Annotated in this window: 60 protein-coding genes and 2 tRNA genes (2 of these 62 cut by a window edge); 21 read left to right on the top strand and 41 right to left on the bottom strand. The window is 68.9% G+C overall.

Going from position 1 to position 55,284, the window contains the following annotated elements; genetic code table 11:
* Together GV790_RS07630 and GV790_RS07625 are read left to right on the top strand one after the other, a co-directional pair.
* Positions 1-413, top strand: partial view of an amino acid ABC transporter permease gene (locus GV790_RS07630; protein ID WP_014351936.1) — the 3' portion only. Its footprint begins 268 nt before the window's first position; only the last 413 of its 681 coding nucleotides appear in the window; the start codon falls outside the window, past its left edge; the stop codon is at positions 411-413.
* A complete protein-coding gene (locus GV790_RS07625) occupies positions 410-1,309 on the top strand; it encodes an amino acid ABC transporter permease (RefSeq protein WP_163811890.1) in 900 nt (299 codons plus the stop codon). The genes GV790_RS07630 and GV790_RS07625 overlap by 4 nt, the downstream gene beginning before the upstream one ends.
* A 117-nt stretch (positions 1,310-1,426) precedes the next feature.
* Here GV790_RS07625 and recX read toward each other — a convergent pair whose 3' ends face one another.
* The 5 genes from recX to GV790_RS07600 form a co-directional block, all read right to left on the bottom strand.
* Positions 1,427-2,065, bottom strand: a complete 639-nt coding sequence (gene recX, locus GV790_RS31855; RefSeq protein ID WP_163812036.1) for a recombination regulator RecX — start codon at positions 2,063-2,065, stop codon at positions 1,427-1,429.
* A 439-nt stretch (positions 2,066-2,504) separates the two neighbouring features.
* Positions 2,505-3,542: a recombinase RecA gene (gene recA, locus GV790_RS07615; protein ID WP_036538104.1), complete on the bottom strand. Its 1,038-nt coding sequence runs from the start codon at positions 3,540-3,542 to the stop codon at positions 2,505-2,507.
* 131 nt (positions 3,543-3,673) lie between these two features.
* Entirely contained in the window at positions 3,674-4,123 is a 450-nt protein-coding gene (locus GV790_RS07610) for a nuclear transport factor 2 family protein (protein ID WP_163811888.1), read from the bottom strand.
* A gap of 25 nt (positions 4,124-4,148) precedes the next feature.
* Positions 4,149-5,006 carry a pyridoxamine 5'-phosphate oxidase family protein gene (locus tag GV790_RS07605; RefSeq protein WP_163812034.1) on the bottom strand — a complete coding sequence of 286 codons (858 nt, stop codon included), beginning with the start codon at positions 5,004-5,006 and terminating at the stop codon, positions 4,149-4,151.
* Between the two features lie 76 nt (positions 5,007-5,082).
* Entirely contained in the window at positions 5,083-5,535 is a 453-nt protein-coding gene (locus GV790_RS07600) for a VOC family protein (RefSeq protein WP_163811886.1), read from the bottom strand.
* A gap of 155 nt (positions 5,536-5,690) precedes the next feature.
* Here GV790_RS07600 and GV790_RS07595 point away from each other — a divergent pair, with 155 nt between their 5' ends.
* The gene (locus GV790_RS07595) at positions 5,691-6,209 is read left to right on the top strand and encodes a CGNR zinc finger domain-containing protein (RefSeq protein WP_163811884.1); all 519 of its coding nucleotides are present in this window, start codon (positions 5,691-5,693) and stop codon (positions 6,207-6,209) included.
* Between the two features lie 21 nt (positions 6,210-6,230).
* Here GV790_RS07595 and GV790_RS07590 read toward each other — a convergent pair whose 3' ends face one another.
* The 5 genes from GV790_RS07590 to GV790_RS30515 all read right to left on the bottom strand — a co-directional run bounded on the left by GV790_RS07590 (position 6,231) and on the right by GV790_RS30515 (position 9,361).
* The gene (locus GV790_RS07590) at positions 6,231-6,962 is read right to left on the bottom strand and encodes an aminoglycoside 3'-phosphotransferase (protein ID WP_163811881.1); all 732 of its coding nucleotides are present in this window, start codon (positions 6,960-6,962) and stop codon (positions 6,231-6,233) included.
* Positions 6,959-7,153 carry a DUF3046 domain-containing protein gene (locus GV790_RS07585; protein ID WP_130917187.1) on the bottom strand — a complete coding sequence of 65 codons (195 nt, stop codon included), beginning with the start codon at positions 7,151-7,153 and terminating at the stop codon, positions 6,959-6,961. The genes GV790_RS07590 and GV790_RS07585 overlap by 4 nt, the downstream gene beginning before the upstream one ends.
* Positions 7,154-7,185: 32 nt before the next feature.
* Positions 7,186-8,343, bottom strand: a complete 1,158-nt coding sequence (locus GV790_RS07580; protein WP_163811879.1) for a glycosyltransferase — start codon at positions 8,341-8,343, stop codon at positions 7,186-7,188.
* Positions 8,344-8,392: 49 nt separating this feature from the next.
* The gene (locus GV790_RS07575) at positions 8,393-9,103 is read right to left on the bottom strand and encodes a PIG-L deacetylase family protein (protein ID WP_163811877.1); all 711 of its coding nucleotides are present in this window, start codon (positions 9,101-9,103) and stop codon (positions 8,393-8,395) included.
* A gap of 84 nt (positions 9,104-9,187) precedes the next feature.
* Positions 9,188-9,361: a hypothetical protein gene (locus GV790_RS30515; protein ID WP_175585821.1), complete on the bottom strand. Its 174-nt coding sequence runs from the start codon at positions 9,359-9,361 to the stop codon at positions 9,188-9,190.
* Between the two features lie 189 nt (positions 9,362-9,550).
* Between GV790_RS30515 and GV790_RS07570 the strand changes: the two genes are divergently transcribed.
* Complete coding sequence (locus GV790_RS07570; RefSeq protein WP_163811875.1) at positions 9,551-10,078, top strand: OsmC family protein; 528 nt, start codon at positions 9,551-9,553, stop codon at positions 10,076-10,078.
* 4 nt (positions 10,079-10,082) lie between these two features.
* On the opposite strand, the gene GV790_RS07565 is transcribed toward GV790_RS07570, so the two are convergent.
* Positions 10,083-10,754, bottom strand: coding sequence for a TetR/AcrR family transcriptional regulator (locus GV790_RS07565; RefSeq protein WP_163811873.1), 672 nt, complete (start codon positions 10,752-10,754; stop codon positions 10,083-10,085).
* Between the two features lie 139 nt (positions 10,755-10,893).
* Here GV790_RS07565 and GV790_RS07560 point away from each other — a divergent pair, with 139 nt between their 5' ends.
* Complete coding sequence (locus GV790_RS07560) at positions 10,894-12,039, top strand: acyl-CoA dehydrogenase family protein (protein WP_163811871.1); 1,146 nt, start codon at positions 10,894-10,896, stop codon at positions 12,037-12,039.
* A 156-nt stretch (positions 12,040-12,195) separates the two neighbouring features.
* Positions 12,196-13,194 carry a hypothetical protein gene (locus GV790_RS07555; protein WP_163811869.1) on the top strand — a complete coding sequence of 333 codons (999 nt, stop codon included), beginning with the start codon at positions 12,196-12,198 and terminating at the stop codon, positions 13,192-13,194.
* Here GV790_RS07555 and pspM read toward each other — a convergent pair.
* The 5 genes from pspM to pgsA form a co-directional block, all read right to left on the bottom strand.
* Entirely contained in the window at positions 13,191-14,063 is an 873-nt protein-coding gene (pspM, locus tag GV790_RS07550) for a phage shock envelope stress response protein PspM (RefSeq protein WP_163811867.1), read from the bottom strand. The genes GV790_RS07555 and pspM overlap by 4 nt on opposite strands.
* Positions 14,064-14,186: 123 nt before the next feature.
* The gene (pspA, locus tag GV790_RS07545; RefSeq protein WP_104359183.1) at positions 14,187-15,020 is read right to left on the bottom strand and encodes a phage shock protein PspA; all 834 of its coding nucleotides are present in this window, start codon (positions 15,018-15,020) and stop codon (positions 14,187-14,189) included.
* 216 nt (positions 15,021-15,236) lie between these two features.
* The gene (locus tag GV790_RS07540) at positions 15,237-15,683 is read right to left on the bottom strand and encodes a helix-turn-helix domain-containing protein (RefSeq protein WP_163811865.1); all 447 of its coding nucleotides are present in this window, start codon (positions 15,681-15,683) and stop codon (positions 15,237-15,239) included.
* Between the two features lie 109 nt (positions 15,684-15,792).
* Positions 15,793-16,296 carry a CinA family protein gene (locus GV790_RS07535; RefSeq protein WP_163811863.1) on the bottom strand — a complete coding sequence of 168 codons (504 nt, stop codon included), beginning with the start codon at positions 16,294-16,296 and terminating at the stop codon, positions 15,793-15,795.
* Positions 16,293-16,949 carry a CDP-diacylglycerol--glycerol-3-phosphate 3-phosphatidyltransferase gene (pgsA, locus tag GV790_RS07530; RefSeq protein ID WP_375139378.1) on the bottom strand — a complete coding sequence of 219 codons (657 nt, stop codon included), beginning with the start codon at positions 16,947-16,949 and terminating at the stop codon, positions 16,293-16,295. The genes GV790_RS07535 and pgsA overlap by 4 nt, the downstream gene beginning before the upstream one ends.
* Before the next feature lie 110 nt (positions 16,950-17,059).
* Here pgsA and GV790_RS07525 point away from each other — a divergent pair, with 110 nt between their 5' ends.
* Both GV790_RS07525 and GV790_RS07520 read left to right on the top strand, forming a co-directional pair.
* Entirely contained in the window at positions 17,060-17,674 is a 615-nt protein-coding gene (locus GV790_RS07525) for an amino-acid N-acetyltransferase (protein WP_163811860.1), read from the top strand.
* A 37-nt stretch (positions 17,675-17,711) separates the two neighbouring features.
* The gene (locus GV790_RS07520) at positions 17,712-17,999 is read left to right on the top strand and encodes a YciI family protein (RefSeq protein ID WP_163811858.1); all 288 of its coding nucleotides are present in this window, start codon (positions 17,712-17,714) and stop codon (positions 17,997-17,999) included.
* A 48-nt stretch (positions 18,000-18,047) separates the two neighbouring features.
* Here GV790_RS07520 and GV790_RS07515 read toward each other — a convergent pair whose 3' ends face one another.
* Entirely contained in the window at positions 18,048-19,034 is a 987-nt protein-coding gene (locus GV790_RS07515; RefSeq protein WP_163811856.1) for a TerC family protein, read from the bottom strand.
* A gap of 689 nt (positions 19,035-19,723) precedes the next feature.
* Between GV790_RS07515 and GV790_RS07510 the strand changes: the two genes are divergently transcribed.
* A tRNA-Tyr gene (locus tag GV790_RS07510) sits at positions 19,724-19,806 on the top strand.
* 25 nt (positions 19,807-19,831) lie between these two features.
* Positions 19,832-19,904: transfer RNA gene (locus GV790_RS07505), tRNA-Arg, on the top strand.
* Between the two features lie 186 nt (positions 19,905-20,090).
* Here the strand turns inward: GV790_RS07505 and GV790_RS07500 are convergent.
* From GV790_RS07500 to dapA, 3 genes are all read right to left on the bottom strand, one after another.
* Positions 20,091-22,718 (bottom strand): DNA translocase FtsK, encoded by a 2,628-nt coding sequence (locus tag GV790_RS07500; protein WP_163811854.1) that lies wholly within the window; start codon positions 22,716-22,718, stop codon positions 20,091-20,093.
* 212 nt (positions 22,719-22,930) lie between these two features.
* Positions 22,931-24,952, bottom strand: a complete 2,022-nt coding sequence (locus GV790_RS07495; protein WP_163811852.1) for a ribonuclease J — start codon at positions 24,950-24,952, stop codon at positions 22,931-22,933.
* Complete coding sequence (gene dapA, locus GV790_RS07490; RefSeq protein ID WP_163811850.1) at positions 24,949-25,872, bottom strand: 4-hydroxy-tetrahydrodipicolinate synthase; 924 nt, start codon at positions 25,870-25,872, stop codon at positions 24,949-24,951. Before dapA ends, GV790_RS07495 begins: the two co-directional genes overlap by 4 nt.
* Before the next feature lie 208 nt (positions 25,873-26,080).
* Between dapA and GV790_RS07485 the strand changes: the two genes are divergently transcribed.
* Positions 26,081-26,644 carry a hypothetical protein gene (locus GV790_RS07485; RefSeq protein WP_163811848.1) on the top strand — a complete coding sequence of 188 codons (564 nt, stop codon included), beginning with the start codon at positions 26,081-26,083 and terminating at the stop codon, positions 26,642-26,644.
* 10 nt (positions 26,645-26,654) lie between these two features.
* On the opposite strand, the gene GV790_RS07480 is transcribed toward GV790_RS07485, so the two are convergent.
* The 7 genes from GV790_RS07480 to dapB all read right to left on the bottom strand — a co-directional run bounded on the left by GV790_RS07480 (position 26,655) and on the right by dapB (position 32,734).
* A complete protein-coding gene (locus GV790_RS07480; protein WP_163811846.1) occupies positions 26,655-27,866 on the bottom strand; it encodes a winged helix-turn-helix domain-containing protein in 1,212 nt (403 codons plus the stop codon).
* A gap of 46 nt (positions 27,867-27,912) precedes the next feature.
* Positions 27,913-28,932, bottom strand: coding sequence for a hypothetical protein (locus tag GV790_RS07475; RefSeq protein ID WP_175585820.1), 1,020 nt, complete (start codon positions 28,930-28,932; stop codon positions 27,913-27,915).
* Positions 28,925-30,211 carry an ATP-binding protein gene (locus tag GV790_RS07470; RefSeq protein ID WP_163811842.1) on the bottom strand — a complete coding sequence of 429 codons (1,287 nt, stop codon included), beginning with the start codon at positions 30,209-30,211 and terminating at the stop codon, positions 28,925-28,927. Before GV790_RS07470 ends, GV790_RS07475 begins: the two co-directional genes overlap by 8 nt.
* Positions 30,208-30,909: a response regulator transcription factor gene (locus GV790_RS07465; RefSeq protein WP_163811840.1), complete on the bottom strand. Its 702-nt coding sequence runs from the start codon at positions 30,907-30,909 to the stop codon at positions 30,208-30,210. The genes GV790_RS07470 and GV790_RS07465 overlap by 4 nt, the downstream gene beginning before the upstream one ends.
* Before the next feature lie 97 nt (positions 30,910-31,006).
* Positions 31,007-31,459 carry a flavodoxin family protein gene (locus GV790_RS07460; RefSeq protein ID WP_280213446.1) on the bottom strand — a complete coding sequence of 151 codons (453 nt, stop codon included), beginning with the start codon at positions 31,457-31,459 and terminating at the stop codon, positions 31,007-31,009.
* Positions 31,460-31,481: 22 nt separating this feature from the next.
* Positions 31,482-31,925 (bottom strand): hypothetical protein, encoded by a 444-nt coding sequence (locus tag GV790_RS07455; protein ID WP_163812027.1) that lies wholly within the window; start codon positions 31,923-31,925, stop codon positions 31,482-31,484.
* Between the two features lie 56 nt (positions 31,926-31,981).
* The gene (gene dapB / locus GV790_RS07450; RefSeq protein WP_163811838.1) at positions 31,982-32,734 is read right to left on the bottom strand and encodes a 4-hydroxy-tetrahydrodipicolinate reductase; all 753 of its coding nucleotides are present in this window, start codon (positions 32,732-32,734) and stop codon (positions 31,982-31,984) included.
* 242 nt (positions 32,735-32,976) lie between these two features.
* On the opposite strand from dapB, the gene GV790_RS07445 reads away from it, so the two are divergent.
* Together GV790_RS07445 and GV790_RS07440 are read left to right on the top strand one after the other, a co-directional pair.
* On the top strand, positions 32,977-33,372 hold the full coding sequence (locus GV790_RS07445) for a VOC family protein (protein WP_163812025.1): 396 nt from the start codon (positions 32,977-32,979) through the stop codon (positions 33,370-33,372).
* Between the two features lie 114 nt (positions 33,373-33,486).
* Entirely contained in the window at positions 33,487-33,882 is a 396-nt protein-coding gene (locus GV790_RS07440; protein WP_163811836.1) for a hypothetical protein, read from the top strand.
* A 24-nt stretch (positions 33,883-33,906) separates the two neighbouring features.
* Here the strand turns inward: GV790_RS07440 and GV790_RS07435 are convergent, their stop codons facing one another.
* Entirely contained in the window at positions 33,907-35,124 is a 1,218-nt protein-coding gene (locus GV790_RS07435) for an MFS transporter (RefSeq protein WP_163811834.1), read from the bottom strand.
* 93 nt (positions 35,125-35,217) lie between these two features.
* Between GV790_RS07435 and GV790_RS07430 the strand changes: the two genes are divergently transcribed.
* Positions 35,218-35,550, top strand: coding sequence for an ArsR/SmtB family transcription factor (locus GV790_RS07430; RefSeq protein ID WP_163811832.1), 333 nt, complete (start codon positions 35,218-35,220; stop codon positions 35,548-35,550).
* 75 nt (positions 35,551-35,625) lie between these two features.
* On the opposite strand, the gene GV790_RS07425 is transcribed toward GV790_RS07430, so the two are convergent.
* The 4 genes from GV790_RS07425 to GV790_RS07410 all read right to left on the bottom strand — a co-directional run bounded on the left by GV790_RS07425 (position 35,626) and on the right by GV790_RS07410 (position 41,034).
* Positions 35,626-36,939: a M16 family metallopeptidase gene (locus tag GV790_RS07425; protein WP_163811830.1), complete on the bottom strand. Its 1,314-nt coding sequence runs from the start codon at positions 36,937-36,939 to the stop codon at positions 35,626-35,628.
* Positions 36,940-37,019: 80 nt separating this feature from the next.
* Positions 37,020-39,290, bottom strand: a complete 2,271-nt coding sequence (locus tag GV790_RS07420; RefSeq protein ID WP_163811827.1) for a polyribonucleotide nucleotidyltransferase — start codon at positions 39,288-39,290, stop codon at positions 37,020-37,022.
* A gap of 367 nt (positions 39,291-39,657) precedes the next feature.
* Positions 39,658-39,927, bottom strand: a complete 270-nt coding sequence (gene rpsO, locus GV790_RS07415; protein WP_163811825.1) for a 30S ribosomal protein S15 — start codon at positions 39,925-39,927, stop codon at positions 39,658-39,660.
* A gap of 138 nt (positions 39,928-40,065) precedes the next feature.
* Positions 40,066-41,034 carry a bifunctional riboflavin kinase/FAD synthetase gene (locus tag GV790_RS07410; RefSeq protein WP_175585819.1) on the bottom strand — a complete coding sequence of 323 codons (969 nt, stop codon included), beginning with the start codon at positions 41,032-41,034 and terminating at the stop codon, positions 40,066-40,068.
* A gap of 135 nt (positions 41,035-41,169) precedes the next feature.
* On the opposite strand from GV790_RS07410, the gene GV790_RS07405 reads away from it, so the two are divergent.
* Positions 41,170-41,949 (top strand): metal-dependent transcriptional regulator, encoded by a 780-nt coding sequence (locus GV790_RS07405; protein ID WP_228815112.1) that lies wholly within the window; start codon positions 41,170-41,172, stop codon positions 41,947-41,949.
* A gap of 2 nt (positions 41,950-41,951) precedes the next feature.
* On the opposite strand, the gene GV790_RS07400 is transcribed toward GV790_RS07405, so the two are convergent.
* Entirely contained in the window at positions 41,952-43,013 is a 1,062-nt protein-coding gene (locus tag GV790_RS07400) for a tartrate dehydrogenase (RefSeq protein WP_163811823.1), read from the bottom strand.
* Positions 43,010-44,482, bottom strand: a complete 1,473-nt coding sequence (locus GV790_RS07395; protein WP_163811820.1) for an NAD-dependent succinate-semialdehyde dehydrogenase — start codon at positions 44,480-44,482, stop codon at positions 43,010-43,012. Before GV790_RS07395 ends, GV790_RS07400 begins: the two co-directional genes overlap by 4 nt.
* A 166-nt stretch (positions 44,483-44,648) precedes the next feature.
* Between GV790_RS07395 and GV790_RS07390 the strand changes: the two genes are divergently transcribed.
* Positions 44,649-45,908: an aspartate aminotransferase family protein gene (locus tag GV790_RS07390; protein WP_163811818.1), complete on the top strand. Its 1,260-nt coding sequence runs from the start codon at positions 44,649-44,651 to the stop codon at positions 45,906-45,908.
* A 30-nt stretch (positions 45,909-45,938) separates the two neighbouring features.
* Positions 45,939-46,433, top strand: a complete 495-nt coding sequence (locus GV790_RS07385) for a DUF3830 family protein (protein WP_163811816.1) — start codon at positions 45,939-45,941, stop codon at positions 46,431-46,433.
* Positions 46,434-46,481: 48 nt separating this feature from the next.
* Here GV790_RS07385 and GV790_RS07380 read toward each other — a convergent pair whose 3' ends face one another.
* Positions 46,482-47,867, bottom strand: a complete 1,386-nt coding sequence (locus GV790_RS07380; RefSeq protein ID WP_280211400.1) for an amidase — start codon at positions 47,865-47,867, stop codon at positions 46,482-46,484.
* 29 nt (positions 47,868-47,896) lie between these two features.
* Entirely contained in the window at positions 47,897-48,862 is a 966-nt protein-coding gene (locus tag GV790_RS07375) for a D-2-hydroxyacid dehydrogenase (protein ID WP_163811812.1), read from the bottom strand.
* 86 nt (positions 48,863-48,948) lie between these two features.
* Here GV790_RS07375 and GV790_RS07370 point away from each other — a divergent pair, with 86 nt between their 5' ends.
* Genes GV790_RS07370 through GV790_RS07360 form a run of 3 tightly spaced genes read left to right on the top strand, consistent with a single transcriptional unit; the run spans position 48,949 to position 51,124 of the window.
* Entirely contained in the window at positions 48,949-49,689 is a 741-nt protein-coding gene (locus GV790_RS07370; RefSeq protein ID WP_163811810.1) for a maleate cis-trans isomerase family protein, read from the top strand.
* Between the two features lie 30 nt (positions 49,690-49,719).
* Entirely contained in the window at positions 49,720-50,472 is a 753-nt protein-coding gene (locus GV790_RS07365) for a maleate cis-trans isomerase family protein (protein ID WP_163811808.1), read from the top strand.
* Positions 50,459-51,124: a GntR family transcriptional regulator gene (locus GV790_RS07360; RefSeq protein ID WP_163811806.1), complete on the top strand. Its 666-nt coding sequence runs from the start codon at positions 50,459-50,461 to the stop codon at positions 51,122-51,124. Before GV790_RS07365 ends, GV790_RS07360 begins: the two co-directional genes overlap by 14 nt.
* Positions 51,125-51,142: 18 nt before the next feature.
* On the opposite strand, the gene GV790_RS07355 is transcribed toward GV790_RS07360, so the two are convergent.
* On the bottom strand, positions 51,143-51,544 hold the full coding sequence (locus GV790_RS07355) for a DUF4345 domain-containing protein (RefSeq protein ID WP_163811804.1): 402 nt from the start codon (positions 51,542-51,544) through the stop codon (positions 51,143-51,145).
* A 138-nt stretch (positions 51,545-51,682) separates the two neighbouring features.
* Here GV790_RS07355 and GV790_RS07350 point away from each other — a divergent pair, with 138 nt between their 5' ends.
* On the top strand, positions 51,683-52,291 hold the full coding sequence (locus GV790_RS07350; protein WP_163811802.1) for a TetR/AcrR family transcriptional regulator: 609 nt from the start codon (positions 51,683-51,685) through the stop codon (positions 52,289-52,291).
* A 25-nt stretch (positions 52,292-52,316) separates the two neighbouring features.
* Here GV790_RS07350 and truB read toward each other — a convergent pair whose 3' ends face one another.
* The 4 genes from truB to GV790_RS07330 form a co-directional block, all read right to left on the bottom strand.
* A complete protein-coding gene (gene truB / locus GV790_RS07345; RefSeq protein ID WP_163811800.1) occupies positions 52,317-53,231 on the bottom strand; it encodes a tRNA pseudouridine(55) synthase TruB in 915 nt (304 codons plus the stop codon).
* The gene (npt, locus tag GV790_RS07340; RefSeq protein WP_163811797.1) at positions 53,231-53,896 is read right to left on the bottom strand and encodes a 4'-phosphopantetheinyl transferase Npt; all 666 of its coding nucleotides are present in this window, start codon (positions 53,894-53,896) and stop codon (positions 53,231-53,233) included. Before npt ends, truB begins: the two co-directional genes overlap by 1 nt.
* An 84-nt stretch (positions 53,897-53,980) precedes the next feature.
* Entirely contained in the window at positions 53,981-54,937 is a 957-nt protein-coding gene (locus tag GV790_RS07335) for a metallophosphoesterase family protein (RefSeq protein ID WP_163812019.1), read from the bottom strand.
* A gap of 123 nt (positions 54,938-55,060) precedes the next feature.
* Positions 55,061-55,284 carry the end of an MATE family efflux transporter gene (locus tag GV790_RS07330; RefSeq protein ID WP_256673108.1) on the bottom strand. 1,318 nt of this gene lie beyond the right edge of the window, so 224 of the gene's 1,542 nt are visible here — the last part of the coding sequence; its start codon lies beyond the right edge, outside the window; its stop codon occupies positions 55,061-55,063.

Raw genomic sequence — 55,284 nt, 5'->3', positions numbered from 1 at the left:
CGCTGGCCGAGAACAACTTCCGGTGGGCGGTCGTCGGCCTGAGCGTCTACACCGCGGCGTTCGTCTGCGAGTCGCTGCGCGCGGGTATCAACACCGTGCCGCTGGGCCAGTCCGAGGCCGGGCGATCGCTTGGCCTCGGCTTCTTGCAGAACCTGCGGCTGATCGTGTTGCCGCAGGCGTTCCGTTCGGTGATCGCCCCGCTGGGCAGTGTGCTGATCGCCTTGACCAAGAACTCGACCGTCGCCTCCGCCATCGGTGTGGCCGAGGCGTCGTTCCTGATGGCCAAGATGCTCGACACCGAGGCGGCGCTGCTGTCGATCGGTGCGATCTTCGCCCTCGGCTTCGTGGTCCTGACATTGCCGACGGGTCTGCTGTTCGGTTATATCGCCAAACGATTCGAGGTGGCCCGATGAGGCGGGAACCGTCGGTTCTCTTCGACGCACCAGGCCCCGCCGCGCGGGTGCGCAACATCATCTACTCGGTGATCGTGCTGGCCGTGGTGCTGCTCGCGGCGTGGTTCGTCTACCGCGGCTTCGACAGTCAGGGGCAGTTCGACGCCGAGAAGTGGAAGCCGTTCCTGGAAGCGGATGTCTGGACGACCTATCTGCTGCCGGGTCTGCGTGGCACCATCGTGGCCGCGGTGCTGTCGATCATCTTCGCGATGGTGCTCGGCATGATCTTCGGCATCGCCCGGCTCTCCGATCACCGCCCGGTGCGGTGGGTGGCGGGCGCGGTCGTCGAAATCGCGCGCGCCGTTCCGGTGCTGATCCTGATGATCTTCCTGTTCGCGCTCTACTCCGAGTACAACGTTTTCGAGTCCGAGTATCTGGCGCTCGGCGCGGTGGTCACGGCACTGACCATCTACAACGGGTCGGTCATCGCCGAGATCGTGCGCGCCGGTATCCGCTCACTGCCCAAGGGCCAGACCGAGGCCGCGGCCGCATTGGGTATGCGCAAGGGCCAGTTGATGCGGTTGATCCTGTTGCCGCAGGCCATCACCGCCATGCTGCCCGCACTGATCTCGCAGATGGTTGTGGCGTTGAAGGACTCGGCGCTGGGGTATGTCATCACCTACGAAGAGGTGGTCCGCAACGGCTTGCAGCTGGGTGCCGCCGATTCCAATACGATTCCGGCGTTGATCGTGGTCGCGATCATCATGATCGTGCTGAACATGACGCTGTCGCAGGTCGCGACCTGGCTGGAGCGGCGTCTGCGCGCGGGCCGCCGCAAGGGTGGCGGCGCGGTGGTGGCCGCCGATTCCATCGTGACCGATGGGGCGCCGGGGGTGGATATCACCAAGGCTCCGTAGTCGTAGCGCCTTTCGGCGCGCAGATCGCACATTTCGCGATCTGCGCGCCGTTCGCGTTTCGGGGGTCGTCCGGCCGGTCAGGCGGCCGAGATCGCCACGGCTCGGCGCCTGCGCGAGCTACTCGCGCGGCAACTCGTCGGATTCGAGGCCGGAATCGGCCGTATCGAGTTCTGCCTTGACGACGGCGTAGGCGGTGGACGAGTTGTAGCCGCGGCGGGCGAGCATGCCGACGAGGCGGCGGGTTGCCTTGTCGCGGTCGAGGTTTGCGGGCATGGTGCGGAGTTTGCGGCGGACGAGTTCGGTGGCGCGGTCGTGTTCGTCGTCGGCGGTGACGGCGGCGAGGGCGTCGGCGGCGTCGTCTTGGGAGACGCCTTTGCGGCGCAGCTCCTGGGCGAGGGCTTGGCGGCCCTTGCCGGAGTAGGTGTGCCGCGACTGGACCCACTGCTGAGCGAACGCGGCATCGTCGATGAGCCCGACCTCGGCGAGGCGATCGAGCGCCTGTTCGCTCACCTCGGTCGGGTATCCCTTGGCGGCCAGTCGCTGTGCGAGTTCGGCGCGGCTGCGGGCGCGGACGGCGAGCAATCGCAGACACGCGTCCTTCGCCTGCTCGACTGTGCCCCCGGATTCGGAGCCGGTCGCGAGCGCCTCGCCTCGTGCGGCTCTTGTGCGCGGCGGAGCAGCCGACTGAGAGCCGTCGCCGGGGGTGCCGGAGTCGTCGTCCGATGCGGAGCGGTAGCTACGCGTGTGCCGTTCCAGGGCGACGGCGCCGCTGGGCTCGCCTCCCGGACCCCGGTCCTGATGCGCCGGCCGGTGGTCGGCATCGGGCGCGGGCCCGGTGCCCTCGGCGCTGCGCCTGCGGCGACGTCGAGTCGCGGCAGGCGCGCCGTCGTCCCGTGCGCCGTAGCGGTCCCGCTCACCGCTGGTGCGCGCACGGCGACCACGAGTGCCGGGGAACTCGGTCGAACGTGTCCGCTGCGGATCGGACGCGTCCGACCGAGTTCCTCGTGCGTTCGCCTCGGCCGAACCACCATCGGCCGGGCGAACCGGTGCCGGCTGCCGGCCTTCGGGCCGTGAGCCGGTGGATTCGGGGACCTCGACGCCGAGGCGTGCCAACTGTTGCCGCACAGCTGCGACGGGATCAGCGGGCACGCCGTCCGCAACCTCACCGGATGCGGGGCGCCGGGCCGGCCTCGGATCAGAAATCGGCGGGGACCTCTTCGCTCGCCGTCACGTCGGCGCCGATGCCCAGCTTCTCCTTGATCTTCTTCTCGATCTCGTCGCGGACGTCGGTGTTGTCCAGCAGGAACTTGCGGGCGTTCTCCTTGCCCTGGCCCAGCTGATCGCCTTCGTAGGTGTACCAGGAGCCGGACTTACGGATGAAGCCCTGCTCGACACCCATATCGATGAGCGAGCCCTCCTTGGAGATGCCGTGACCGTAGAGGATGTCGAACTCGGCCTGCTTGAACGGCGGCGACACCTTGTTCTTGACGACCTTGACCCGGGTGCGGTTGCCGACCGCGTCGCTGCCGTCCTTGAGGGTCTCGATGCGCCGCACGTCCAGGCGCACCGATGCGTAGAACTTCAGCGCCTTACCGCCGGTGGTGGTTTCCGGCGAGCCGAACATGACGCCGATCTTCTCGCGCAGCTGGTTGATGAAGATGGCGGTGGTGCCGGAATTGTTGAGCGCGCTGGTCATCTTGCGCAGCGCCTGGCTCATCAGGCGGGCCTGCAGGCCGACGTGGCTATCACCCATTTCGCCCTCGATCTCGGCGCGCGGCACCAGGGCGGCCACGGAGTCGATGACGATGATGTCGATGGCGCCGGAGCGCACCAGCATGTCGGCGATCTCCAGGGCCTGCTCACCGGTGTCGGGCTGGGAGACCAGCAGCGCGTCGGTATCGACTCCGAGCTTGCGGGCGTAGTCCGGGTCGAGCGCGTGCTCGGCGTCGATGAACGCCGCGACGCCACCGGCGGCCTGAGCGTTGGCCACCGCGTGCAGGGCGACCGTGGTCTTACCCGAGGATTCCGGACCGTAGATCTCCACCACGCGCCCGCGCGGCAGACCGCCGATACCCAGGGCCACATCCAGCGCGATCGATCCGGTCGGGATCACCGACACGGGCTGGCGGGCCTCCTCGCCGAGCCGCATCACCGCGCCCTTGCCGAAGCTCTTCTCCACCTGAGCCAGGGCGAGCTCGAGCGCCTTGTCGCGGTCGTACGCCTGTGGTGCCATGTCCTGATCCCCTTTTCGACGGGTGAGTCTCGTTCTGTGGTTGGCGCCCACATTAGAGGGCGGCACCGACAAGTTCTGGCGACAAGATTAGCCGAACAGGTGTTCGAGTCAAGCGACGCGCCCGACGGCGGCTACCACTGCGGCAGCGGCGTCCGATCCTCCGCCGGGCGCGGCCCGAAGATGCGCCGCTCGGATTCGCCGATCGCAACGTCGTTGATGCTCGCCTCCCGGCGCATCATCAGCCCGTCCGGCGCGAATTCCCACTGCTCGTTGCCGTAACTGCGCCACCACCGGCGCTGCTCGTCGTGCCATTCGTACTGGAAGCGCACGGCGATCCGATTGCCGTCGAAGGCCCAGAGTTCCTTGCGCAGCGCGTACCCGTTCTCCTCGGCCCACTTGCGGTTCAGGAACTCGACGATGGCCGCGCGCCCGGCGAAGTGTTCGTCCCGGTTACGCCAGACCGAGTCCGGCGTGTAGGCGGCCGCGACCCGTTCGGGGTCGCGGGAATTCCAGGCGTCCTCGGCGGCACGCACCTTGGCTTCGGCGGTGCTGCGATCGAACGGGGGCAGTGGGGGTCGCATCGACCATTCCTTTCATGGAGCCGGATCAGGGATTGACGGGTGAGAGTTCGGCCGGACCCCAGCGCAGCGGGCCGGCCGCCGAGGTGTCGACGACCTCGGTGACGGTGAATTCGATCGAGCACTGGGCGCCGGCGGCACACTCGGCCTCCGGCCAGATCAGTTCCGCGGTACCGGTGAGCTGCAGGCTGCCGCCGGTGGTCCAGTCCGGGACGAGGATGCCGCAGCGAGGGTTCACCGCGATATTGCCCAGGGTCATGAACATCGAGTTGCCGCGATAGTCCGGCCAGCGCAGCCGGTCGGGTGCGAGCACTTCCAGAAATCCGGGATTGCCGCCGCGATGGGAGGCATCGGCATGGCCGTCGGCATCCGCGGTGGCGAGGAAGAACGTATCGGCAGCGGTGACGGCGGCGCGTTGCCGATCGTCCAGTGCGGCGCTGCGACGCGGCGCGGTGCGCGCTCGCGGGTCGAATGAGCGAATATCTCTGCGCGAGATGTATTTCGGGCAGTTCGAATACACCTGGTCGGTGACGATGCGCAGGCCGTTGCCCTCCGGTGTGGCGGTGCCGTTGACGCGCATGCGCCTGCGGCGCTGCGGTTGCAGGGCGATCAGACCGACGCCGAGCGCCTGCGTGGTCGGCTCGTGCAGCGGGTCGCCGGGCGCGGGCATGGCATCCACCAGGACCATGTCCGCTCCGGTCGCCCGCAGGAATCCCGCCGGCCCGGTCAGCTGGCTCGCCCACATCCGGCCCTCGCCATCGGCGGCGCCGAGCACCACCATCGATTGTTCGGCCAGGAAGTCCGCGGCGACCGCCGGGATGTCGCGCCGGATCATGCGCCCGACCCGTCCGGCGATATCGGCCTGACCCATCCGCTGCTGCACCATGCGCTCTCCCGCATGGAAGGGCGTAGTCACGTGTCCCTACCTCACTGCCCGAACCGTCGATGGCGATGGCGATGGATCAGAAGAATCCGCAGGTGGGTGCGGCGCCACTGGGAGCGGGCGCGGACTCGGCGCCGCCGGGTGCGAAGACCTCGAGGCGGATGCCGTCCGGGTCGGCGAAGAAGATGCCGCCGGAGGACGCCCCCTCGCCGTGGGCCACCACGCCGTCATAGGCGAATTCCACCGACAGCTCGCGCAGGGTCGCCTCGACCGCCCGCACCTGCTCGAGGGTGTCGACCTGGAACGACAGGTGGTGCAACCCCGGACTCGAGGCGGCGAATGCGCCGTCGCTCTGCTGCCACAGGGTGAGTACCAGGGCGCCGTCGGCGCCGAGGAAGGCCCATTTCCGGTGCTCGTCGGTACTGGCCGCCAGCTGTTGGAAGCCGAGCGCGCGGCGGTAGAAGTCGACCGATCGGGTCAGGTCGGTGACGTTGAGCCCGATGTGGCCGGTGGCGAGCTGGGGCGTGGTCATGGATCCTCCTCGGGGAATGGTCAAACCGTCATAATTTGTTTGACTGGTTAGAACCTAAGGAGAAGACCACAAGCTTGTCAACCGTCTATTTTGAGTTAGACAGTTAGTAGGAGGTGGTTGATACGTCCGTCCGCACTGAGCCGTTACCCTCAGGCATGCTCGATCCACGCCCTCACCTCGGTGAACCGCTGGCCCTGGATCTGTTGAACACCCGGTGGATGAGCGGCGACGGACCGCAGGACCTGCTCACCGATATCGCCGGGCTGGAGATCTGGTTGGCGGCCAACGGCTTGGCCGGGCGTTGCGACGCCGACGCCGCGGCGCTGGAAGCGGTGCGCGCCGCCCGCGCCGCCATCTACGACGCCGTACGCGACGGCCGCCGAGACGCGCTCAACGACGTGCTGAACCACGGCCGGATCCGCCGGTCACTCGCCGACGCCGGGCCCGTGGACACCCCCGAAATCACCGACCCGGCATGGTTGCCGGGTTGGCTGGCCGCCGACAACCTGCTGAGCCTGCTCGCCACCGCCCCCGGCCGGATCCGCCAGTGCGCCCATCCCGACTGCGTGCTGTTCTTCTACGACACCTCGAAGAACGGCACGCGCCGCTGGCACTCCATGGCCACCTGCGGCAACCGCACCAAGGCCGCGCGCCACTACGCCAAGAAGTCCTGACCGTCCCGGATCCCGCCCGGCTCAGAACAGTTCGTCGAGCAGCCGGTAGTAGTCGAGGGTGCGCTGATCCGGTTCGACCAGCCCGTACGCGGCGAAGAACTCGGCCACCTCGGCATCGCCGAAGTCCTCGCGCAGATCCCGCGCGGCAAGTGCGAGATCCCGGTGGCGATCCGCCACCCCGAGCGCACCGACGTCGATCAGGATGCCGCCCTCGAGCACATTCGCCGGCGTGAAATCACCATGCGCGACAACCAGATCCTCGTCCTCCGGCTGCTCGTCGATCAACCGCCGCAGCACCTGTTCGGGCGTCAACGGGTGGTCGTCGTCGAAGTCTTCGGCATCGACCAGCCCCTCCGATACCCGCCGGCGAGCTTTCGGCACCATCACCTCGAGCCGTCCGTCGAACGGGCAATCGGCGACGGGCACCTGATGCAAGACGCGCAGCGCTTCCCCCATCACAGCACCGACTCGCCCACCCCGCCGCGCCAGACTCGGCACCCCGACGTCGGCCAGCACGAGCACATCCTCGTCGAACGCCGCCACCTCGGGCACAGGTATCCCCCGCCCGGCGAGCCAGCGCAGCCGTTCGTACTCGGCCACGGCCTCTTGGCCCCGTTTCACCCAATACCCGGCGGCGAAGACGACACCGCCGCTCATCCCCTCGTGCGCATCCGACCAGTCGGGCGAATCGCCGAGGAGCGCAGCGATGGCCGGCGGCAGCGGCGCCTCCCAGCCGGCCGGTGCCGCACTCACCAGCGGGAGCGGGGGACGTCGAATTCGGCGCAGAGCGCGCGCCAGACGTCGCGGGGGTCGACGCCGGCTTCGATGGCGGCGGCGCCGGTGCGGCCGCCGAGGGAGGGGATGACGTGGTCGGTGAGGAGGGTGTCACCGCGGGACACACCGAACTCGGTGTGCAACAGCTCCTGGAATTCGGTCAATCGCACCGTGCCGAAGATACCCGCGTCGAGTGGCGGCGTCAGCGGGCGGTGGCGAGCACCGTGTGGCAGACCTGCACCGGGTCGGTCACCACCGACAGGCCCGCGGCGGCCTCGGCGGCGGCTGCGGCGAAGCCTGGTTCGTCGAGGATCCGCAGCACCGCATCGCGCACGGCGTCGGCGGTCAGTGGACGCACCAGCAGCGAACTTCCTTGGCGCGCCGCACGGTTGGCCAGCTCCCATTGATCACCGCCGCCGGGCACCGTCACCACCGGCACTCCGGCGGTGAGCGATTTCGCGAGCAGACCGTGCCCGCCACCACCGACGACGACCGAGGCCCGGCGCAGCAGGACGTCCTGGCGGCCCAGTCCTGCGGTGGCCCACGGCGGCAGATCGGTGGGCGGCTCGTCCAGCATCGACACCGCCACTCGGACGCCGGTGCCGTCCAGCCCGGCCAGCACCGTCTCCACCATCCCGGCCACACCGGTGTGCGCGGTCGACGGCGCCACCATGACCAGCGGGCCGTCACCCGGCGGCGGTTCCAGCACGGAGTCGGTCGGCTCCCACAGCAGCGGCCCGATCAGATGCGCGGTCTCCGGCCAGTCCGGTCGCGGCACCTCGAGGGCGGGCAGGGTCGCGATCAACCGGGCGATCGGGCCGGGGTCCTCGCCCGGCAGCCCGACGCTTTCCCGTGCGCGGGCACGCTGGCGGCGTCCTTGTTCGATGGCGCGGGCGGTCATCGACCGCAAGAACCCGTCACGGATCCGGCCACGCAGCCCGGTACCGGGAGCGAGCCCACTACCAATGGGCGGCAAGGCCTTCGACGGCAGGTACAGCGGATGCGGTGAGAGCTCCACCCACGGCACGCCGAGCCGTTCGGCCGCCATCCCGCCGCCCGCGGTCAGCACATCGGAGACCACCAGTTCCGGCAGCATCGCGCTGAGTTCGGGCAGGATCTCGGTCGAAATGTGGGCGGCGCGTTCATGGATGCGCTGACCGGCGTCGCGATCGTCATCGATCTCGCGCGGCGCCAGCCCTTTGAGCCTGCGCACGCCGATGCCTGCCGCTCGGGCGGCGTCGAACCAGCGCGGCCCGGTGAACAGCACCGGCTCGTCACCGGCGGCGGCGAAGCGCAGGCACAGCGCGATAGCGGGGAACGCGTGGCCCGGATCCGGGCCTGCGACGACGGCTACTCGCATCCGCCCAGCCTGCCACACCGCTCATCGACGCCGACGGCGCACGGTGGGCTCAGCCGCGGAAGTGGAACAGCTCGAAGCCCACCGCACGCTCGGCCGGGAAACCCTCGATGCGCCCGGTGGTCATGTCGAGGACGGCCCGCACCTGGTCGGCCACCGGTTCCTCGCTCAGCGCCTCCAGGTAGCGGCGGTGCTCGGCCAGCGAGGCCTCGGCCTTGTCGATGGTGTCGGTGACGTCGACGGCGTGGGTGACCTTCGGCCCGACCACTGCCGCCCAGCGCGGCGTCCACGGTTCCAGCTCGGCGAGTTCACGGAAAATCCATTCGTTGCCCGCGTCCGACACCGCATCCAGCGCCGCGCGTCCGACGGCGCGGTGATCGGCGCTGTTGACGTAGCCGGGCGCCCACACATCGCCGAAGTTGAACAGCACCACCATCTCCGGGCGGTGGCGCCGGATGGCGGCGGCCAGGTCGCGCCGCAGGGCCAGGCTCGCCTCGACCCGTCCGTCGGGGTAGCCGAGGAACTCGACCTCGCTGACGCCGACCACGGCGGCCGAGGCGATCTCCTCGCCTTCGCGCAGCGGGCCGGCATCGGCGGGCGGCATCCCGGCGATGCCGGCCTCCCCCGAGGTGGCCAGGACATATCGAATGTCCTTGCCCTGGCCGGTCCAGCGGGCGACGGCTGCGGCGGCGCCGTATTCGATGTCGTCGGGATGCGCGACGATGACCAGACCGCGCTGCCAGTCTTCCGGTAGCTGCTCCATACCCGCCATTCAAACACGCCCCCGAGACGGCAACGGGCCGTGCGTCTTCCGTATCGGGAAGCCGCACGGCCCGTGCGTGGTGGGTCAGAGTTTGCTCACGGTGTTCTTGTCCGCACCCGACACCGCCTTGTACAGCAGGTAGAGGCCGAACACCACGGCGCTGATCATCAGGATCGGGAACAGGCCCTTGATCAACGCACCGATGACGGCCAGTGCGATCCAGACAACGGCGACCACGCCGATGATCTTCCACAGCATTTCGTGCCTCCCAGCAATTCGTCGTCCTCCGAGCATGACACCGGGTAGGCGATAAATCACCAGGTGAGAGCCGATATCGGGGTGAAGTTCAGGGTTCACCCCTAGCCGCGGCAGCCGGCGCATCCGCCGTCAGAATCATGGCGAACACAACCCTCGTCGGCGGTGCCGTCGGCCCCTACCGTCGCGGTCATGACTACTACCCCGGCGCCCACGACCACGCCGCTCAACGACATCGCCGCTGCCACCGCCACCGCGGTGGCCGAGGATTCCCGCAACGCTCAGGTCGTGTTCCGCGCCTCGGCCGTTCCGCAGGGCCGGGTAGGGAGTTCGATCACGGCGCGGTCGCACACCCTGGTGGTCGATGAGCCACCGACTCTCGGCGGAGACGATACGGCCGCCAATCCGGTGGAGGTGTATCTGGCCGCACTGCTGTCGTGCCAGGTGGTGACCTACCGGTTCTGGGCCCAGCGGCTCGGCATCACCGTCGACGAGCTGTCCTTGACGGCCGAGGGCGATCTGGATGTGCGCGGCTTCTTCGGCCTGGACGATTCGGTGCGCCCGGGTTTCCAGCAGGTCCGGGTGCGGGTACGGGTGCGCGGTCCGGAGACCGATGAGCGTTACGCCGAACTCCAGCAGGCGGTGGAGGCGCACTGCCCGGTGCTGGATCTGACCACCGGTGTCACCCCGGTGCATGCGACGTTGGAGATCACTCGCTGAGCGTTCAGCGCCGTTCCAGTGGCGAATTCGGGTCGAGCACCACGCCGACGGTCCGCAGGTGGTGGTCGATCAGCAGCCAGGCCTGGGCGGTGAGCAGCTCCACCAACTCCTCGCGCGAGGTGTCGCGGTAGGACAACCACCACTGCACCGTGGCATCGATGAGGCCGAGCAGCGCGACGACCAAGCGGTCCGCGGCCACGGGATCGGCGTCGAACCGGGGGATGTAGCGGACCGCCGCCGCGGAGATCTCGGCGGCGAACGCACTGCCGCCGATGCGCGGCATGTCCTTGCCCCGGTAGTAGTTGCGCCCCAGCAGGAACCGATACAGGTTCGGATGTTCGCCCGCCCAGCCGACATGCGCGACGATCGGGGCGCGGATGGCGTCGAGCGGAGTGCCGTCGACCACGAGCGCCCCGCGGATCCGCTCGGTGATCTCCAGGTGTGCGCGCTTGGCCACCGCCCAATCCAGCTCCGCCTTGCTGGCGAAATGACGATAGAAGTGGGTGCGGTTGAGGCCGGCGCGGTCGGCGATCTGCCCGGTCAGCGCGTCGGGGCCGTGTTCGGCGATCGCGGCGATGGCGGCGTCGACGATCGCGGCGCGCCGTTCGTCGCGCGCTGCGGAAACCGAACCCGAACGGCGGGTCTCGGCGGTGTCGGTCCATCGCTGTCGTTCCACGTCGCGCCACGCTATCGCAGGTCGGGTCCGTGGCGACGAAGGTGGGGCTTGTCACACCGGCCAGTGTGGGACACACTGTACCCGTTATTCCCGGTAACGAATACCGTCCCCGGGGCCGCTCAACGGGAGGACACACCCGATGACCACCTACCGGTCGTGTTGGATGAACGAGGACCTCGATGCGCTGCGCGAGCTCGCGCGGGCCTTCTTCGAGAAGGAAGTCGCGCCCAACGTCGACAAGTACATCGAGCAGCACCACGTCGACCGCGACCTGTGGAACAAGGCCGGTGAACTGGGACTGCTGTGCCTGTCGATCCCGGAGGAATACGGCGGTGGCGGCGGCACCTTCGCGCACGAGGCCGTGCTGATCGAGGAACAGGCCCGCGTGGTGGACACCGCCTGGGGCCAGAGCCTGCACAACGGCATCGTCGCGCACTACCTGCTGGCCTACGGCACCGAGGAACAGAAGCAGCAGTGGCTGCCGAAGATGGCCAGCGGTGAGGTCGTCGGCGCAATCGCGATGACCGAGCCGGGCACCGGATCGGACCTGCAGAATGTCAAGACCAAGGCCATCCGCGATGGCGACGAGTACATCGTCAACGGGTCGAAGACCTTCATCACCAACGGCGCGCAGGCCGACCTGATCATCGTGGTGGTCAAGACCGACACCAGCCAGGGCGCCTCCGGCATCAGCCTGGTGCTGGTCGAGGCCGACCGGCCCGGTTTCCGGCGTGGGCGGGTGCTGGACAAGATCGGCCAGAAGGGTCAGGACACCTCCGAGCTGTTCTTCGAGGACGTGCGCATCCCGGTGAGCAATCTGCTCGGCTCACAGGAAGGCCAGGGCTTCATCCAGCTGATGCAGCAGCTGCCACAGGAACGGCTCATCATCGCCGTCGGCTCGGTGGCGGGCATGGAGGTCGCGCTCGAGCACACCCTGCGCTACACCAAAGCGCGCGAGGCGTTCGGCCGCCCGGTGTTCGGTTTCCAGAACACCAAGTTCAAGCTGGCCGAGGTCGCCACCGAAGCCAAGATCGCCCGGGTGTTCACCGACGACTGCATCGCCAAGCACATCGCAGGCGAGCTCGACATCCCGACGGTCGCGATGGCCAAGTGGTGGACCACCGAGCGCGCGATGTCGGTGGCCAGCGAATGCCTGCAGCTGCACGGCGGCTACGGCTACATGACCGAATACCCGATCTCGCGCATGTGGGTCGACAACCGCGTGCAGATGATCTACGCGGGCACCAACGAGATCATGAAGGAAATCATCGCCCGCTCCCTCTGAGCGCCGATGATCATCGGTGGGGCCGCGCCGGCGCCCCACCGCCTTCGGCTCGCCACCGCGAACACCGGAAGCGATCGAGCCGTACTCCGCGCGTCGTCTTGCTCTCGGCCGCGGGCGCGGGCTCTGATGGGGCCGGAACCGAGCGAGGAGCCCGCGATGACCGACGATCCCCAGCATCCGTCCTGGGCCCGCGTCCTCGACGCGATGGTGCGCGAAGCCGGCACCGAGCCACCGATCCACGGAGTCATCGCCAGCGCGGACCCCGCACCCGGCGGCGCCGGATGGGTGAGCTTCGCCGGACAGCAGAGGCCGACGTTCGTCGGCGCGACCGGCCCGGATCGCACCCTCTGGCGGGTCTGGCGCCATGGTGCGCGCATTCGCGTCGAGAACCAGGACGGACACCCGCTGGTCCTCAGCGATGGGGTGCGCTCGTGGCGGTTCGACACTCCGGGCGAACCGCCGCTCGAGGATGACGCGTCGGCGGTCCGGTTCATCGGCAGCGCCGTGCGGCTGGTGGTACGGCGCAGCGCAAACGATTTCGTGGGCGACGATTTCACCCGCCCGACCGGCCCCATCACCACGACCGTCTTCCTCGGCCGTCCGGCCTGGGCGGTGGAACTCGGCCCGCCACCGCACAAACCGTTCCCGATACAGCTGGTGGTCGATCAGGAAACCGGACTCGTGCTGCAACAGCGCAATGACGACGCCGGGCTGGTCAGTGACGAATGGATCGAGCTGAGCGTTGGTGCGCCGATCGACGATGACGTGTTCAGCTGGCCCGGACCGGTACGCACGCGGGCCGATGAACAGCGCCGGATGCGGGAGCGCGCCCTGGAACGGCAGCGACAGCACCGAGAGTGGTTCGCCCGTACCGTCACCCCGGAGCCACTCTCGATTCAGGTAGATGTGCCGCTCGATATCGAGACCGTTCACGAATTCGACGAAGCGACCGGTGCGTTCACCGCTTCGCTCGGCCGTCCGCCGTTCTGGTCGATGCTCGCGCGGCGTCCGCGTTCGGCCGAACCGTGGGAGCTGGGCTGGGCCGGCAGCGTGCACCGATGGTCGACCGCGGAATTCGACTGGGCGTTGCGGGTGGACGGCGCCGAACCCACCGCACAGTCACTGGCGCGGCTGCGGGAGTTGCTCGGCGGCTAACCGCCGTGCGGCGGCAGGGGTGCGGGCGCCTGCTTGTCGGCGATTTCGGTGAGGGCCTGAGCCCAGCCGTCGAGGCGGTCGGCGGCGTGCTGGAGTTCGGCGACGATGCCGTTGAACTGGTAGGCGACAACGGTGCTGTCGGGCACCGCGAGTACGCGACCGGCGGCGGCGACGAGTTGTTCGTATTCGGCGACACCGGATTCCAGCCGCTGCACCGCCGCGCCGACAGTGGCCGTGAGCGAGGCGCCCGCCTGCGGGTTGGTGCGGCCGACGGTGGCCGCGGCGCGTTCCATGGCGACGATGTCGGCGGCCAGCGCGTGCAGGGCGGCCGCGCCGGAGCGAGCGGTATCGAGCAGGTCGTCGAGTTCGTCGGGCGGCAGCCGGCGCGATCGCGCGATCTGGGCACCGAGATCGTGCATGGCCCGCTCGGCTCGGACCAAAGCGACGATCGGGGCCCGCGCCGCCGAACGCACGCCCGGCGCCTTACGCGCGATGAAGGCCGCCTGCGGCAGCGGTTTTCCGCGCAGCCGCAGATAGCGGCGCGCACTGAGCGCGGTGCCCGTCACCAAGGCCACCGCGCCGCCGCCGACGACCACCACGGCCCAGGCGGGGGCCGAAATGATGACCAGCCCAACGGTTCCCACCGTGGTGAGACCAGAAACGGTGCCCAATTGCATGCTGCGCCTGCGGGCCCGGCGGCGCTTGCGTAGTTCGCGTTCACGCGGATCCGCCCAGCGGCGCACGGCCACGAGTGCGTGCTCGCCCACATCGCGCAAGGTGTCGGGCAGGTTGGTCTGCCCGGTTCCGAAGGCCGGTGATCCGAAGATGTTCATGCCGTCGACGCGGCCGCGGGAACCGTTGCGGCTCATGTCAATCCTTCCGCCGACACCACTACGACCGCCCCGCCGGACGGTCGGCGTTCGGGGCGGGTGCGGGCGCCGATCGGTCTACCGGACGCCCGCACGCTCGCCACCATGGTTGTTTCCTCGCCGCTACTGCTGCGCGGTCTGGCCCTTGTTCATCTGCGGCTGCGGCTGCGCCGGATCGGCCTGCGCCTGCGCCGGGTTGATCGCCGGTGCGGCACCGCCGGAGGGCAGCGCATCCCCGCGCATGGAGGCGCGGATCTGCTCGAGCTTGCTGTGCCCGGCCATCTGAATGCTGGCCTGCTGCACTTCGAGCATCCGGCCCTGCACCGAGTTCTGGGCGAGTTCGGCCGAGCCGAGCGCGGTGGCATAGCGGCGTTCGATCTTCTCGCGCACCGCGTCCAGGCTCGGCGTGGAGCCGGGGGCCGAGAGGGTGGAGTCCATCTGCTGCAGCGAGGCGCTGACCTGCTCCTGCATCTTCGCCTGCTCGAGCTGGCTGAGCAGCTTGGTGCGCTCGGCGACCTTCTGCTGCAGCAGCATGGCGTTCTGCTCGACCGCCTTCTTGGCCTGCGCGGCGGCCTGCAACGACTGATCGTGGAGCACCTTCAGGTCTTCCACCGACTGCTCGGCGGTGACCAGCTGCGCGGCGAAGGCCTCGGCCGCGTTGGTGTACTGGATCGCCTTCTCGGTATCGCCCGCGGCGGTCGCCTGATCGGCCAGGGTGACGGCCTGACGGGCGTTCGCGTTGAGCTTCTCGACCTCGTCCAGCTGACGGTTCAGCTTCATCTCCAGCTGGCGCTGGTTGCCGATGACCGACGCGGCCTGCTGCGAGAGGGCCTGATGCTGGCGTTGCGCTTCCTCGATAGCCTGCTGAATCTGGACCTTCGGATCCGCGTGCTCTTCGATCTTGGAATCGAAGAGGGCCATCATGTACTTCCAGGCCTTGACGAACGGATTAGCCATCGATTGATCCCGCCTCCATCTGCTGCGCCGCTGTGCGCGACTCCAGTGCGCGACCGTCACGCACCCGATATGTGCCTATCCTCCACTACGTGGCGCCTGGACCGGGCCAACCCCGCGAGTAGGGTCGGACACGGTCTGCTTCCGCCGCCTATGACGAATCTATCCGCTTTTGCCGGTGGCCCGCAGCGTTGCCACGGCACACCGCCGATTCGGGGCTCACGCGCTCTTCACCAGAACCAGGGTGTCCGAACGCGGCGCGGGGATGACGATCCTGGTGTCGCCGTCGATATGCGGGCGTACCTCGGGGCCGGCCACCGACATCGTGGCGGTGGCGGGTTCGGCGGGTGCGGCCTCGGCTTCCTCCGCGGCGGCCGGGGCCTCGGCCGCGTCAGCGCCCGCCGGCACCGCGACGGCGGGCTCGCGCACGTCGTCCACCCCGGCCATGATCGTGCTCACGTCCCACAGCACTCGCGACAACGGAACATCGAGGGCCTCGCAGATCGCGGCCAGCAGCTCGCTCGAGGCCTCTTTGCGGCCTCGTTCGACCTCCGACAGGTAGCCAAGGCTCACCCGCGCGGATGTGGACACCTCCCGCAGAGTTCGCTGCTGGGCGAGACGCGCACGCCGCAGACTGTCACCGATCGCTTCTCGCAGCAGCGTCATCTCGGTCTCCTCACTCCCTGTTTCCAGGCGTCGGCGCGCATGCGCCGCTTTCTGGCACAACGTCCAGGTGCGTCCGGTTGGTTCCCGAGCGAGAGATCTCGCCGCGAATTCAGTCCGCCGCCGCCGGAGCCCGCACACATCGCAGGAGTTCGGCGAGCGCGGTCCGTGCCGCACCCAGTCTGATGTTCCACCGGTCGCCGGACAGTTTCAACCGCATCACTTCGGTGTGCCCTGGACCGGCCAGTCCGAGGAAGACCGTGCCGACCGGGTATCCGCCCTGCGGGTCCGGCCCGGCGACCCCGGTCAGGCCCACTCCCCAATCGGCGCCGCAGCGGGTGCGGGCGCCGACGGCGAGCTGTTCGGCGGTGCTCGCGGCCACCGGGCCTTCGGTGTCGAGCACCTCGGCGCCGACTCCGGCCAGGCTGTGTTTGAGATCGGTGGCATAGACCACCAGCCCGCCGCGCAGTACCGCGCTGGCACCGGGAATCCCCGCGATGGTGGCGCTGAGCAGGCCTGCGGTCAACGATTCGGCGGTGGCGACGGTCTGGCCGGCCGCGGCCAGGGCGGACACGAGTTCGGCGGCGGGCACCTGCGCGGTGAGCGGATCGCTCATCCGTTGCGGTGACGGGGAGATCCGGCGAACCACACGCGCGCCGCCTGGCCGACGTAATCGAGTCCGGTGGCCACCGTCAGCACCAGCGCCAGCCACATCAGCGCCATCCCGGCGGTGGCGAATCCACCGGCCAGCGGCAGCACCAGCACCGCGATGGCCAGCGACTGCACCAGAGTTTTCAGCTTGCCGCCGCGACCGGCCGGGATGACGCCGCGGCGCACGACCACCAGCCGCAGTAGCGTGATGCCCAGCTCTCGGCCGCAGATGACGATCGTCATCCACCACGCCAGATCGCCCAGCACCGACAGCCCGATCAGCGCGGAACCGATCAGCGCCTTGTCGGCGATGGGGTCGGCGAGTTTGCCGAAGTCGGTGACCAGGCCGTATTTGCGGGCCAGTTGCCCGTCGAAGCGATCGGTGATCGCGGCGAGCCCGAACAGCGCCGCCGCGGTGATCCGCCACCCGGTGTCGTGACCGCCGCCGGCGAACAGCGCGAGCACGAACAGCGGTACCAGCGCGATCCTGGCCATGGTCAGCACGTTCGCGATGTTCAACAGCGGAACGGCGGGCTCGGCGGGCGGTGGCACCAGACCCGGGCGCAGCGGCGCGGGACCGGACCAGCCGCGATCCATTTCCTCGGGTTGCACGCTCATGGCCGCCTCTGGATCCAGTCGCGCTGCCCGGCGCGATGCGTTGAGCGGTACGACTGGGTGTGCGGCACATCTCCAGACTATCGGTAGCGGGGCCGACTACTGTGCACCCCATGACCTCACGGGGACCACTGAGTGGTTCGACCAGCGACGCACCCGCCGCGGTGCCCGCCGATCCCGCAGGCGCGGCGCCGTCCGGCGCGCCCGCCACCGCATCGGCAGGCGCGCATGATCGTGCCCCGACGGTGCGACGTGCCCGAACCTCGGACGTTCCCGCGATCAAAGCCCTGGTTGACGTCTATTCGGGCCGGATCCTGCTGGAAAAGAATCTGGTCAACCTCTACGAGGCCGTGCAGGAATTCTGGGTTGCCGAGCAGGACGGCCGGTTGGTCGGTTGCGGCGCGCTGCATGTGTTGTGGGCCGATCTGGGTGAGGTTCGCACGGTGGCGGTGCACCCGGATGTGAAGGGCCAGGGTGTGGGCAAGCTCATCGTGCGCAGGCTGATCGATGTGGCCAGGGAGCTGGAACTGAGCCGGCTGTTCGTGCTGACCTTCGAGGTGGAGTTCTTCTCCCGGCACGGATTCGTCGAGATCGACGGCACGCCCGTGACCGCCGAGGTGTACGCCGAGATGTGCCGGTCCTACGACACCGGCGTCGCCGAATTCCTCGACCTGAGCTACGTCAAGCCGAACACCCTCGGCAACACCCGGATGCTGCTCACGCTCTGAGCGGCTCCCGCCCACCTTCGACAGAAAGCGATCCGACGTGCCGCTGTTCGCCGTCCACTACACCTACACCGCCGAGACCGTGCCCGGGCGCGACGAGCATCGTCCCGAGCATCGCGGCTGGCTGGCCGATCGGCTGGCCGAAGGCACGCTGCTGACCAGCGGGCCGTATCCGGACGGTTCGGGCGCCCTGCTGGTGTTCCGGGCCGTCGACGAGACCGCGCTGCGCACCCTGCTGGCCGAGGATCCGTTCGCTCGCAAGAACCTGATCACCGAGGTCAGGGTCAATGAATGGCTGCCCATCTTCGGAGCCATGAGCCAGGTATGAGCACCGGTGGTGCCGGCCGGGAAACCGACCGGCACCACCGGGTTGCCACTACTTTGCCGCCTGTTTGGTCTGCTTGGTGCGCAGCAGGCTCGCCACCGTCGCCACCACCAGGATGCCGATGATGACCGACAGCGAGAACGCGGTGGAGATCTCCGGCACCGACACGTGCTCACCGCCGTTGATGAACGGCAGCGTGTTCTCGTGCAGGGCGTGCAGCACCAGCTTCACACCGATGAAGGCCAGGATGGCCGACAGCCCGTAGGACAGGTACACCAGCCGGTCGAGCAGGCCGCCGATCAGGAAGTACAGCTGACGCAGGCCCATCAGCGCGAAGGCGTTCGCCACGAACACGATGTAGGGCTGTTCGGTGAGGCCGTAGATGGCGGGGATGGAGTCAAGCGCGAACAGCAGGTCGGCGAAGCCGATCGCCAGCAGCGCCAGCAGCATCGGGGTGACCGCGCGCCGGCCGTTGATCTTGGTGAGCAGCTTGTCGCCGTCGTATTCGTCGGTGGTCGGCACCAGCTTCTTGGTCAGCGCGACGATGCGACTGTCGCGTTTCTGCTCCTCCTCGACCTCGTGTCCGCTCTCGCGCAGCAGCTTGACCGCGGTGTAGACCAGGAACAGGCCGAACAGGTAGAACACCCAACTGAACGCGCTGATCGCGGCCGCGCCGACGGCGATGAACACACCGCGCATGACCAAGGCCACCACGATGCCGATGAGCAGCACCTTCTGCTGGTAGATCCGTGGCACCGCGAAGGTGGACATGATGATCAAGAACACGAACAGGTTGTCCACCGAGAGCGCCTTCTCGGTGACGAAGCCCGCGTAGTACTCCCCGGCGTAGGTCCCGCCCCACTTCCAGGCGATGAAACCACCGAAGGCCAGTGCGAGGCCGATGTAGACCGCCGACCAGAAGCCGGACTCACGGAAGGTCGGTTCGTGCGGTGTGCGTACGTGGGCGAAGAAGTCGAAGACGAACAAACCGAGGATCACCGCGACGGTGATCCCCCATTCCAGCGCGGTCACCTGCATGGTGCGCTCCGATCGGCAGTAAGACTCATGGCGTCAATCATGCCCGATTTGCCCGTTTCGCTCGGCTTGCGGGCTGGTTGCTCACCATGATTTCACATCCCGCGCAGGTCACCGCGCGCCGTGATGTCCGTCTCGTGCACCGGGGCCGGCGGTGCACCGGCCCACACGCGTCAGGACATCACGTCGGCTACGCAGACCGCAGCGGCCGCGGCCGGCCTCGCCACCGCACGATCGCCGTGCGGCGTCGGGTGCACGTGGCTGCGCTCGTTGTCCTACATCCACCGGAACCGGGCCGAGATGGCGCGCCCGACAGCGCCGGGCCGAAAGCGCCGGTCGACAGTCCGGCGCGCGGACAAAGAAATACTCGCCGCCGAAAAACTCTTTTCTGGAACATAATTCGGGTGCTACCGTTGTAGCCGTCATCGAAACTCCCCCGGTACCAACACGACAGGCGAAAGGCCGGAACCATGAACGTGCAGCGCATTCACGAGCGGCAGATGTGCCGGCTCGGCGTCGCACGCCGGAGCGGCGCATTCGTCCTGCCCGAAGCCATGCCGTACGCGGATGGCCTCGCTCGCGCCCGGAGCAGCCCCTAGCCAGACCTTTTCGGATCCGGCAGGGGTCATTCCACGGCGAAAGCCAGGAATGGCCCTTTTTTCGTGTGCACATCAATGGTGCGCAGAAATTGCGGCAGTATGCCCGAGCGGACGAAAGGGCCTGACTGTAAATCAGGTGCATTACGCCATCGGAGGTTCGAATCCTCCTGCTGCCACATATTCATTGCCGCGTAATTCTTCGCGCTCGTAGCTCAACGGACAGAGCATCTGACTACGACTCAGAGGGCTGGAGGTTCGAATCCTCCCGAGCGCACGCGGGCCGAATGCTGTCCAGCCTTCGGCCCATGGCTCACGCAGGTTGCCGCCGGGCTCTCATAAGGCCCGGTCGCGTGGTTCGACTCCACGGTGAGCTCCGACGGAGGTCACTCCTCGTCCGATCCCGCACGTGCACCGCACGCGGCGGTTCGGCCAGAGCAAACCTTCCGAACCGGGGCACCGATCAGTCCTCGGCCTCCGGCGGCGGCTCGTCCCCACCGCCGCGGATCGACCACAGCAGCCCTTCGAGCTCATCCGGTTTCACCAGCACATCACGCGCCTTGGAACCCTCGCTCGGCCCGACGACGTTGCGGGTCTCCATCAGGTCCATGAGCCGGCCTGCCTTGGCGAATCCGACCCGCAGCTTGCGCTGCAACATCGAGGTGGAACCGAACTGTGAGGTGACCACCAGCTCCACCGCCTGCAAGAACAGGTCCAGATCGTCGCCGATGTCGGGGTCGACGTCCTTCTTCTCCCCCGCCTTGGCCGCGGTGACGCCCTCGGTGTACTCGGGTTCGGCCTGGTTCTTGGTGAATTCGACGACGGCGTGGATCTCCTCATCGCTGATGTAGGCGCCCTGCAAGCGGGTCGGCTTACCCGCGCCCATCGGCAGGAACAGGCCGTCACCCATACCGATCAGCTTCTCCGCGCCCGGCTGGTCCAGGATCACGCGCGAATCGGTGAGCGAGGACGTCGCGAACGCCAGCCGCGAGGGCACATTGGTCTTGATCAGACCCGTCACCACGTCCACCGACGGCCGCTGCGTCGCCAACACCAGGTGAATGCCCGCGGCACGCGCCTTCTGGGTGATCCGCACGATCGCATCCTCGACGTCGCGCGGGGCCGTCATCATCAGGTCGGCCAGCTCGTCCACGATCGCCAAGATGTACGGGTACGGGCGGTAGACCCGTTCGCTGCCCAGCGGCGCGGTGATCGCACCCGACTTCACCTTCTTGTTGAAGTCGTCGATATGGCGCACCTTGTTGGCCTGCATGTCCTGGTAGCGCTGCTCCATCTCCTCCACCAGCCAGGCCAGCGCGGCCGCCGCCTTCTTCGGCTGGGTGATGATGGGCGTGATCAGATGCGGAATGCCCTCGTAGGGCGTCAGTTCCACCATCTTCGGGTCGATCAGGATCATCCTGACCTCCTCCGGGGTGGCCCGCTGCAACAGTGAGACCAGCATCGAGTTCACGAAGCTCGACTTACCGGAGCCGGTGGAACCGGCCACCAGCAGATGCGGCATCTTGGCCAGGTTCGCGGCCAGGAACTCGCCTTCGATGTTCTTGCCGAGCCCGATCACCAGCGGATGGTGATCGTTGCGGGTCGACGGCGCCTTGAGCACATCGGCGAGGCGCACGAGTTCGCGATCGGAGTTGGGCACCTCGATGCCGACGGCCGACTTGCCGGGGATCGGCGCGAGCAGGCGGACGTTCTCGGTGGCGACCGCGTAGGCGATATTGCGGGCGAGGGCGGTGATCTTCTCGACCTTCACACCGGGCCCGAGTTCGACCTCGTACCGGGTGACCGTCGGTCCGCGCACGAAACCGGTGACCGCGGCGTCGATCTTGAATTGCACCAGCACCTCGGTGATCGCCTCGATCATCGATTCGTTGGCGGCGCTGCGCTTCTTGGGCGGTTCCCCGTCGGTGAGCAGGCTCATCGGCGGCAGCGTGTAATCGCCTTCGATGACCCGGTCGGTGACGAACTCCGGTTCCTTCGGCGGCGGCGGAGTCTGGTCGACGACCTTGGCCGGCTTCGGCTTGGCCTTGGGCTTGGGTGGTTCGGCCGGGACGTCGGTGGCGATCGGCTTGGCGTCGCGCAGCGGCGGTTCGCCCAGCGATTCAGTAACGGCGTCGGAGCCGGCGAACTCGTCGGTCGGGTAGTTCTCCTCGGGTGTGCGGCCACGACGACGGGAACCGCCGCGGGTGAGCGGGAAGCCGTCCGCGTCGTAGCCACCGGAGGCGAAGTCGGGGTCGTAATCGTCGTATTCGTCGCCACCGCTCGCGGTGCCGAAGTAGTGCCGGAACAGGGCGGGCACCTCGCGCACGGTGGTGCCGGTGACCAGCAGGACACCGAAGACGATGGCCAGCAACAGGATCGGCACCGACAACCACGCCGTCAGCCCGTCGGTGAGTGGGCCACCGACCACGAACCCGACGAAACCGGCCGCGCGCGACCGGCCGTGCGCGTCGGTCGGGGCGCCCGCGGCGATATGCCAGAGCCCGAGCATCGGCAGCCCCACGAGCAACCCGCCGAGCACCAGCCGGGGCCGGATCTCCGGATGCGGTTCGGTACGCATCAGCACCAGGGCGATGCCGGCGGCGACGAACGGCAGTGCCGCCGAGGCCGACCCCGATACCGCACGGATCACGTCCTCGACGAAGTGTCCGATCGGGCCGCCCGCCGAGAGCCACACCGCGGCCGCGATGACGCCGCTGAGAGCGATCAATGCCAGCGCGATCCCGTCGCGGCGGTGCCCGTGCTCGATCTCCCCCGCCCGGCTCAGCGTGCGGGTGGTGGCTCCGAGCCCGCGCGCCAGCATGGTCCAGCCGCCGCTGATCCCGCGCCCGATGACGGCCAGTGGTGCGGTGTCGGACCGGCGGCGCGCGGGACGTCGCGCGCCCGAGGCGCGAACCCGCCCGGCCGAAGCGCGGCCGCGAGCCGCTGAGGTGCGGCCACGGCCGGCCGAACCGGTGCGAGTCGCCGAACGAGATGGGTTCGTCGCCGAACGATTGGAGGCCGCCGTTGTCCGCCCCCGTGCCGATCCCGCCCGCGCACGTGTCGTAGTGGTGCTGCGGGACTTACCTGCCATGAACTCAGGCTAGCCGTAAACGCACCATCTGGACCATCCGCAACACTGGTATCGCCTGTAACTTGTGCGGATGAGCGGGGCGAATGCCCAGGTGATGGGGTTCATCATGCACCGGACCGCGACATCGGACACGCCGACACACCGTCGTGGCGTGCGGCAGGCAACAGAAAACCCGCCGGACGAGTGCTCGTCCGACGGGTTCGCCGCGAGATTCAGACCCCGATGACCGTCGGCACGATCATCGGACGGCGCCGGTAGGTGTCGGCCACCCAGCGTCCGACCACCCGGCGCACGCCCTGGGCGATGCGATGGGTGTCGGTGATGCCTTCCCCGGCCAGGCGCAGCAGTTCGCTCTCGACCAGCTGCGCGGCCTCCGAGAGCGCCGTCGGATCGTCGGAGAAACCGCGACCGCTGACCTCCGGCGTGCTCACCGCCTTGCCGGTGGTCTCGTCGATCGCGACGGTGATGGCGATGAAACCGCCCTCACCGAGCACCAGGCGGTCCGACAGGGTGGATTCGCCGACGTCGCCGACCGACAGGCCGTCGACGTAGACGTGGCCCACCGGCACCCGGCCCACGATCGAGGCGATGCCGTCGACCAGATCGACCACCACACCGTCCTCGGCCAGCACCACGCGGTCCTCGGGTACCCCTGTGGCCACCGCGAGCGCGGCATTGGCGCGCAGATGCCGCCATTCGCCGTGCACGGGCATCGCATTGGTGGGCCGGACCGCGTTGTACAGGTAGAGCAGCTCACCCGCGGAGGCGTGCCCGGAGACGTGCACCTTCGCGCTCTGCTGGGTGATCACCGAGGCGCCGAGCCTGGCCAGGCCGTTGACGACGGTGAAGACCGAGTTCTCGTTGCCGGGGATCAGCGACGAGGCGAGCACTACCAGGTCGTCGGCGCGGATATTGATCTGGCGGTGGTCACCGCGCGCCATCCGTGACAGCGCCGACAACGGTTCGCCCTGCGAACCGGTCGAGATCAGCACCAGCTTGTCGCTGGGCAGGGTGGCGGCCTGATCCAAGTCGACGACGATCCCGTCGGGCACCGTCAGATAGCCCAGATCCTGGGCGATCTGCATATTGCGGACCATGGACCGGCCGACGAAACAGATGCGGCGCCCGTACTTCTGAGCGACGTCGACCACCTGCTGGATCCGGTGCACATGACTGGCGAAGGAGGCGACGATCACCCGGCCCTTGGCCTTACCGATCACCGTGTCGAGGACGCCGCCGATCTCACGTTCGGGGGTGACGAAGCCGGGCACCTCGGCGTTGGTGGAATCCACCAGGAACAGGTCGACGCCTTCGTCGCCGAGGCGGGAGAATCCGGCCAGGTCGGTGAGCCTGCCGTCCAGCGGCAGCTGGTCGAGCTTGATGTCGCCGGTGTGCAGGGCGACGCCGGCCGGGGTGCGGATGGCGACGGCGAGCGCATCCGGAATCGAATGGTTGACCGCGAAGTACTCGCAGCCGAACGGGCCGTGCGTGGTGTGCTGGCCTTCGGTGACCTCCACCAGCTTCGGATGCTGGCGGTGCTCACGGCATTTCGCGGCGACCAGCGCCAGGGTGAACTTCGATCCGATGACCGGGATGTCGGGCCGCAACCGCAGCAGGAACGGCACGGCGCCGATGTGGTCCTCATGGCCGTGGGTGAGCACGACCGCGACCACGTCGTCCATCCGGTCCTCGATCGGACGGAAGTCCGGCAGGATCAGGTCGACGCCGGGCTGTTGATCTTCCGGGAACAGCACGCCGCAGTCGACGATGAGCAGCTTGCCGCCGTACTCGAAAACGGTCATGTTGCGGCCGATTTCGCCGATGCCGCCGAGGGCGAAGACCCGCAGGCCGTTACTCGGCGCCTTCGGCGGCGTGCCGAGGCGATCCTGCGGAGCGACCGCGGCCCGTGGATCCGGCTGCGGCGCGGACTGATCGCCGCGGCCACGCCCACCCTGCCGGGACCGGCCCTGCTTACGCGGACGGTCCTGTCCGGTACGAGATTCGGTGGTCTTCGCGGGCGCCGCGGCCTTTTCCGGCGCGGCTTTTTCCGGTGCGGGCCGCTCGGGCGCGGTCTGCTGCACGGGCGCGGCCGGAGCCTCGGCCTCGCTCGGCGCGGGAGGCGTTGTGTCAGCGGGCTTTTCCGGTGCGGCGGGCGGCTGCGGCGGACGCGGCGCGGCCGGGCCGGCGCCGCGGCTGGCGGAACGGCGGGGACGACGGCCTAGCGGGGCCGTCATCCCAGCACTCCGGCCGCGCGCAGATCGGCGCTGAGCAGGTCGAGCTGATCTGGACCGGGCATGAGCTGCGGCAATCGCGGCTCGCCGACGTCGATGCCGAGCAGACGCAGGCCCGCCTTCGACATGGCCACCCCGCCCAGCCGCGCCATCGCGGCGTTCAACGGGACCAGGCCTGCGTTGATTTCGCGGGCGCGGACCACGTCACCGGCGGTGTAGGCGTCGACCAGTTCGCGCAGCCGCTCCGGCACCAGATGGCCGATGACGCTGATGAATCCGGTCGCGCCGATCGACAGCCACGGCAGGTTCAGCGTGTCGTCGCCGGAGTAGAAGGCCAGGCCGGTGGTGGCGATGAGTTCGGCCCCGGCATTGAGATCGCCCTTGGCGTCCTTGACCGCGACGATGCGCGGGTGCTCGGCCAGGCGTCGGATGGTGTCGGAGGCGATCGGCACGATCGAGCGCGGCGGAATGTCGTAGAGGGTCACCGGAAGATCGGTGGCATCGGCGACCGCGGTGAAGTGTGCGATCAGGCCCTCTTGAGTGGGCCGCGAGTAGTACGGCGTCACGACCAGCAAACCGTGGGCACCCGCCCGCTGCGCGTTGCGCGCCAGCTCCACCGAATGCGCGGTGTCGTAGGTGCCGGCGCCGGCGATCACGGTGGCGCGCGAGCCGACGGCGTCGACGACCGCACGCAGCAGATCGGCCTTCTCCGACTCGGTGGTCGTCGGCGATTCACCGGTGGTGCCGGAGATCGCGAGCAGGTCGACACCCCGGTCGACCAGGCGGGCCGCCAGCGCGACGCCGGTATCGACGTCGAGCTTGCCCTCGGCACTGAAGGGGGTCACCATCGCGACGCCGACCGTGCCGGAGGCACGCAGCCGACTCGAATCGCCGGCGCTGCCGGGCCCTGGGTGGTTACGCATGCTGCCGCCTCCGGGCCTGCGCCTCGCACCGCGGTGTCGGCGTCGATTCACCGTTCGTCATGGTCAGAAAGGCTACCCGGTCCGGGATGCACCCTCGACACCCTCGTCGCCGTTCGGAGACGCCGGGCACATGATACCCGTCTCATAGCGTCGCGGTGACGCCAAATCGTTGCTTGAACGACATCACCTTTGGCGTCACACTGATGTCATGGATCTGGACACATACACCGCCCGACTCCGCGCCGATCTGATCGCAGCGGCAGCTCTCGGCGACGAGAAAACCCAGGCCACGGCCGCCGCCCTGGCCGCGGCCGTGGAGAGTTCGACGCGGCTGGTGCTGTTGTCGGCGCTGTCCGATATGGCCGCCGAGGTCAGCGCAGCGCTCGGTGACCGCACCGTGCATGTCTCGATGGACGGCACGAACGTCACGGCCGATGTCCGCAACAATTCGGCCACCGACTCCGAGCACCCCACTTTCGAGGAGATGACCGGCGATATCAGCCGGGTCACCCTGCGTCTGGTGGAACAGCTGAAGTCGCGTGCCGAGGAGGCCGCGGCACAGAGTGGGCAATCGCTGAACTCGTGGATGTCCGGTGTGGTGTCGGGGGCGTTGCGCGATCAGATGCGCGGCTACGGCGGATACGGCGGCCCGAAACGGAGCACCGGCGGCCCGACCCCGCACGCGGGCGGTTCGCGCGACACCGGCGACTCGGCCCGCGACAGCGGTGGCGCCTCGCCCGGCACCGGCGATACCCGTTCCAGCGAGGACTGAGGCCCTCGGTTCAGCTCGCCGCGCGTAGCAGCGGCGCCAGATCCCCGCGCTCGCCGATGACGACATCGTCGAGCTCGAGCCAGTCGGCCATCTCCCGCAGCGCCGCCGACAGCGCCTGCGCCGTGTGCGCATCGCACCGGCCGGGTTCGGCGAACGCGCCGGGCACCAGCAGACGCCCGGCAGCACGTTCGGCACGCAGGTCGACGCGGCCGACCAACTCACCGTCCAGCAGGAACGGGAACACGTAATACCCGTGCACCCGTTTGGGTTCCGGGGTGTATATCTCGAGCCGGTAGTGGAAGCCGAAGACGCGTTCGGTGCGGGCCCGGAAGAAGATGAGCGGATCGAAGGGGCACAGGAGGGCGGCGCCGCTGATCCGGCGCGGCGTGGTGGCACCGGCTCGCAGGTAGGCAGGGGCGCCCCAGTCGGCGATCTCGATCGGGATCAGCTCGCCGGCGTCCACGAGGTCAGCGATGGCCGGTTTGGTCTGGGCGCCGGCCAGCCGGTAGTAATCGCGCAGGTCGGGCTCGGTGGCGACGCCGAGTGCGGTGGCCGCGCGCAGCACCAGTTCCCGGATGGCCTCCGCTTCGCCGACCGTTCGCTCGAACACCGCGGCGGGCAGCACCCGCTCGGCGAGGTCGTAGTGGCGGGTGAAGCCCACCCGCCGGCCCACCGAGAGCTCACCGGCGGCGAAGAGTTGCTCGCAGATCATCTTGGTGTCGCTGAGGTTCCACCACGATCCCGGCGGGCGCGGTTTGTCCAGCTCCAGATGGCGTTCCACCTCGCCGGCACTGGCGGCGCCGACCTCGGCGATGACGTCGAGGATGTCTTTGCCGAGCGTGGGGTTGCGTTCGAGAACGGCACGCGCACCGCCCCAGCGTCCATGTCGGTAGCGCTGCATGCGCCAGCGCATCAGCGGCCAGTCCTCGACCGGGATCAGCGCCGCCTCGTGCGCCCAGTACTCGACCAGCGTGCGTGGGCGGCGGGTGTCGGTATGCCAGGCCGCCTCGTCCAGCAGCCCGCGGTCATAGACGCCGATTCGGCTGAACACCGGTGCGTAATGCGCCCGGACCACTGCCGAGACCGAATCCACTTGCAGCAGTTGGGTTCTGCCGAGCACACCGGAAACGGTGCGTCGGGTCGCCTTGGCCGGCCTTGGTCTACCGAAGCCCTGCGCCGCCAGCGCCGTCCGCCGCGCCGCCGCCGCACTCATCGTCCGCATACCCGCACCCTGCCATGCGGGTACGACACATTCCTGCCGGGGCAGCTCAGGTGGTGACCGTGACCTGCCCGGCCAGATCGATCTCGGTGCGGCGGTCCTGCTCGGGCGCGTTCGCCAGCACCGTCGCCAGAATGCGGCGACCGGTCGGCAGGATTCGCACGGTCACCGAGCCCGCGTTGGCCGCGTCCAGCTCACGGATGGCCGCCTCGATCACGCGACGACGCACCGAGCGCGGCACTCCGTCGAATCCGCCGTCATCGAGCAGCACCACCTCCACTCCGCGTGCGCGAGCACCACGGGCGGCGCTGTTGAGTTCGTCGGTGGCCAGCTGGGGCGCCCGCAGCCCGTCGCGCAGTTCGGCTTCCAGCAGCCGGCATTGTTCGCGCTCGTACGGGGTGAGTTCGACACCGTCGGCGATGCGTTCCAGGATCGGGCGCGCCACCTTGTCCAGCCGGGCCAGCTGACGATCGCGCTCACCGTTCTCGGCGGCCATCGTGGCTTCGGCGGCCGCGCGCATGGTGGCCTCCTCGCGCAGCAGCCGCAGCGACCGCTGGGTGGGCCGCATGATCAACGCACACACCGACACGCCCGCTACGGTGGCGACCGGCACGATCGAGCCGACGATCACCCCGGCCGAGAGCCCTGCCACCGCACCCACCACCGCCACCACGACGGCCACTCCGGCGACGCCGAGCCAGGCCACGCCCATCCGCCCGCGCAGCACCAGCACGGCGAGCACATACGACGACGCGAAAGCCGTCCACACCTGACTCGACGCGTACTCCTGCACGTCGAAGGTGGTCAACGCGGTGGCCAGCGGTCCGGCGATCACGATGTAGGCGGTCGCCGGCCAGGGCAGCGGCTCGTGCGGCGCCATCAGCACCACGACGCCCGCCACCACCAGCAACACCAACGCTGCCGTGGCGGGCACGGGCGAGGCCTCGCTGAAGTTGCGGACCATGTACAGCACGATGGTCAGCTCCAGGATGGCAAGGAACAGCCAGCCCGCGGCACCGCGCAGGCCGAGCAGATCGCGCAGTCCGAAATCCGCGCTCGTCTCAGCCATCGCCACCCCAGACCAAGGTCACCGTCGTCCCCTCGCCCGGCTGCGATTCCACGAACGCGGCGCCACCGGCCAGCTGACGCATCCGGCCGAGAATGCTCACCGAGATGCCGAGCCGGTCAACCGGCACCACATTCTGATCGAATCCGGCGCCGTCATCGCGCATTTCGGTGCGGATACCGCCGGCGCTGACCGTCACGGTGACGCTGCGGCGCACCTCGCGGCCCGGCACCGTGGCATGACGCAGGCTGTTGCGCGCGGCCTCGGCCAGGGCGGCGGCGATCGTGCTCGCCGCGGTCACCGGCAGGCGTAGATCGTCGAATCCGGCGGTGCGGCGGGCGGTGAATTCGATGCCCGGATTCACCTCGTGCACTGCCGAACGCAGGAAACCGATCGCCGACTGCGCGTCCAGATGGTCCGGATCGGTGCTGCCCGCGCGCGATTCGTCGAGCTGTTCCAGGGTGCGCTCGGCCTGACGACGCAGCACCGGCGATTCCGTGCCGCCGCGGGAGGCGTCCAGCAGGGTGGACAGCACCGCGTCGTGGATGAGGGCGGCGAACCGGGCACGTTCCCGGTCGCGCGCGGCGGCGCCGGCGACGGCGGCGGCCCGGCGGCCTGCCACCTCCGATTCCCGGTCGACCCGGATGCCCGCCTCCCTGGCGTAGACCACACACCACAGGAACAGCGCGCACAATCCGGCCGCCCGCGCGAAATCGCCCGCCGTGGTCAACGCCGAGACATCGGGCACCACGAACAGATTGACCACGGCCGACAGCGCCGAACCGACGAACAGGTAACCGATCGCGGGCCCGGTGGGCCATGCCAGGGCCGCCGCGAGCACGCCGAGCGCGAGCACGCGATACACCCACACCGAGCCCACGGCCTCGGTGGGCTGGGAGTAGGCGAGCATGATCACCACCATCGCGGCCAGGAAACTGACCGCCGCCGCACCGCTGACGAGCCGGATGGTCCGCGGCGGCGCCCCGATGGACACGAAGGCGAGCACCGGAAACATGCCGAAGGCCAGCAGCACCGCGGTGATCGTCCAGCCGGGGGCGATATCGCGGCTCTGGTCGGCGATCTCGGGCAGTTCGACCAGGGCGGCGATCACTCCGGCCAGCCCCACGACCAAACCGAACCGGCGCAGGATGCGTTCGGAGGCGCCGTCGGCGGCTCGGTCTCGCGACACCGCTGCCAGACCGCGCCACCAGCGGGTCGCGCGAACTCGGTCGAGCGGGGTGGGCGCGGTCGGGGCGGTGTCCAGCAAGCTGGACGCGGTCACGGGCGCGGATGCCGCTCGGGGACCGGCAGCCATCCGTCCTCCACCGCGCGCTTGTACAGGTCGGTCTTGGTGGGCGCGGGCCGGCCCGCGTCGGCGTACTTCTGCCGGATCCGGCCCAGATAGTCGTTGACGGTCTGTTCCGACAGGCCGGTGAGCCGAGCCACCCGCGACGCCTTCTCCCCCGACGCGTAGAGGGTGAGCACCTCTTCCTGACGCGGGCTCAAACCGACACTCGACAACTGCGGATCACCATCGATGGCGGCGGCCCAGTCGGTGGTGACGACCTGCTCGCCGGAGGCCGCCCGGCGCACCGCGGCCACGACGGTGGGCACATCCTCGGATTTGCGCACCACGCCGAGCACACCCGCACGCGCCGCAGAACGCACCAGGAAGGCGTTGTCGGCGCCGGTGAACACCAGCACCTCCATGCCGCGCTCACGCAGCGCACGCACATTGTCTTCGGGCGTGGACCCGTCGGCCAGCCGCAGATCCAGCACCACCAGATCCACCGGATCGGCTACGGCAGGATCGGCGAGCAGTTCCGCGACGGTCCCAGCCGTCGCCACCAGGTCGAGATCGGGATGCGGGGCGAGCATCGCCGCCAAGCCGATCGCGACCGATTCATGGTCTTCGACCAGCCCTATCCGGCGTGGAGTGCTTTCGACCCCTTCGGCCCACGTCACCTCGACAACTCCCATCCCGAGCAACCCGGTCCACCGCGGACCGCACAATTGGTTCTTCAGCAGTATGCCCGCCGAAGCCGTGCGTGGTCAGCCACCAATATTCGGGGGCGCGTCAGGGGGCCAGGCCCGCCGCGACCGTCGCGCCGAGTTCCCAGCAGGCTTCCAGGTTCTCCTTACTCGGCTTGCCCGAGACCACCAGGTAGTCCGCGGCTTTCACCCACCCGAGCCCGGTGGTGATCGAGGTGACGCCCTTTTCCGCGCCCTCGGTGCCCTCGTTGCCATGGAAATACGCACCGAACGGCCGCCCGCGGGTCGAATCGAGGCACGGGTAGTAGATGACATCGAAGGCGTGTTTGAGGGCGCCGCTCATGTACCCGAGGTTGGCGGGCGTGCCCAGCAGATAGCCGTCGGCGTCGAGCACGTCGGACGGTGTGACAGCGAGGGCTGCGCGGCGCACCACCTCCACGCCTTCGATCTCCGGATCCGTCGCGCCGGAGACCACGGCCTCGAACATCGCCTGCATGAACGGCGACGGGGTGTGATGGATGATCAACAGTCGCGCCACGACGACGAGGGTATCCCGGGGTCTATCCGCGCTGCGCGCGTTCGTGACGTTCCAACTCCACCGCACGCCGCATGGTGGCCCTGGCGCGGCCGCGGTCGCCGGCGTAGTCGTAGGCGCGGGCCAGCCGGTAGGAGACCCGCCAGTTGTCGGGGTCGGCTTCCCATTCCTGCTTGACCTTCAGGAACAGCTCATCCGCTGCGGCGCGTTCGATGCGGCCGGACGGCCGGCGCGGCAGCTGCGACACATCCAGTTCGAGGCCTTCGTCGTGGATGCGCCGGGCCAGGTGCTGGTGCGCGAGCGCGGCACGCACGGTGGCGTAGACGATCCAGACGCCGAGCAGCGGCAGGATCAGTACGCCGATGCCGATGGCGATGGCGGCGCCGTCACCGGAACCGATCAGGCTGAACGCGATCTTGCCGAGCAACAGGAAGTAGAAGACCAGCACCAGGACGAGCGCCGCCACCATGGCGACGATCTTGATCACGTCCCGGCTCGGCCCGGCCTCGGCGGGCTCCGGTGCGCTCACAGGTCGAGCAGCGGATCGAGCCCGACGGTGAGTCCTGGGCGGTCGGCGATGCGGCGCACCCCGAGCAGCACACCGGGCGCGAAGGAGGACCGGTCGATCGAGTCGTGCCGGATGGTCAACGTTTCGCCCTGGGTGCCGAACAGCACCTCCTGGTGCGCGACGAGTCCGGCCAGGCGCACCGAATGCACCCGCACGCCGTCGACGTCGGCGCCGCGCGCACCGTCGAGCTCGGTGCTGGTGGCGTCGGGGCTGCGGCCGACGCCGGCCTTCTCCCGTGCCTCGGCGATCAGCCCGGCGGTGCGGTAGGCGGTGCCCGACGGCGCGTCGGCCTTGTTCGGGTGATGCAGCTCGATGACCTCGACGGATTCGAAGAACCGCGCCGCCTGCTCGGCGAAGCGCATCGACAGCACCGCACCGATGGCGAAATTCGGCGCGATCAGCACGCCGACGTGCGGCTTGCCCGCCAGCCAGCCGCGCACCTCGTCGAGGCGGGCGGCGTCGAAGCCGGTGGTGCCGACCACGGCGTGGATGCCGTGCTCGACCAGGAACTGCAGATTGCCCATGACCACATCGGGATGGGTGAAGTCGACCACGACCTGGGTGCCGGTCTCCAGGAATTTCTCCAGCGGATCATCCTTGTCGACGCCCGCGACCAGCTCCAGATCGGCGGCGGCCTCGACCGCCGCGCAGATCGCCTGTCCGACCTTGCCCTGCGCGCCGAGCACACCCACCCGAATCGGTGCGGTCACGATTGGTCTCCCTACTTCTCGTCCGGCTGTTTCCGCCGAGCCTAACGTTCCGGCGCGGTGCGGTCGGCGCCCGCACCTGCGGGCCCGGTCACAGTCGCCGGATGGCGCGGTGCCGCAACCGAAATCGGGACTTGGCAGCGCCGCGGATCAGACGTTAATGTGTTCTCTCGTGACGGTGCTCCCGTTGGCCGCCTTGTACCGAGCCCGGGGTCGGGACCGTCACTACTCGAGGAGAAATTCCCCTGCCAGTACAGTTCAATCACACCATTGTCGGATGTAAGGACAATCGGGTGTCCGCCGAATTCTGGGCGGACATTCTGGGTGTGGACATCGGCACCGAATGGGGCCCGTTCATTCCGGTCACCACCGGTAACGGCGTCACCTTCGATTTCGCGAATGTCCCACCGCACATCACCGAAATCCAGCCCCAGCATTACGCGTTCCTGGTGTCGGAAGCCGAATTCGACGCGGCCTACGACAAGATCCAGCGCTACCGGCTGGAGTACTGGGCCGATCCGCACCAGCGCCGTCCGGGCGAGATCAACCACAACGATGGTGGCCGAGGCATCTACTTCCTCGACCCGAGTGGGCACTTCATGGAGCTGATCACCGTCCCGTACGGAGGCTGGCCGCAGTAGCGAGCGGGGCCGGGTGCCACCACACCCGGCCTCTGCGCATTTTCACCCGCGCAGCGACTCGCGGCGGCGGCTCCCGTCGTCGAGCACCGCCGCCTGTGCAGAAATGGATACCGAATGGGCACCGATATCGAAGCCGCCGTCCGAGAACTACACGACGACCTCGCCGCCTGGCTGGGTTCGGAAGCGCCCGACTCGGTATTCGATCGATTCGCCGCGGCACAGCACGAATCGTTTTCGATGGTGACCACGGCCGGCGATATCCTTCGGCGAACCGAACTCCTGAACGGCCTTCGCGCCGCCCGCAATACCAGTCCGGGCCTACGTATCGATATCAGCGAATTCGAAGAGCTCGCCGAGGAATTCGACATTGTGGTGGTGCGATTCCTGGAATCACACCACCATGCCGGAGCGATTTCGCGCCGTCGAGTGACCGCGGTGGTGACACGAGCGGGCACCGAGCCGGCCGTGCAGTGGCTGACGGTCCACGAAACCGCGTTCGCCGCCCGCTGATCGACGGCGAGCGCGCCCCGCGATTCAGGCTGCGGCCTCCGCCTCGGCCCGCCCACGGCGCAGCCCCAGACCCGCCGCGATCAGGCAGGCCAGCGCCACCGCACCGACGAACCATGGGAAGACCGTGCTCAAACCCCAGGTCGTCGCGGCCCAGCCGGCGACGACGGTGGGCAATGCCATCGCCGAATAGGCCAGCAGGTAATAGGCCGACATGGTCTCGCCGCGCTTGTGCTGCGGCACGACGTTGGACAGGTGGCGCAGCGAGCCACCGAAACCGAGCCCGAAGGTGGCGCCGAGCGCCAGCCCGATCCCGATCACGGCCACCCAGTTGTGGGTGCCGAGTGCGGGCACGGTCAGCAGCAGCGCGATCGCCATCCCGATATCGCCGATGATGGCCGCCGCCCGGGCGGGCACGCCGGTGGCGAACAACTGCGCCAGCGCCGCCGACAGTGCGGTCGAGGCGACGACCAGCCCACCGAAGACGAGATTGTGGATGCCGGTCTTCTCCGCGGCCAGTGACGGGTACAGCGACAGCAGCACACCGAGCACGGACCAGGCCGCCATCACCCCGATGGCGGAGAACCAGAAATCACCGCGAATCTCCTGTGGCACGGCGGGCTTGGCGATCCGGATCCGGCCGGCGACCCGCGCGACATGCGGTTCGCGCAATGCCAGCACGCCGACGCCGATGATCAAGCAGATCACGCTGATCACCACATACGGCGTGCGCAGCGGATTCGGCGCGTACTGCGCGAGCAACGCCGAACCGAGGATCGCCACCGCCATCCCGACATTGAAGGCGACGCCGGTGAGCTGACCCGACCGCGCGCCGCGATGCGGACGCAGATCCAGCAGCGCCGCCGCACCCGCCACCACCGTCGCACCGACGGCGAAACCGTGCAGCGCCCGCGCCAGCAACAGCATCGGCACCGTATCGGCCAGCACGAACACGATCAGCCCGACGATCATCGTGGCGAACGCACCGAGCAGCACGGGTTTGCGCCCCACCACATCGGAGATCCGGCCGGAAACCAGCACCGCGCCGAGCGCCGCGACCGCGTAGACGGCGAACACGATGGTGGTGGTGAGCGGCGACAGGTGCCATTCCCGCTCGTAGATGCCGTACAGGGGGGCCGGTACCCCGGAGACCCCGAGCGCGACGCCACTGGCGGCCAGCACCAGAGCGTATGCCCACGACTGCGTGGCCCGCTCCTGGACGGGCACTGCCGTTGTCGCTGCCATCGAAACCCCGATCAGGTAAGTTTGATAATGATCGAACCGAATCGACGATAACGCACGGTATGACGATCATCAAACCCCCCAGTGAGGTAGATCATGACGGACACCACAGCGGTCACCGGCACCGAGGTCCACCCCGTGGCCGCGCTTCCCGTTGTGCTCGGCGCGCTCCAGGATCCGGTGCGCCTCGAGATGGTGCGCCGGCTCAGCAATGCGGGCACCGCGGTGCGCTGCGGCGCGCTCTACGACGTGATCAACAAGTCCACCGCCACCCACCATTTCAAGATCCTGCGCGAGGCGGGCGTCATCGAACGGCTGGTGATCGACGGCCAGACCTGCCAGCGGTTGCGCACCGACGCCCTCGACGAGGCGCTGCCCGGGTTGCTGGCCTCGGTGGTCGAGGCCGCCAACCGGGCTCAGGGCGACTGAGAATCCACTCACGGGACCCGGCCGCACCGACGCCCTCCGGACGTCGGACGCCCGGCGGGGCCGACACCCGCGCGATCAGCCCTCGACGAGCCGCCGCACCGCCGCAGGCAGGTCGCGCGTGCGCCGGTACGGCCCGGCCACCGACGCACCGAACGGCCGCGCCAGCAGGGTGCGCGCGATATCACTGACCTCCTCGGTGGTGACCGCGTCGATGCGGGCCAGTGTCTCGGAGACGCTGCGGTGGTTGCCGTAGCTGAGTTCGCTGCGGCCGATGCGGTTCATCCGCGACGAGGAATCCTCGAGCCCGAGCACCAGTCCACCGCGCAGGGACCCCTTGGCGCGGGCGCATTCGGCGTCGGTGATGCCGTCCGCGGCGACCTCTTCCAGCACGCCACGAGCCAGGGCCGCGACCTCGGCCAGGTTCTCCGGCTGACACCCGATGTACACCGAGAAGGCGCCGGTGTCGGCGAAGGTGTCCACGCTCGAATACACCGAATACGCCAGGCCGCGTTCTTCCCGGATACGCTGGAACAGCCGCGAACTCAGTCCGCCGCCGATCACGGTGTTGAGCACCGACAGCGGCCAGCGGCGTTCGCCTTCATGCCTGCCGAAGGCACGCACCCCGAACACCAGATGCGACTGTTCGCTGTCGCGGTGGCTCCAGTGCAGTTGCGGCGCCGTCCGCATCCGGAACCGGCCCTCACGCCGCGGCATCGGCTCGGCGGTGGGATCGAGCCGGTCGGCGAAGGCGCGATGCACCAACTCCACAGTGTGCTCGTGCTCCACATTGCCTGCCACCGCGACCACCATCCGGTCCGGCCGGTAGCGGCGCTGATGGAACGAGCGCAGCTGAGTGGCACGCATACCCTCGATCGACTCCACCGAGCCGATCACCGGGCGCCCGATCGGATGATCACCGAACAGCGCTGTCAGGAACGCGTCGCCGACGAGATCTTCCGGGTCGTCATCGCGCATGGCGATCTCTTCGAGCACCACCTGCCGCTCGATGTCCACATCTTCGGACCGGCACAGCCCGTTGAGCACCACATCGGAGACCAACTCCACCGCCAGCGGCAGATCCTCGTCCAGCACATGGGCGTAGTAGCAGGTCTGCTCCTTGGCGGTGAACGCGTTCAACTCACCGCCCACCGCGTCCATCGCCTCGGCGATATCGAGCGCGGTGCGGGTGGGTGTGGCCTTGAACAGCAGGTGCTCGAGGAAGTGCGCGGCGCCGGCGACGGTCGGGCCCTCGTCCCGCGAGCCGACCCCCACCCATACGCCGATCGAGGCCGAACGCACCCCGGGTAGATGCTCGGTCACCACCCGCAGCCCGCCGGGCAGCACCGTGCGCCGGACTCCGGTCCCAGTCGCCGTCTCCGTTTTGTTCACCCGCCAATTCGATGACGAACCCCCTTGCCCGTTCAGGAGCAAGGGGGTTGCCGAGTTCTGCTTCGTCACACCGTCAAGTACTACTCGCCCGCGGGCGCGTCCGCATCGCCGGTGGGCTCATCGGTGGTCTCCTCGACCGGGATCAGCGAGATCTTGCCGCGGTTGTCGATATCGGCGATCTCCACGCGCAGCTTGTCGCCGACGTTGACCACGTCTTCGACCTTGGCCACCCGCTTGCCGTTGCCCAGCTTGGAGATGTGCACCAGACCGTCGCGGCCCGGCAGCAGCGAGACGAACGCGCCGAAGGCGGTGGTCTTGACGACCGTGCCGAGGAAGCGTTCGCCCACCTTGGGCAGCTGCGGGTTGGCGATGGCGTTGATCTGGTCGATCGCGGCCTGCGCCGAGGGGCCGTCGGTGGCGCCGACGAACACGGTGCCGTCGTCCTCGATGGAGATGTTGGCGCCGGTCTCCTCGGTGATCTGGTTGATCACCTTGCCCTTGGGCCCGATCACCTCGCCGATCTTGTCGACCGGGATCTTGATCGCGGTGACGCGCGGGGCGTAGGGGCTCATCTCGTCCGGGGTGGCGATGGCCTCGGCCATCACGTCCAGGATGGTGTTGCGGGCGTCGTGCGCCTGGCCCAGCGCACCGGCCAGCACCTTGGAGGGGATGCCGTCGAGCTTGGTGTCCAGCTGCAGCGCGGTGACGAAGTCGCGGGTACCGGCGACCTTGAAGTCCATGTCACCGAAGGCGTCTTCGGCGCCGAGGATGTCGGTCAGCGCGACGTAGCGGACCTCGTCCTCACCCTTGTCGTTGGTGACGGTGTCCGACACCAGGCCCATGGCGATACCGGCGACCGGCGCCTTGAGCGGCACGCCGGCGTTGAGCAGCGCGAGGGTGGAGGCACACACCGAACCCATCGAGGTGGAGCCATTGGAGCCCAGCGCCTCCGACACCTGACGGATGGCGTAGGGGAACTCCTCCTGGCTGGGCAGCACCGGGATCAGCGCGCGCTCGGCGAGCGCGCCGTGACCGATCTCGCGCCGCTTGGGCGAGCCGACGCGGCCGGTCTCACCGGTGGAGAACGGCGGGAAGTTGTAGTGGTGCATGTAGCGCTTGCTGGTCTCGGGACCGAGCGAGTCGACCTGCTGGGCCATCTTGACCATGTCGAGGGTGGTGATGCCCAGGATCTGGGTCTCACCGCGCTCGAACAGCGCCGAACCGTGCGCCCGCGGCACCACGGCGACCTCCGCGGACAGCGCGCGGATATCGGCCAGGCCGCGGCCGTCGATACGGAAACCGTCGGTGAGGATGCGCTGGCGCACCAGCTTCTTGGTGACCGAGCGGAACGCCGCGCCCAGCTCCTTCTCCCGGCCGACGAAATCCTCGCCGAGGCGCGAGAGCACCTCGAGCTTGATCTCGTCGATCTTCGCCTCGCGCTCCTGCTTGTCGGCGATGCTGAGCGCCTCGTTCAGCTCACGCTTGGCGGTGCCCTCCACGGCCTCGAAGACATCGGCCTCGTACGGCGGGAACAGCGGGAACTCACCGGTCGGCTTGGCGGCCAGCGCGGCCAGATCGGCCTGGGCGCGGCACAGCCGGGCGATGAACGGCTTGGCGGCCTCGAGGCCCTCGGCCACGACGGCCTCGGTGGGCGCCTGCGCGCCGCCCGCGATCAGCTCGATGACCTTGTCGGTGGCCTCGGCCTCGACCATCATGATGGCGACGTCGCCGGAGTCGACCACGCGACCGGCGACGACCATGTCGAACACCGCGCCCTCGAGCTGCTCGACGGTCGGGAACGCGACCCAATGGCCCTCGATCAGGGCGACGCGCACGCCGCCGACCGGGCCGGAGAACGGCAGTCCGGCGATCTGCGTGGACGCCGAGGCGGCGTTGATGGCGACGACGTCGTAGAGGTCGTTGGGATCCAGGCTCATCACCGTGACCACGACCTGGATCTCGTTGCGCAGGCCGTCGACGAACGACGGACGCAGCGGCCGGTCGATCAGGCGGCAGGTGAGGATCGCGTCGGTGGAGGGGCGGCCCTCACGGCGGAAGAACGAACCGGGGATGCGTCCCGCGGCGTACATCCGCTCTTCGACGTCGACCGTCAGCGGGAAGAAGTCGAACTGGTCTTTGGGGTGCTTACCGGCGGTGGTGGCCGACAGCAGCATGGTCTCGTCGTCGAGGTAGGCCACGACCGAGCCGGCGGCCTGACGGGCCAGACGGCCGGTCTCGAAGCGAATGGTACGGGTGCCGTAGCTCCCGTTGTCGATCAGCGCGACGGATTCGAAGACTCCGGGCTCGACCTCGACGGCCGTGCTGTTCGCGCGTTCGGTGGTTTCGGACATTTTTCTTCTCTCAACCTCTCGTCTCGCCGGACCCGGCGCCGTCGGCGCGATCCGGCTGTGTCAGCCGTACCTGACGGGGCACGCGGCAGCCCTCCTGGCTGCGACGCGCACACCCGGCCGGTATCCCCTTGGATACGGCGACGCGGAGGCGGTCATCGATCGAAGCCCTCCGGCGGTATGCCACCGGCCGAAAAGCCACTACCGAAGACCGACGCCACGAGGACGGGTGCATACGGCTGTGTTGTCGTGCAGGGGTTATTCCTCCCCCGGGCACGAAAAAGCCAACGGGGAGATTGTAAGCTCCCCGTTGGCCGGGTCGTCTACTGCCTTGCCGTAACCGCGTGTCGGCAGGGCGCGGACGCGATGATCAGCGACGCAGACCGAGGCGCTCGATCAGCGAGCGGTAGCGGGTGATGTCCTTGTCCGCCAGGTACTTCGACAGGCGCTTGCGACGACCGATCAGCGCCATCAGGCCGTGGCGGGTGTGGTGGTCGTGCTTGTGCTTCTTGAGGTGCTCGGTGATGTCGGAGATGCGCTTGGACAGCAGCGCGATCTGCGCCTCCGGCGAACCGGTGTCGGTCTCGTGCAGGCCGTACTCGGCGAGAATCGCCTTCTTCTGCTCGGTGGTCAACGCCATGGGGCATCCACTCCTGTTTCTCAGTTCCGCGCTCGAGGATCCGGCGAACCGGTGGGGCGCCGCCGCGGACCGCAGCAAACCCGAGGATCCACCCTACCCGACCGGGCGCGCCGGACCGAATCGGGTGCTCGCCGCGGTTCAGGCCTCGGTGCCGCCGAGCACCTTGCGCGCGTTCGCGACGTCGCGGCGCATGGCCTCGATCAGATCGTCGAGTGAGTCGAATTTCTGCATGCCGCGCAGGTGCTCGACGAAGTCGACGGCCACGTGCTGGCCGTAGAGGTCGGCTTCGCCGTCGAGTACATAGGCCTCGACAGTGCGCGCGCGGCCGGAGAAGGTGGGGTTGGTGCCGACGGAGATGGCGGCCATGGCGCGTTCACCCGGGGTGACGGTGCCGATGGTCGGCCCTGGCCCGAGCACGGTGAACCAGCCGGCGTACACACCGTCGGCGGGAATGGCGGCGTGCATCGGGGGTGCGACGTTGGCGGTGGGGAAGCCGAGTTCGCGGCCGCGGCCGTCACCGTGCACCACCACGCCCTCGACCCGGTGCGGGCGCCCGAGCGCCTCCGCGGCCGCGGCCATATCGCCTGCGTCCACGCAGGCCCGGATGTAGGTGGAGGAGAAGGTGACGGCGTGCTCGCCGAGCAGGGTCACCGCGTCGACCTCGAAGCCGAAGCGCTTGCCGAGATCGCGCATGGTCTCGACGGTGCCCGCCGCCTTCTTGCCGAAGGTGAAGTTGTCACCGACCACCACCTCGGCCACGTGCAGCCGCTCGACCAGCAGGTCGTGCACGTAGCGGGCGGGGGTCAGTTTCATGAATTCCTGGGTGAACGGCATGACGCAGAAGACGTCGACGCCGAGTTCCTCGGCCAATTCGGCGCGGCGGGTCAGCGTGGTCAGCTGGGCGGGATGCGAGCCGGGACGCACCACTTCCATCGGGTGCGGGTCGAAGGTCATCAGCACCGCCGGAACTCCGCGTGCCGCAGCCGACTTGACGGCACGGCTGATCAGCTGAGCGTGCCCACGGTGGACCCCGTCGAATACGCCGATCGTGAGCACACACCGGCCCCAGTCCGCGGGAACTTCGTCGAGACTTCGCCATCTCTGCACAGTGCGCAGCCTACGCAAATCAGGTGTCGAACAGTATTCCGGCATGCTCATCGCACCGCCCCGGTGTAGCCGCGGTGAGGTGCCGGCGAATGGCGGGTTTCTCGCGCATGGCGTGATGTGTGTATCGCCGCTCCTATGCCTAAGCTCGAAGATGTGCCCGGTAAACGAGATGTCGCCACCCGGCGGGAACTGGCCGATGCCCTCACCGGCAACCCCGACGCGAGCCACGCCGGTGCGACCACGATCGCACCGGTGCTGTCATCGGTGGCGCAGGACTACCTGAAGGTCATCTGGACCGCGCAGGAGTGGTCGCAGGAGAAGGTGTCGACCAAATTGCTCGCCGAGCGGATCGGGGTGTCGGCCTCGACGGTGTCGGAGGCGGTGCGCAAGCTGGCCGATCAGGGGCTGGTCGAGCATGCCAGATACGGGGCGATCACGCTCACCGAGCACGGCAGGCTGGCCGCGGTGGCGATGGTGCGCCGCCACCGGTTGATCGAGACCTTCCTGGTGAACGAACTCGGGTACGGCTGGGACGAGGTACACGACGAGGCCGAGGTGCTCGAGCACGCGGTCTCGGATCTGCTGATGGCACGCATCGACGCGAAACTCGGCTATCCGGACCGTGATCCGCACGGCGATCCGATTCCATCGGTCGACGGCGCTGTCCCCACTCCCCCGGCCCGTCAGCTCAGCGATTTCGGTGACGGCGAAGGCGGCCGGGTGGCGCGCATCTCCGATTCCGATCCGGCCATGCTGCGCTATTTCGACGAGGTCGGCATCGCCCTCGACACCCCGATCACGGTGGTGGAGCGCCGCGATTTCGCCGGAACCATCGCCATCCGGGTGGGTGCGGGCGACCAATCGGTGGATCTGGGCACCCCGGCCGCGGATGCGATCTGGTTGACCGCGCTCTGAAGCTATCCGCGCGCCAGTGCGGCCGCGGCCGCCGCGGCGATGGCCGCGCCGAGTTCGCTCGTCGTCGCGGTGCCGCCCAGATCGGGCGTCAGTACCGTCCCGGCACCGAGGACCTCGCATACCGCCCGGTCCATCGCGGCAGCCGCCGAGTGCTCCCCCAGATGGTCGAGCATCATCGCTGCGGCCAGGATCTGCGCGACCGGGTTCGCGATGCCCTGACCGGCGATATCGGGAGCGCTGCCGTGCACGGCTTCGAACATCGACGGCGCCGTGCCGTCGGGGTTGATATTGCCCGAGGGCGCCAACCCGAGTCCGCCGGTGACCGCGGCGGCGAGATCGGAGAGGATGTCGCCGAACAGATTCGACCCGACGATGACGTCGAGGCGGTCCGGGTGCAGCACGATCTCCGCGGCGAGCGCGTCGACGTGCATATGCCGCACCGGCACCTCGGGGTAGTCGGTCGCGACCTGCTCGACGATGCTGTCCCAGTACGGCATCGAGTGGATGAGGCCGTTGGATTTGGTGGCCGAGCACAGCCCTTTGCCCCGCTCGCGGGCCCGATCGAAGGCGTAGCGGATGATGCGTTCGCAACCGGCGCGGGTGAACACCGAGTCCTGGAGCACGAATTCGCCGGGGCGCCCGCGATTGTGGATTCCGCCGATCTCGGAGTACTCGCCCTCTGAGTTCTCCCGGACGATGAGCAGCTCCAGATCGTCGGCGCCGCGATCGCGTAGCGCGGAGGTGGTGCCGGGCAGCAGCCGCACCGGCCGCAGGTTCACATACTGACCGAACGCGCGACGCAGCGGAATGAGCAGCCCCCACAGCGAAATATGGTCGGGCACACCGGGAAAGCCGACGGCGCCGAGCAGGATCGCGTCGAACCCGGCCAGCCGGTCCACGCCGTCGGCGGGCATCATGGCGCCGGTGCGCAGGTACTGCTCGCAGGACCAGTCGAATTCGGTCCACTCGACGCCGGGCAGTACGGCGTCGACCACCGCGATCGCCTCCGCGGTGACGTCCACGCCGATGCCGTCGCCGGGAATGGTCGCGATCCGATAGGTCACAGGTCGACTCCGATGTACTTGGTTTCCAGGAATTCGTCGATACCGCAGGTGCCGCCCTCGCGGCCGAGCCCGGATTCCTTGACCCCGCCGAAGGGGGCGGCCGGATCCGAGACCACGCCGCGATTGAGCCCGACCATGCCGGTCTCCAGAGCCTCGCACACACGCAGCCCGCGCCGCAGGTTCTCGGTGAACACGTAGCCGACCAGACCGTACGGGGTGTCGTTGGCGCGGGTGATCGCTTCGTCCTCGGTGTCGAAGACCGAGATGGCCGCCACCGGGCCGAAGATTTCGGTGCGGGTGAGCAGCGCGTCGTCGCCCACATCGGTCAGGACGGTGGCCGGGTAGAAGGTGCCGGGACCCTCGATCGGTGTGCCGCCGGTGCGGACGGTGGCGCCGCGTCCGACCGCATCGTCGACCAGGGATTGCACCTTCGCGACCGCGGCTTCGTCGACCAGGGGGCCGACCACGACCCCCGGTTCGGTTCCCGGCCCCATCGGCAGCCCGGCCATGCGCGCGGTGAGCCGATCGGCGAACTCGACGGCGATACCGCGGTGCACCAGAAAACGATTCGCGGCGGTGCAGGCCTGCCCGATATTGCGCATCTTGGCCGCCACCGCGCCCTCGACCGCGGCATCGAGATCGGCGTCGTCGAAGACCAGGAACGCGGCATTGCCGCCGAGTTCCATCGAGGTCCGCATGACGGTATCGGCGCACTGTCGCAGCAGTTGCTTGCCCACGGCGGTGGATCCGGTGAACGAGAGTTTGCGCGAGCGGCCGTCCCGGATCATCGGTGCCATCACCGCGCCGGGATCGGAGGTGGTGACCACGTTGACCACGCCGTCGGGCAGGCCGGCCGTGCGCAGGATCTCGGCGAGCGCCAGCGTCGACAACGGCGTCTGCGCGGCCGGTTTGATCACACAGGTGCAGCCGGCGGCCAGCGCCGGGCCGATCTTGCGGGTGCCCATGGCCATCGGGAAGTTCCACGGCGTGATGAGCAGACTCGGGCCGACCGGCTGTCGCGTCACCAGGAATCGGGAGCCGCCACGCGGCGCAGGCCGATAGCCACCTTCGATGCGGACGGCCTCTTCGGCGAACCAGCGGAAGAACTCTGCGGCGTAGGCGATTTCGCCGCGCGCCTCGGCCAGCGGTTTGCCCATCTCCAGGGTCATCACGAGAGCGAGGCGCTCGGTGTCGTCGAGCAGGGCCTGATGGGCTCGCATGAGCAGGTCGGCGCGGTCGCGGGCGGGGGTACGCGCCCACTCCGGTTGCGCGTGCGCCGCGGCCGCGAGGGCGTCGAGGCCGTCCGAGGGGCTGGCATCGGCGACGGTGCACAGGGTCTGTCCGGTCGCCGGGTCGATCACGGGCAGTTCGGCGACGGTCGCGCGCCACTGGCCGTCGATGAACAGGCCGGTGGGCACCGACCCGATGGCGGCGCGCTGCGTTTGGTCGAGAGTGGTCTCGGTGAGCATCGACGCGAACTCCCTTGTTCGGGCGGAATTGATCTCATCGCGAACGAGGCCGCCCGATCCATTGCTGCGACCCCGGCGACCATGTTATGCATATTGTCAACAATCCTACAACCCGACGATCATCGGACGCGGGCGCTCGCCCGCAACGCCCGGGAGGCCGAGCACCATGACCGCGTTATCGCCCATCCTCAAACAAGCCACTCCGGTGACCGTCGACCACGGCACGGGCTGCTACCTCTACGACACCGACGGGCGTCGCTATCTGGATTTCACCGCGGGTATCGGCGTCACCAGCACCGGCCACTGTCACCCGCACGTCGTCGCGGCCGCGCAGGCCCAGGTCGCGCGGCTCATCCACGGCCAGTACACGACGGTGATGCACGCTCCGCTGCTCGAACTCACCGAACGGCTCGGCTCGGTATTGCCCGAAGGGCTGGATTCGCTGTTCTTCGCCAACTCCGGCAGCGAGGCGATCGAGGCGGCGCTGCGGCTGGCGCGGCAGGCGACCGGCCGGCCGAACGTCATCGTCTTCCACGGCGGTTTCCACGGCCGCACGGTCGCCGCGGCATCCATGACCACCTCGGGCACCCGGTTCTCGGCAGGGTTCAGCCCGCTGATGGCGGGCGTGCACGTGGCGCCGTTCCCCACCGCCTACCGCTACGGCTGGACCGAGGAGGAGGCCACGGCCTTCGCGCTGCGGGAACTCGACTACCTGTTCGCGACGCTCAGCGCGCCGGAGGAGACCGCGGCCCTCATCGTCGAACCGGTGCTCGGCGAGGGCGGCTACGTCCCCGGCAACCGCGCGTTCTTCCGCGGCCTGCGCGAGCGCGCCGACCGGCACGGCATCATTCTGGTCTTCGACGAGATCCAGACCGGTTTCGGCCGGACCGGAAAGTTCTTCGGCCACCAGCATTTCGACGTCGCCCCCGACGTGATCACCATCGCCAAGGGTTTGGCCAGCGGGTTCCCGCTGTCGGGGATCGCCGCCTCGCGCGAGCTGATGGCCAAGGCCTGGCCGGGGTCGCAGGGCGGCACCTATGGCGGCAACGCCGTGGCCTGCGCCGCCGCCATCGCCACGCTCGAGGTCATCGAATCGGAGGGGCTGGTGCACAACGCCGCCGAACGCGGCGCCCAATTGCTCGCCGGGATGCGCGCGCTGGAGAGCAAGGCGATCGGCGATGTGCGCGGGCTCGGCCTGCTCGTCGGCGCCGAGTTCGTCACGGCAGCAGGCGAACCCGATCGCGAGGCCGCCACCCGAGCGCAGGCGCTCGCGGTACAGAAGGGTCTGCTGTTGCTCACCTGCGGTGCGCATATGAATGTGGTGCGCATGATTCCGCCGCTGGTGGTGAGCCGAACGCAGATCGATGACGCGCTCGCGATCTGGGCGCAGGTGCTCGCGGAACTCCCCGACGCCTCCCGGCCCTAGCCCGTGCCGCGCGATCAGGAAGCAGGCTCGATGAACCGCTACATCACGATCACTCTCACCAAGGCCGGCCGCACCTGCCGGGCCAGGCTGCTCGACGCCGAGGCCCCGCTGACCTGCGCGGCGGTCTGGGACGCGCTGCCCCAGACCGGCGATGCGTACCACGCCAAATACGCGCGCAACGAGGTCTACACGCTGGTCCCCCGGATCACCACGGCGCCACATCGCGAGAACCCGACCGTCACCCCCATACCCGGTGACGTATGCCTGTTCGATTTCGAGCCCTGGGAGATCGGCAATCCCGCCTACGGGTACGAATCCGGCTCCACCGCCCACCACAACCAGGGCGCCACCGATCTGGCGATCTTCTACGGCCGCAACAATCTGCTGATCAACGGCGACCTCGGCTGGGTCCCCGGCAATGTCTTCGCCACCATCGAGGACGGGCTCACCGAGATCGCCGCCGCCTGCAACGACCTGTGGCGCTACGGCGTCGAGGGGGAAACGCTCGCCTTCGCGAGGGCATAGTCACGCCAACGGTTCGCGGCGCCCTGCTCGGGTCCCGACGGCTGCTCCTCAGGACCCGAGCACGTGCTCCGCGTATCGGGCGACGGCGAGCACGAGGTCGTCGGAATGGCGTGGTCCCACGATCTGCAACCCGACCGGCAGCCCGCCGGCGGTGGTTCCCACCGGGATGCTGATGGCGGGCTGCTGGCTGAGGTTGAACGGGTAGGTGAACGGCGTCCACTGCGGCCAGCCGGTCAACCCGCTCCCGGGCGGAACGTCGTGGCCCGCGGGGAAGGCGGTGATCGGCATGGTCGGGGTGATCAGCACGTCGTAGGCGGTGTGGAACAGCCCCATCGCGATACCGACGGACGCGGCGACCTCGCGGGCGGCGAGATAGTCGACGCCGCTCACGGTTTCGCCGCGCTCCCATACCTGCCGCAAACCTGGATCGACCTGCTCGCGCGCCTCCGGCGGGAACGAGGCGAGCATGGCCGCCGCGCCCACCGCCCACAGCAGCTCGAACGCCGCACGCGGATCGCCGAATCCGGGATCGGCGGGCACGACCCGCAATTCGGCCTCACCCAGCCGCACCACCGCGCGTTCCACGATCGCGGCTACCTCCGGGTCGACGTCGGCGAAGCCCAGCGTCGGCGACCACGCCACCGTGATGCCACGCACGTCGCGCTGCATCTGGCTGCGGAAGGTGGTCAGGGTCGGGGCCAATGCGGTGGGATCGCGCGGATCGGGCAGCGACAGGATGTCCATCAGCAGCGCGGCGTCCTCCACGGTGCGCGCCATCGGCCCGGCATGGGCCAACGGCCCGAACGGGCTGGCCGGGTAGAGCGGGATGCGCCCATGCGTCGGCTTGAATCCGACGATCCCGCAGAACGAGGCCGGGATGCGCACGCTGCCACCGCCGTCGGTGCCCACCGATACCGGGCCGAGTCCGGCGGCGACCGCGGCCGCGCTGCCGCCGGAGGAGCCGCCCGCGGTGAGCGCGGGGTCGACCGGGTTGCGGGTGATGCCGGTGAGCGGGCTGTCGGTGACGGCCTTCCACGCGATTTCGGGGGTGGTGGTCTTGCCGAGCAGCACCATCCCGTCCTCGCGCAGCCGCGCGGCCACGGGGCTGTCCACCGGCCAGGGACCCGCCGCATCGATACAGGTGGAACCGCGCCGGGTGGGCCAGCCCTCGGTGAGGAACACGTCTTTGATGGAGATCGGCACGCCGTCGAGCAGCCCGCGCGCGTGCCCGGCCTGCCAGCGGCCCTCCGATTCCTTGGCCTGCACCAGCGCACGATCCGGGTCGACCAGGCAGTAGGCATTGAGCGCGCCGTCGCGCTCGGTGATCGCGGCCAGGATCGCCTCGGTGGCCTCCACCGGTGACAGGGCGCCCGCGGTGTAGGCGGAGACCAATTCCACCGCCGTCATCGCGGCGGGATCGGTGGGACGGTTGATATCGGGGTAGCTCATGGCTTGGCCCTCCTTCAGCCGGGCACGTACCCGAGCGTCTTGTCGACCACGTTGTGCAGCGGACGGCCATCCATCCACCGATCGAAATTCTCGGTGAACGCCCGGACGACCTCGGTACGCCAGCCGATGACGTCGCCCGAATTGTGCGGGGTGATCTGCACATTCGGCAGGTCCCACAGCGGATGTCCCGGCGGCAGCGGCTCCGGATCCACCACGTCCAGCGCCGCCCCGGCGATCGTCCCGTCGCCGAGAGCGGCGACCAGATCGTCGGTAACCACGAGTTCCCCGCGTCCGACATTGACAAACCTCGCATGCGGTTTCATCGCGGCGAAGGCCCTGGCGTCGAACATCTTCCTGGTCTGCTCGGTCAGCGGCGCAATCGCGACGACGTAGTCGGCCCACGGCAGTTCCGCGTGCAGGTCCACCCCGACGCTGCCGAAATCCGGATCGTCGCCGCGCGCTCGCCGGCCGACCCCACGCACCCGCATCCCGACCGCCCGCAGCATCCGGGCGATGGTGCGTCCGATGGCGCCGGTGCCGACGATCAGCACGGTCGCGCCCGCGACTCGCTCCGATTCACGGTGCTGCCAATCGTGGCGCTGTTGCAGCCGGACCGATTCGGGCAGGTCCTTGGCGAAGGCGAGGATCTGCCCGAGCACGTATTCGGCGATGGCCGCGTCGAAGACGCCACGGGTATTGGTGACCACGACCTCGCTCGCTCTCAGCTCGGGGAACATCACCGGGTCCACGCCGGTGGCGCCCATGTGCAGCCAGCGCAGCCGGTCGGCCGCATGCCAGGCGCCGGGCACAGCCCGGGTCAGGAAGTCGTAGACGAACAGCGCCTCTGCCCCGCGCAGTGCCTCGGCCAGCCCGGATTCCTCCGTGTAGCGCACTGTGGCCCGGGCGCTCACCCGGGCCATCAATTCCGAGTCGGGCACACTGTCACTGTGCAAGACGGCGACAATAGGGCCCTCTTTCACATTGACACCGTAAGATCACATCGTATGATTGTCAACAATCCGATCGGGTTCGGAGGTCTACCCAGCTGAGCGCGAGAGGGGCCGCAGTGGACATCGGTTTCCCCGATATCGAAGGCCCGGTCGCCCAACGGGGAATCGGCATCATCGCACCCTTCGACCTCGCACTCGAACGCGAACTGTGGCGCTGGGCGCCGCTCGAGGTGAGCCTGCACCTGGCCCGCACCCCCTATGAGCCGGTGCCGGTGTCGCTGGCCATGGCCGAATTGGTCTCCAACCCGGCCCATCTGACCACCGCCACCCGCGACGTGCTGCACGTGGAGCCCGAAGTCGTTGCCTACCTGTGCACTTCGGGCAGCTTCATCAAGGGCCTCGCGCACGAGCGGGCCTTGCGCGAGATCATCTGCCGCGCCGGCGCGCAGGACGCGGTCACCACCTCGGGCGCGCTGGTGGAGGCGATCGGCCATCTCGGCATCTCACGCATGTCGGTGATCACGCCCTATGACGAGGTGCTGACCGGCAAACTGCACGAATTCCTGGGCGAAGCCGGATGCGCGGTGGTGCGTTCGGATCACCTCGGGCTCGGCGGCGGCATCTGGAAGGTCAACTACCGCACCATCGCCGAGCGCATCTTCGGCGCCGACCATCCCGAGGCCGAGGCGATCTTTGTCAGCTGCACCAACCTGCCGACCTACGACATCATCGAGCCACTCGAAATGGCGCTCGGCAAACCGGTATTGACCGCGAATCAGCTCACCATGTGGGCCTGTCTCGGCCGGATGAAGCTGCCGATGATGGGTCCGGGAAAGTGGTTGCTCGATGTGTTCTGAGACCGATATCCGGCCCGAAAGAGGTGGCAGATGCGCACTCCGACCGTAGGTTTCATCTACCCCGACCACGCGGCCGAGGACGACTACGCGCTGGCCGCCCGAACGCTTGGCGCGCGGCTCGAGGTCGCCCACATCTACGGCACCGATCTGCACGCGGTGCCGGAGCTGCTGGATCTCGGCAGTCCGGACAAGCTGCGCCACGGCGCGCGCCTGCTCGCCTGGCACCGGCCGGCCGCGCTGGTGTGGGCATGCACCTCGGGCAGTTTCGTGTTCGGCCCGGAGGGCGCGCGCGAACAGGTGCGGCAGTTGTCGGCGTATGCCGGGGTGCCTGCCTCCAGCACCAGCATCGCGTTCGTCGAGGCGGCGCGGGCGCTGGGAGTGCACACGGTCGCGGTGGCCGCCAGCTATCCCGACGAGGTGGCGCGACTGTTCGTGGAGTTCCTCGCCGACGCAGGCATCACCGTGGTAGCGATGGCGAGCGCGGGGATCGATACCGCCGCCGAAGTCGGCACGCTGACCGCCGAGCAGGTGCTGGACCTGGCGGTGCGCCATGACCACCCCGACGCACAGGCACTGCTGATCCCCGATACCGCCATGCACACCCTGGCCGTCGTCGCGCGACTGGAGACCGCGCTGGGGAAACCCGTGCTCACCGCGAACCAGGTCACGGTCTGGGAGGGTCTGCGATTGAGCGGCGGCCTGCGCGGCAGCGCCGAGCTCGGCGCACTGTTCACCGGCACCTCCCGGACGGATACCGAAAGGCCTCGTTATGCCCGTCATTGATTTCGAGCCGGTGAACCGGCAGTCGACCGCCGAGATGATCGCCGATCGGCTGCGCGAGGCGATCATGCGTGGTGGGCTGGCGCCGGGTGATCAGCTGGGCGAGGCCGAGCTGGCCGCCCGGTTCGGGGTATCCCGCGGGCCGGTGCGCGAGGCCATGCAGCGGCTGGTCTCGGAGGGGTTGGCCACCAGCATCCGCAATCGCGGGATCTTCGTCGTCGATCTGACCCTCGACGATCTGGTCGACATCTACCGCGCCAGGTCCGCCCTGGAAGGTGGTGCGCTGACGCTGATCCTCGACGGCAGGCGCGAGATCGCCTATCAGGCCCTGGAACCCAGCGTCACCGCGATGCTCGCGCACGCCGAACAGGGTGAGGCCACCGCGGTCTCCGATGCCGACCAGGCCTTCCACGAAGCGCTCGTCGAGAGTGCGGGCAGCCCGCGGCTGGTGCGCGCCGCCCGCACCCTGCTGATCGAGACCCGCATGTGCCTCGGCGCCCTCCAGACCACCTATCCCGACCTGCGCGAACAGGCCCGCGAACACATCCAACTCCGCGAAGCCATCGGCTCCGCGCCCGCCGCCACCGTCCAGGCGATGCTCGCCGAGCACATGGACGACGCGGTACGCAGGCTGCGCGATCGATACGCGGACTGAGCGAACGGCCACGCCGGATCACACCCGAGCAGGCACCGGTTGGCGCCCGCGCTCGATCGCCGCCGCCAACGCGAAGAACACCGGAGGTAGCACGATCTCGATGACGGTGAGCACGATCTGGAACCAGTGCGGCCACCCGTGCACCGCCAGCGAGATCAACCGCCCGACCGCGCCGAGGGCGAAGATCCCGGCCAGCCAGCGCACCGCCCACAGGTTGATCGGCGACTGGCGCACCGCCCAGATCCAGGCGAGCCCGTAGCCGACGAAGATCGCGCCGAAGAACCGGCTCTGACTGTCGGCGGTCACGCCGTTCCACTCCATATCGGGCACCGAGTCCTTGCCGAGGCCCAGGTGATAGCAGCCGATGGCGACGCAGGCGACGCCCATCGTCCAGGTCAGCCAGGTGAGTGCACGAGTCATGGGACCCTCCGATCAGCATGCCGTCGTCGGCGTGAATTCTGTTGCCGCGCCGCGTGCTATCCACCCGGCGTCGTAGTAGACGTGCGTCTACTACGACCATACGAGCGTTGGTAGACACGCGTCAACTAAGCTGTGTGCATGAGCACCCGCCGCCGTCTCGCCCCGGAGCAACGCCGCCGACTGCTGGTCGAGGCCGGTGCGCGCTTGTTCGCCGAACGGCCCTACGACGCGGTGCTGATGGAGGACGTCGCGGCGGCGGCCGGGGTCTCCCGGGCGCTGCTCTACCGGCATTTCCCGACCAAGCGGGAGCTGTTCGCGGCCGTCTACGAGCAGGCGTCCGCGGATCTGCTCGTCGCCACCGAACTCGACGCCGACAGCCCGTTCGCCGAGCAACTGGCCGCCGGACTCGACGCCCATTTCGACTACTTCGAGTCCAACGCCCACTCGGTGATCGCCGCCAACCGCGTGCTCGCCACCGACCCGACGATCCAGGCCATCATCTCCGGCGAGCTGGGCGAACTGCGACTGCGGCTGCTCGACGTGCTCGGCGTCGAGGGCCAATTGCGCGAGGCCACCTCGGCGGTGCTGATGTCCTGGCTGACCTACGTACGCGTGCTGACGATCGATTGGCTGGAGAACCACAGCCTGACTCGCGAGCAGATGCGTCAGGTCAGCGTCGGAGCACTGCTGGGCGCCCTCGAGGCGCTACTGGGTCCCGGCCGGTTCCCGCCGAGCGCGGCCGGCTGACGCGCTGCGGCCCGTCTAGCGCGATTCAGGCCAAACCGCGTGGACGGACCACCATCACCGGTGCGGCGCGTTTGCCCTTCTCCTCCAGCAACGCGATGGCGGTGCCGTCCTCGGTCAGCGCCGCATACACCCCGGGCAGGCCGATCGGATCGAGCCAGCGGCCGTCGCGCAGCGATTCGGCCTGGGCCGCGTCGATGCCGCGATGCGGGAAGGCGGTGCGGACCGCGGCGTCGATATCGAGGCTCAGCCCGGGATCGTCGGCGAGCTGATCGAGGCTGCGGGCATGGTCGAGAGTGAACGGCCCGACCCGCGTGCGGCGCAAGGCGGTCAGGTGACCGCCGACGCCGAGCGCGGCGCCGAGATCACGGGCCAGCGCCCGCACGTAGGTGCCCGAGGAGCATTCCACGACCACATCCAGATCGACGAAGTCCCCGACAGCACGGCGTGCCAGCAGGTCGAACCGGTGCACGGTGACCGGCCGGGCCGCCAGCCGCACCTCCTCGCCGGCGCGGTGACGGGCGTAGGCACGTTCGCCGCCGACCTTGATGGCGCTGACGGTGGCGGGGATCTGCTGGATCTCGCCGGTGAGCGCGGCGATACCGGCGGCGATATCGGCGTCGGTGACCGCACCGGCCGGTGCGGTGGAGACGATCTCGCCCTCGGCGTCGTCGGTGGTGGTGGCCTGACCGAGCCGGATGGTGGCGGTGTAGGCCTTGGTGGTGAGGGTGAGCAGCCCGAGCAGTTTGGTGGCGCGTTCGACCCCGAGCACCAGCACACCGGTCGCCATCGGGTCGAGCGTGCCCGCGTGACCGACCTTCTTGGTGCGCAACAACTTCCGGCATCGGGCGACCACGTCGTGACTGGTCAGGCCACCGTCCTTGTCGACGATCAGCAGCCCACCGAGCCCATCGGGGCCGAGCACCGGCTTGTCGGCGGCCATCAGGCGTGCACGATCGCGGTGAGGATGAGACCGTCGGCGACCTGCCAGCGGCCGTCGAACGAGGTGAGCGGCATGCCGCCGTCGGTGACCTGGCCGGGAACCAGCAGCTCGCTACGGAAGCTGCCGGACGCCTTGTCGGAGGAATCGTCGACGGTGAAGGTGATGTGGGCGTCCTCGAAGCCCAGCCACCGCCCGGTCAACGGGAACCACGCCTTGTATGTGGCCTCTTTCGCGCAGAACAGCAGCCGATCCATATGCAGCTCGGAATCGGTGGCGCGCAGCCATTCTCGTTCCGCGGGCAGGCTCACCGAATCGAGCACGCCCTCCGGCAGCGTGTCGTGCGGTTCGGCGTCGATACCGATCGAGCGGAAGCGCAGCTTGTGCCCCAGCGCGGCGGCGCGGTACCCGTCGCAGTGGGTGAGACTGCCGACGATGCCGCGCGGCCAGACCGGCGCGCCTCGCTCCCCCTTGCCGATCGCGACCTCCGGCTCCCCCAGCTGCGCCAGCGCCAGCCGAGCACAGTGGCGCGCCCCGATGAAGTCGCGGCGGCGCTTGTCCACCGACTTCGCGATCAGATGCTCTTCGGCCGGATGCGCCCGCAGGCCCTCCGGGTACGTCAGCAGCTCGGCCGACGCGACCCCGGCGGGCAGAATGTTCTCGATCATCGCGATCGAGCCTAGTAGGTGCGCAGAGCGCTTCCGCCGCAGCCCGGGCACCCCGTCTCCGGCGCAGCCCGGCAGCGTGCTGCGCTATACCCCGCGGCGGCGTTGCGCCTTGCTGCGCATCTCGGCGGCGGCCGCCTCCATCTCCGGGGTGACCTTGAAATGCCCGCCCCACGAGTTGAGCGTGCCGGGCGGATATTCGGGCTCGGGCAGAATCTGGCGCAGCAGCCGCTCGGGCATGCCACGGCGCTGCCATTCCCGCGGATAGCCCAGCGACACCTCTTCGAAGCGCACACCCTCGTAGTAGGTGGTGCGCGGGATGTGCAGGTGTCCGTAGACCGAGCAGACCACGTTGTAGCGGATATGCCAGTCGGCGGTGAGATCGGTGCCGCACCAGAGCGCGAATTCGGGGTAGAACAGCACATCGGTGGGTTCGCGCACCAGCGGGAAGTGGTTGATCAGCACCAGCGGCGTGCCCTCGGGCAGCGCGTTGAGCTTGCGTTCGGTCACCTGCACCCGGGCATGGCACCAGGCGTCGCGGGTGAGGTACGGATCGGGCGAGAGCAGGAACTCGTCGGTGGCCACCACATTGCGTTCCCTGGCCACGGCCAGGCCCTCGGCCTTGGTCTTGGTGCCCTCGGGCAGGAACGAATAGTCGTAGAGCAGGAACATCGGCGCCAGCGTCACCGCGCCGCCGTAGGGTTCCGAGCCCGCGCCACGCCACACCGGGAACGGGTCTTCCGGGGTCAGCACGTCCAGGTCCCGGCAGATCGACACCAGGTACTCGTAGCGCGCGACGCCGTGCATCTGCACCGGATCCTTGGCCGTGGTCCACAGTTCATGGTTGCCCGGCACCCAGATCACCGTCTTGAAGCGGCTGCGCAGCAGTTCCAGCGCCCACCGGATGTCGTCGGACTTCTCCGCGACATCACCGGCGACGATCAGCCAGTCCTCCGGCGAGTCGGGGTGGATCTGTTCGACGACGGGACGATTGCCCTGGTGCCCGACATGAATGTCGCTCACCGCCATCAACTTGGGTATCACCACACCCACCTTGGCATACCGATGTGACTCCGGCTGCGGGGACCACCGTCGCGACGGGACACACCGCACCGGCGACCGACCAGCGCGGCACCAGAACACCGGACCGCTCCGAGGTACCCGCACTCACCGCGCGGCACGCGGAACCTCGGCCCCGACCGTCGCCCAGCGCCCGGACATCGCCCGCCAGACGACGGCGACCAGCCGCAACGCCATGAACGCCACCAATCCGGACCAGATCCCGGCGATCCCCCAGTCGAAGGCCAGCGACAGCCAGATCGCGGGCAGGAAGCCGAGCAGCGCCGCACCGAGGGTGGTGGTGCGCAGGTAGGCGGCGTCACCGGCACCCA

Origin of the sequence: Nocardia cyriacigeorgica (assembly GCF_010858045.1) — a bacterium.
Classification (GTDB): domain Bacteria; phylum Actinomycetota; class Actinomycetes; order Mycobacteriales; family Mycobacteriaceae; genus Nocardia; species Nocardia cyriacigeorgica_E.
Note: the sequence above shows the minus strand (reverse complement) of the source record. Positions and strands in the feature narration are given on the sequence as shown.

What these genes read in the sequence shown, in the direction of transcription:
- GV790_RS07625 (WP_163811890.1), top strand. Translation starts at nt 410, where the DNA reads ATGAGGCGGGAACCGTCGGTTCTCTTCGACGCACCAGGCCCCGCCGCG.
- recA (WP_036538104.1), bottom strand. Translation starts at nt 3,542, where the DNA reads ATGGCACCACAGGCGTACGACCGCGACAAGGCGCTCGAGCTCGCCCTG.
- GV790_RS07610 (WP_163811888.1), bottom strand. Translation starts at nt 4,123, where the DNA reads ATGCGACCCCCACTGCCCCCGTTCGATCGCAGCACCGCCGAAGCCAAG.
- GV790_RS07605 (WP_163812034.1), bottom strand. Translation starts at nt 5,006, where the DNA reads ATGGTGCAGCAGCGGATGGGTCAGGCCGATATCGCCGGACGGGTCGGG.
- GV790_RS07600 (WP_163811886.1), bottom strand. Translation starts at nt 5,535, where the DNA reads ATGACCACGCCCCAGCTCGCCACCGGCCACATCGGGCTCAACGTCACC.
- GV790_RS07595 (WP_163811884.1), top strand. Translation starts at nt 5,691, where the DNA reads ATGCTCGATCCACGCCCTCACCTCGGTGAACCGCTGGCCCTGGATCTG.
- GV790_RS07580 (WP_163811879.1), bottom strand. Translation starts at nt 8,343, where the DNA reads ATGCGAGTAGCCGTCGTCGCAGGCCCGGATCCGGGCCACGCGTTCCCC.
- GV790_RS07575 (WP_163811877.1), bottom strand. Translation starts at nt 9,103, where the DNA reads ATGGAGCAGCTACCGGAAGACTGGCAGCGCGGTCTGGTCATCGTCGCG.
- GV790_RS30515 (WP_175585821.1), bottom strand. Translation starts at nt 9,361, where the DNA reads ATGCTGTGGAAGATCATCGGCGTGGTCGCCGTTGTCTGGATCGCACTG.
- GV790_RS07570 (WP_163811875.1), top strand. Translation starts at nt 9,551, where the DNA reads ATGACTACTACCCCGGCGCCCACGACCACGCCGCTCAACGACATCGCC.
- GV790_RS07560 (WP_163811871.1), top strand. Translation starts at nt 10,894, where the DNA reads ATGACCACCTACCGGTCGTGTTGGATGAACGAGGACCTCGATGCGCTG.
- GV790_RS07555 (WP_163811869.1), top strand. Translation starts at nt 12,196, where the DNA reads ATGACCGACGATCCCCAGCATCCGTCCTGGGCCCGCGTCCTCGACGCG.
- pspM (WP_163811867.1), bottom strand. Translation starts at nt 14,063, where the DNA reads ATGAGCCGCAACGGTTCCCGCGGCCGCGTCGACGGCATGAACATCTTC.
- pspA (WP_104359183.1), bottom strand. Translation starts at nt 15,020, where the DNA reads ATGGCTAATCCGTTCGTCAAGGCCTGGAAGTACATGATGGCCCTCTTC.
- GV790_RS07540 (WP_163811865.1), bottom strand. Translation starts at nt 15,683, where the DNA reads ATGACGCTGCTGCGAGAAGCGATCGGTGACAGTCTGCGGCGTGCGCGT.
- GV790_RS07535 (WP_163811863.1), bottom strand. Translation starts at nt 16,296, where the DNA reads ATGAGCGATCCGCTCACCGCGCAGGTGCCCGCCGCCGAACTCGTGTCC.
- pgsA (WP_375139378.1), bottom strand. Translation starts at nt 16,949, where the DNA reads ATGAGCGTGCAACCCGAGGAAATGGATCGCGGCTGGTCCGGTCCCGCG.
- GV790_RS07525 (WP_163811860.1), top strand. Translation starts at nt 17,060, where the DNA reads ATGACCTCACGGGGACCACTGAGTGGTTCGACCAGCGACGCACCCGCC.
- GV790_RS07515 (WP_163811856.1), bottom strand. Translation starts at nt 19,034, where the DNA reads ATGCAGGTGACCGCGCTGGAATGGGGGATCACCGTCGCGGTGATCCTC.
- GV790_RS07500 (WP_163811854.1), bottom strand. Translation starts at nt 22,718, where the DNA reads ATGGCAGGTAAGTCCCGCAGCACCACTACGACACGTGCGCGGGCGGGA.
- GV790_RS07495 (WP_163811852.1), bottom strand. Translation starts at nt 24,952, where the DNA reads ATGACGGCCCCGCTAGGCCGTCGTCCCCGCCGTTCCGCCAGCCGCGGC.
- dapA (WP_163811850.1), bottom strand. Translation starts at nt 25,872, where the DNA reads ATGCGTAACCACCCAGGGCCCGGCAGCGCCGGCGATTCGAGTCGGCTG.
- GV790_RS07485 (WP_163811848.1), top strand. Translation starts at nt 26,081, where the DNA reads ATGGATCTGGACACATACACCGCCCGACTCCGCGCCGATCTGATCGCA.
- GV790_RS07480 (WP_163811846.1), bottom strand. Translation starts at nt 27,866, where the DNA reads ATGCGGACGATGAGTGCGGCGGCGGCGCGGCGGACGGCGCTGGCGGCG.
- GV790_RS07475 (WP_175585820.1), bottom strand. Translation starts at nt 28,932, where the DNA reads ATGGCTGAGACGAGCGCGGATTTCGGACTGCGCGATCTGCTCGGCCTG.
- GV790_RS07465 (WP_163811840.1), bottom strand. Translation starts at nt 30,909, where the DNA reads ATGGGAGTTGTCGAGGTGACGTGGGCCGAAGGGGTCGAAAGCACTCCA.
- GV790_RS07455 (WP_163812027.1), bottom strand. Translation starts at nt 31,925, where the DNA reads ATGGTGGCGGCGCTCGTCCTGGTGCTGGTCTTCTACTTCCTGTTGCTC.
- GV790_RS07440 (WP_163811836.1), top strand. Translation starts at nt 33,487, where the DNA reads ATGGGCACCGATATCGAAGCCGCCGTCCGAGAACTACACGACGACCTC.
- GV790_RS07435 (WP_163811834.1), bottom strand. Translation starts at nt 35,124, where the DNA reads ATGGCAGCGACAACGGCAGTGCCCGTCCAGGAGCGGGCCACGCAGTCG.
- GV790_RS07430 (WP_163811832.1), top strand. Translation starts at nt 35,218, where the DNA reads ATGACGGACACCACAGCGGTCACCGGCACCGAGGTCCACCCCGTGGCC.
- GV790_RS07420 (WP_163811827.1), bottom strand. Translation starts at nt 39,290, where the DNA reads ATGTCCGAAACCACCGAACGCGCGAACAGCACGGCCGTCGAGGTCGAG.
- rpsO (WP_163811825.1), bottom strand. Translation starts at nt 39,927, where the DNA reads ATGGCGTTGACCACCGAGCAGAAGAAGGCGATTCTCGCCGAGTACGGC.
- GV790_RS07405 (WP_228815112.1), top strand. Translation starts at nt 41,170, where the DNA reads ATGCCTAAGCTCGAAGATGTGCCCGGTAAACGAGATGTCGCCACCCGG.
- GV790_RS07395 (WP_163811820.1), bottom strand. Translation starts at nt 44,482, where the DNA reads ATGCTCACCGAGACCACTCTCGACCAAACGCAGCGCGCCGCCATCGGG.
- GV790_RS07390 (WP_163811818.1), top strand. Translation starts at nt 44,649, where the DNA reads ATGACCGCGTTATCGCCCATCCTCAAACAAGCCACTCCGGTGACCGTC.
- GV790_RS07385 (WP_163811816.1), top strand. Translation starts at nt 45,939, where the DNA reads ATGAACCGCTACATCACGATCACTCTCACCAAGGCCGGCCGCACCTGC.
- GV790_RS07365 (WP_163811808.1), top strand. Translation starts at nt 49,720, where the DNA reads ATGCGCACTCCGACCGTAGGTTTCATCTACCCCGACCACGCGGCCGAG.
- GV790_RS07360 (WP_163811806.1), top strand. Translation starts at nt 50,459, where the DNA reads ATGCCCGTCATTGATTTCGAGCCGGTGAACCGGCAGTCGACCGCCGAG.
- GV790_RS07355 (WP_163811804.1), bottom strand. Translation starts at nt 51,544, where the DNA reads ATGACTCGTGCACTCACCTGGCTGACCTGGACGATGGGCGTCGCCTGC.
- GV790_RS07350 (WP_163811802.1), top strand. Translation starts at nt 51,683, where the DNA reads ATGAGCACCCGCCGCCGTCTCGCCCCGGAGCAACGCCGCCGACTGCTG.
- truB (WP_163811800.1), bottom strand. Translation starts at nt 53,231, where the DNA reads ATGGCCGCCGACAAGCCGGTGCTCGGCCCCGATGGGCTCGGTGGGCTG.
- npt (WP_163811797.1), bottom strand. Translation starts at nt 53,896, where the DNA reads ATGATCGAGAACATTCTGCCCGCCGGGGTCGCGTCGGCCGAGCTGCTG.